The following is a 44319-nucleotide window of genomic DNA, read 5'->3' as shown; positions in this document are numbered from 1 at the left end:
TATCTTGATTCGACCACTTTAGCTGGTAATTTCTTTTTAAAAAATCACCTAAGCTTTCTATTTCAAAGTACCTGGCTTGAGGATCAATGTTAATCATGGCTTGCTATCTGGCGCTAGCTTATATTACATGATTACACGTAAATGTGCTTATTAAGCAAAGTATTGCTCAAAAGCATTAAAATTTTATTAAAAATAGCAGTTTGTAGTTGAGTCCAATACAGACCCCAACCCTTTCCCTTCAAAGGAAGGAGAGTAAGACTCAAAGCTTCTCTCCTCGTAGGAGAGAGGTCAAAACTGTACTGCACCCAAGCGATAACCGTTATATTGGCTTTATTTAATTTTTGGGAAACGCAAATACAGCAAAATCCTTGCAAAATTATCAATCGGCTGAAGTTGGTGGTTTACTGTACTTAGCCACCAGACGGGCTAAAAGTGGTAAATCAATTGGTTTAGAAATATAGTCATTAACTCCAGCCGCTAGACAGGTTTCGCGATCGCCTTTCATCGCCATTGCTGTTTGAACAATTACCGGAATCGTTCGATATTGCTGATGTTCTCGCAGTTGTTGTACCAAGTTAAGACCATTTTCATCTGCCAAACAAACATCCATTAAAATTACCGCTGGATCTAGCTGTGTTAGAGCTTCCCACATCTCGTCAGCATTCTTAACCCAAGTCACCTGATATCCCAATTTACGTAAATAAATTTGTATTAGATCGGCGTTGGGTAAATCATTTTCTACCAGCAAAATCTCTACAGAGGAACTAGGTGTCAAAGGCACAGGAAATAAGGAAGATTTTGCTTCCCCTGCTTCCTCATCTACCCTTACTTCCATCTCTTGTTTAAGAGGAAGTACAAGAGTAAAACGGGAACCACGATCTATTTCCGATTCAACTTTCACCGAACCACCGTGAATTTGGGCGAGTTTCTGAGTCACTGCTAAACCCAAACCAGTACCTTCAATACCATCTGCTACGGCCTTGGCAATTTGGAAATATGGCTGAAACAGTTGAACTTGGTCTTCTTGGGAAATGCCAGTGCCAGTATCCCAAACTGTAAAATGCACAAATACACCTTTAGAAGCAATCTTTAAGCCAACACTTCCAATACTTGTAAACTTTAGGGCGTTGAAGAGTAAATTCAACAACATTTGCTTGAGTCGTAAGGGGTCAGCTACTAAGGTTGTAATATCAGGTTCAAGTTCTAGACACAGTTTCAAACCTTTATTAGCAGCTTTCTCTTTCACCAATGCCAAAACATTGCCACACAATATTGGCACATCTATTGTTTCCCACTGTACTTCTAGCTGATTTGCTTCAATTTTAGAGAGATCCAAAATATCGTTAATCAGAGCTAGTAAGTGTTTACCGCTAGACTGAATAATATTTAAATACTCTTGCTGCCGTTCTTTAGTTGGTTCGTATCCTGGAGCTAAAAGCAGATGGGTAAACCCAATAATGGAACCAAGCGGTGTGCGAATTTCGTGGCTGGTGTTTGCCAGAAACTGATTTTTCAGTTGATTGGTGCGCTCCAATTCTTGATTAGAGTTACTTAACTGTTGACACCGTTGCGACCAAGACAGGATGTGCCTAAGTTGTACTAAGGCTGTACTACAGCATTTGGCAGACCTTGGCATCAATTGCGATCTGAGTTGAACTTGCGATTCTATGAACGACTCATGATGAGAACTTAGGGGTGCTGTGGCAAGAATTAGCCAACCGAGAACACTGCCAGAATCATCCGCCAACCGCCAAGCGCTCGGTAGTTGCTGATTCTCAAGCTGTTGCAAATCTTCAATTTTTATGACTTCTTGCAATCTCAACAGCAGCTTTTTTTCTGCTGTCAGCACTTCTAGAAAGAGTGGTGAATTTGGGGATGGAGAACGAGAAACATAGCAAACTGTGGCAACAGTTTCTTGTGGTTGACACATAGCGATGCCTACGGCACATTCTGTAAGTGCCAGATTACTGCTGTGAACAGCACTGTTAATCTCGTTAATCACGGTTTGGAAAATTTCCGCTTGTGCTGCTTCTGCCTGTGGGACAGTGTTACAAGCAGAAAGCAAGCAATCATTAAGGCGACTTTGCAACTGGTTTAAGCTGCTCTCCAGCCACAGCTGCGCGCGAAGTTGCTCAATTGTTGTCAAAAGTTTTGGCGTTGCATCTATCAGTGATTTCTGGTCTGGTAAGCTTGAATACTGCTGCATGGTCAACTAGACCGCTGAACAAGTTTGGCTACGTATAAAAATCCCAACAGGATTTTATGTATATTAGCGGACAATTCTTTTTTATTTATAAACGATAACTTATGTTGTTATAAACCATAACTTATGATGTCGAGTTTAGCAGCTAGTCCAAAAAAAAATTATTGTATGAACCACTAACCTAAAATTTTTCAACGCAACTGAAAACTTATGGATGCACAATTCGCCCAACTAATCGTGAATGGGATTGCGGTGGGGAGCATTATTGCTCTAGCCGCAGTCGGACTGACTCTTACTTATGGAATTTTACGACTATCGAACTTTGCTCATGGTGACTTTCTCACTTTAGGAGCCTATCTAACTTGGCTGATAAACACTATTGGAGTCAATATTTGGCTGTCGATGATTTTGGCGGCGGCGGGAACAGTAGCAGCAATGCTGTTATCGGAAAAGTTACTGTGGTCAAAGATGCGCTCTATCCGTGCTACTTCCACTACGCTGATTATTATTTCTATTGGACTTGCCTTATTTCTTCGCAATGGAATTATTTTTATCTGGGGTGGCAGGAACCAAAATTATAATTTACCTGTTACTCCGGCTTTAGATATTTTGGGTTTAAAGATACCGCAAAATCAATTATTGGTATTAGGGTTGGCGGTGCTAGCAATTTTGGCGCTGCATTATCTGCTGCAAAATACCAAAATTGGTAAGGCGATGCGAGCAGTTGCCGACGATCTGGATCTAGCTAGAGTTTCAGGTATCAATGTTGACCGAGTTATTTTTTGGACTTGGGTAATTGCTGGCACGATTACGTCATTGGGCGGCAGTATGTATGGGTTAATTACAGCGGTGCGCCCGAATATGGGTTGGTTTTTAATATTACCATTATTTGCCTCAGTAATACTTGGGGGGATTGGCAACCCCTACGGTGCGATCGCAGCAGCTTTTATCATTGGCATCGTCCAAGAAATCAGCACTCCTTGGCTGGGTTCCCAGTATAAACAAGGTGTCGCACTGTTAATCATGATTTTGGTGCTGCTCATTCGTCCCAAAGGTTTATTCAAAGGAACGATTTGAGCAGCACCTATCCACTTCTAACTACTCAATAATGTGGAAATACCAGGCTGCTACCAGGAAATTGATAGCTAACAAGAACAGTGCCCAGCCTGTGCGATAGGCGTAGGGAGGTTTAGCTCCACTGTCGGCAACTGGTAAATCTTTGTTTTTAGCAGTCATAATGCGATTCTCCTTATGTCATGACTTTTAAAGAAATACCAAACTGGTGTACCAAATACTCAAATTCTTTAAGAATATTTGTGTGAAGTTAAGAATTGGGTATTGGGCATGGGGCATGGGGCATTGGGCATGGGGTATGGGGCATTGGGCATGGGGCATGGGGCATTGGGGATTAGTTATTCCATTCCTGCTTTCCTTGCTTCCCCTGCTTCCCCTGCTTCCCTTGCTTCCCCTGCTCCCCCCACTCCCTACTCCCCACTCCCCACTCCCTCCTCTCCAGCATGATAGGAACTGCGAACCAGAGGGCCAGAACGAACATGGTTGAATCCCATTTCCCATGCTAATCTGCCAAGCCGATCGAATTCCTCTGGAGTCCAATATTTTTGGACTGGCAAATGTTCTAAAGAAGGACGCATATACTGCCCGATAGTCAAGCGATCGCATCCCACAGCCCTTAAATCAGCCATTGCTTCAATGACTTCATCAACTGTTTCTCCGTGTCCCAGCATCAAACCTGATTTGGTGGGAATTGTCGAATCGATTTCTTTAACCGTAGCCAGCACCAAGAGGGAGCGATCGTATTTGGCTCCCCGGCGCACTGGCCCAGTTAACCGTCGCACTGTCTCAATATTGTGATTAAAACAAGCTGGTTTGGCTTTGACAATCATCGCTATCCGCTGGCGTTGACCTTCTTCACCAACACCAGCACCACCCCAAAAATCTGGGGTTAGCACTTCAATTTGAGTCTCAGGGTTCAATTGGCGGATAGTCGCGATCGTCTCGACAAAATGCCCTGCACCTCGATCGGGCAAGTCATCACGGGCTACAGAAGTCAGCACCACATAACGCAATCCCAAAAGCTGCACCGCCTGGGCAACCTTTTCAGGTTCCTCTAAATCAAGAGGCATTGGTGCATGACCTTTATCTACTTGACAGAAAGCACAAGAGCGCGTGCATGTAGGCCCCATTAGCAAAAAAGTTGCAGTTTTTTGGGCATAGCACTCTCCGCGGTTAGGGCAGCGTCCTTCTTCACAAATCGTGTGAATTTGGCGCTGCTTAATAATGCGTTGTACGGTAGAGATTTCACTGGCTTTACCAATCGGGCGACGTAACCAGCTAGGCATTGCCATAATTTCAGACTTTAGGTCGGCTTGTTGTGACGAAATCATAGACATCCAAGCAAGATGCGGATATAGATGTAGTGGTCTGTTGATTAAATATCACAATGACACAAATTTAAAAGAGTGCAAGCAAAAGTTTTGCAAAACACTTCTAACAATGTCATTTATACCGAAATATACTATCCCCCAATTGCTAGAAATTATGTATATAGTGGGAGGATTCTCAAGGACAATCGGCAAAGCCGCTATTTACACTTATAGTTTCTGTTAGAGCAAACAGTCGTGGCAAGCAACAAGATTTTAGTTATCGATGACACTACAGTTGTCAGGGTAAAAGTACGAGAAATGTTGCCTCCGGGCAATTTTGAGGTACTGGAAGCAAAAGACGGTGTGGAAGGACTAAATTTCATTCTTCAGGAAAAACTCAGCCTGATTATGCTGGATTTCCTGTTGCCTAAAATGAGTGGCTGGGAGGTTTTCCAGAAAGTTCAAGCCGATCCAGAGTTAAGGAAAATTCCTTTAGTGATCATGTCTGGTCGCAAGGAAGAGGTGACTGAGAAAATCACAGAACCATTTGAATATTTTGAATTTCTGGGCAAACCTTTCGATCAGAAACAACTAATTGGTGCAATTAAGCTAGCTATGGCCAAGGCAAAACAGCCACGCCCAGAACTAGTCTCAGTAGGAGCAGCGGTTGCCGTAAAAAATGGCACAGTAGCAACCTCTGGTGTCGCCAATGGTACGGTAGTAGCTCCTAGCGTTGCAAACTCTAGTGTCACAGCCCCCAGCATCACAACCCCCAGTACTGGAGGAGTCTCCGAAGCAGAAATTAATGCATTGAATGAGAAAATTGTCAAAATGCAAGCAGAAATTGATGGTTTGAAGAAACAGCTTACTCAGGTTGTGACTTTTATTAAACAAAAAATCAAGTAGTATTTGTGCTCGTTATTATTATCGCAGCCAAAAATACACCATCTATACTGGTGTCCGATTAAAAGCGGATAAAAATAGTTAGTTCAAAAACACTTATGTTGATAAATCATCATTATTTAGTGAGGTACAGCTTGACCTAAGCCCGGTAAAGCTGTACTTTATCTTCCCTCTTAGTAAGTTCAAAGAAGGGTTGTGTTGAGATTTCGATATGTACTTCACTTGATGAGAAAACATACAGTTTAAGATTCAGATATTTAGTAATAAAAATATATTAAAAGTCATATTTTCTAATACAAATTAAACAAAAAAATCCTCTTTCATGATGAGGATAGTCTTTGCACGGGAATAATAAGCCATAGAAACAATAATTATGAGCATAGCCCGCAATGTTAGTAGTATTAGATACATTATATTCGTTTCCTGGTTATCGCATTACTGAACAAATCTACTCAGGCAGTAAAACTCTAGTTTATCGAGGTATTAGAGAAGAAAACCAAAAATCAGTCGTTCTCAAATTGATGCGGAATGAATATCCTACCTTTGCGGAAATAGCTCAGTTCCGAAATCAATATATCATCACCAAAAACCTCGATTTTCCTGGCATAGTCAAAACCTATAGCTTAGAAAATTACCGTAACAGCTATGTTTTGGTGATGGAAGACTTTGGTGGCATTTCCCTCCAAAACTGGCGAATAGAGGGCAAAGGAAAAAAGGAAAACTGGCTTTCCCTGAACGAGTTTTTCCACATTGCGATTAAAATTGCTTCTACCCTAGAAAGACTGCATCGCGATCGCATCATTCATAAAGATATCAAGCCTGCCAACATCCTCATAAACCCTAGCACAGATGAAATCAAACTCATCGACTTTAGTATTGCCACCCTTCTGCCAAGAGAAATTCAATTTCTCACAAATCCCAACATCTTAGAAGGTACTCTGGCTTACATTTCCCCAGAACAAACTGGCAGGATGAACCGAGGTATTGACTACCGCACTGATTTTTATTCCCTCGGTGTCACCTTCTTTCAGCTCCTCACCGGACAGTTACCTTTCACCAGCAAAGATCCGACGGAGTTAGTTTACTCTCACATTGCCAAACAACCGCCAAGAGCCAGTCGGATTAACTCCGACATTCCGCTAATTTTGTCTGACATCATCAGCAAGCTGATGGCAAAAAATGCCGAAGACCGCTATCAGAGTGCTTTGGGGTTAAAGCATGACTTGGAGGTGTGCCAAAGCCAGTGGCAAGAAACAGGAAATATTGCACCCTTTAAACTCGGTGTGAGAGACATCTCTGACCGTTTCGTAATTCCCGAAAAACTCTACGGTCGCCAAAGTGAAGTTGAAACTCTACTTGCTGCTTTTAAGCGTGTGACAGACGGGGCAACAGAAATGATATTAGTTGCAGGTTTCTCTGGCATTGGCAAAACTGCCGTGGTTAATGAAGTCCACAAACCTATTGTGCGGCAGCGTAGTTACTTCATCAAAGGAAAATTTGACCAGTTTCAACGTGACATTCCTTTGTCAGGATTAGTGCAAGCCTTTCGGGACTTAATTGGGCAACTGCTCTCAGAAACTGATGCTCAAATTCAACAATGGAAATCCAAAATTCTGCGGGAATTAGGTACACAAACACAGGTGATTATTGATGTCATTCCTGAACTCGAACAGATTATTGGTAAACAACCTCAGGTTACAGAACTCTCTGGCAGCGCTGCCAAAAATCGTTTCAATTTATTGTTTCAAAAATTCATCCAAATCTTTACAACTAAAGAACATCCCCTAGTTATCTTTCTCGATGACTTGCAATGGGCAGATACAGCTTCTTTGAAATTAATTCAGTTATTAATGTGTGAAAGTATGTTGTCTTCTATTTCAGAAGAGACAGAACAGATGCGTGAAACAAAAGGAGGTTTCTTATTAGTTGGTTCCTATCGAGATAATGAAATTTCCAAGGCACATCCGCTTTCTTTGACACTACAGGAGATTCAAAAAGCAGGAGTAATCATTAATACAATTACTTTAGCACCTTTAAATCAGGGCGATTTAAATCATCTAATTGCTGAGACACTTCATTGTCCAGAATTGGTTGCTGTTCCTCTCACCCAGATGGTGTTTGCTAAAACTAAAGGCAACCCCTTCTTTTCTGTTCAATTTCTCAAAACTTTATATGATGATGGGCTAATTGTATTAAATTTTGATGTTGGTTATTGGCAATATGATATTTCCAGAGTTAAAGATTTAGCTCTCACGGATGATGTAGTAGAATTTATCGGACTGCAAATAGAAAAATTGCCAATATATACCCAAAAAGTTTTGAAACTGGCTGCTTGTATTGGGAATCAGTTTGACTTAAAAACTCTGGCGATCGTTAATGAAAAATCTGTAGTAGATACAGCATCAGATTTGTGGCAAGCATTACTTGATGGGCTAGTTTTACCACAAGCTGAAAATTACAGCATTTTTTCAAAAGATAATACTAATCAAGAATTTATTGTTGATGGAATAGAATCTACACAATGTTCAAATTCTAATTTACAGCTACCCAAGTATAAATTTGTCCATGATAGAGTGCAGCAAGCCGCTTATTCTTTAATTCCTGAAGAACAAAAAAAGCCAATTCACTTAAAAATTGGGCTACTGTTATTGAACAATATTCCTGTTGCAAAACAGGAAGAAAAAATTTTTGAGCTTGTGAATCAGTTTAATATCGCAGTAGAATTTATCTCCCCTCAAGCTAAACGAGATGAACTGGCCCAGATGAATCTAATTGCTGGACGTAAGGCTTTAGCATCAACAGCTTATCCCGCTGCTGTTAAGTATTTAACTATCGGCATCCAATTGCTGGCAAGTGATAGTTGGGAGACTAAATATCAACTAATCCTAGCTTTGTATGAGACAGGAGCAGAGGCTGCGTATCTAGCTGGCGACTTTAGGCAAATGGAGCAATTAGTAGAAGTAGTGTTGGCACGAGCAAAAACACTGCTAGAAAAAGTAAAAGTTTATGAAGTCAAAATTAAAGCTTATGGAGCGCAAAACCAAGCACTAGAATCTGTCAGGACTGCACTAAGTGTTCTAAAATTGTTGGAAGTTGAGTTGCCCGAAAATCCCAGCCAGTCAGATATTCAGCTAGCGATCGCTGAACTAAGATTAAATTTAAATGGAAAGCGGATTGAGGATTTAATTGATCTGCCAGAAATGACGGCAGAACAAACATTGGTAGTTATGCGGATTCTATCGAATGCGCTTTTTTTCGCCTATGCAGTTACTCCTGAACTTTTTTTCCTGATTGTTCTTAAACAAATCAACTTATCGCTCAAATATGGCAATGCCCCCTTGTCTGCCTTTGCATACGTTCTTTACGGAACGATCCTCTGTAGTGAAAAGGGAGATATTCAGTCTGGCTATGATTTTGGCAAACTGGCTTTAAGTTTGGTGGCTAAGTACAATGCTAAAGAAGTTGAAGCAAAAGTTATGGAGGTATTTCATGCAGGTATCCGTCATTGGAAGGAGCATCCTAAGGAAACATTAAATACTGTACTAGAAGCTTACTCTCTAGCGATAGAAACAGGAGATTTAGAATTTGCAGCTTTATTTCTTCAGTTTTATTGCTTCTGTTGTTATTCTATTGGTAGAGAACTTACAGGGCTGGAACGCGAGATAGCAAACTACAGCAATGCTTTGAAGCAAATCAAGCAAGAAAGAGCGTTTAACTGGAATTGTATCTATCAACAAAGTGTCTTAAATTTACTGGGGTTTGTAGAAAATCCTTGTCGTTTAATTGGTGCAGCCTATGATGAGGAGAAAATGCTGCCACTGCATTTGGAAGCCAAGGATGGAATCGGACTTTTATATCTATATTTTCATAAACTACATTTATGCTACTTATTTCAGCAGTTCCCTCAAGCAGCTGAAAATGCCACCCTAGCTGAAAAGTATTTAGATAGTGGTACAGGACAACTAGTTGTTCCTGTTTTCTATTTTTACGATTCTCTGGCCAAACTGGCGGTGTACGTTGATGCACCTGATTCAGAGCAAAAGCGTATTCTCGATCGGGTGCAAGCTAATCAGGAAAAGATGCAATATTGGGCATATCATGCCCCAATGAATAATTGCCATAAATTTTATTTGGTAGAAGCAGAAAGGTATCGAGTTGAAGGGAAATATTTTGAAGCAATGGAAGAATACGACCGTGCTATCTCCCTAGCTGAAGAGCATGACTACAAGAATGAAGTAGCTTTAGCTCAGGAACTTGCAGCTAAATTTTATCTAAAATGGGGCAAACAGAAAATTGCCCAAACCTACTTAATTGATGCCTATTATGGATACGTTAATTGGGGAGCAAAAGCCAAAGTTGACGATTTAGTAAAACGCTATCCCCAATTACTCACTCCTATATCCCAGCAACAAAAACTGAGTATCCCTGCTAGCGAGGAAAGCGCTTCTTTCAATAGCATATCTATATCATCTTTATCTACCCTAAGTAATCAACAAACTGTTATTGGCTCGAAGACAAGTATTTCTGATTCTCTGGATTTAGCCGCATTCATTAAAGCATCTCACGCACTCTCTGGAGAAATCGAGCTTGAGCGACTACTTTCTACTTTAATGGAAGTTGTTATGGAGAATGCAGGAGCTTCTAGATGCGCTTTAATTTTGAGTGAAGGTGATAACTTAGCATTAACTGTCACAGCAGTTTGTTCAAGTTCAAATTTTGAGCATACCTATACTGAGTTTCCATCAACTTGCCTTGAATCAAGCTACGATGTTCCCATTACTTTGATTAACTATGTTAAACGCTCTAGAGAAATCTTGGTTATTGATGATCCAATAGCTGTTTCTTTTCTAGCAAGTGATAGTTATATCACTAGTGAAAAACCTAAGAGCTTATTGTCTATACCTCTTCTAAATCAAGGTAAATTAATTGGGATTCTTTACCTAGAAAATCGTCTGACAACAGGAGCATTTACACGCGATCGCATAGAAGTTCTCAAACTTCTCACCACTCAAGCAGCAATATCCCTAGAGAATGCTATTCTTTATAAAAACTTGGCACAAGCTAAAGAAAGCTTGGAAGAATACAACCATACCCTAGAGAGAAAGGTTCAGGAAAGAACCCAAGAACTCAATGATAAAAATCAATGTTTACAACAAACTTTACAAGAATTGCAAAGTACCCAAATCCAATTAATTCAAAGTGAAAAAATGTCTTCTTTGGGACAAATGGTAGCGGGAATTGCTCATGAAATAAATAACCCGATTAACTTTATTCATGGCAATATCAATCATGCAAGCGAGTATGTCCAAGAGTTGCTGGATTTGATAGTTATTTATCAGCAAGAATATCCCCATCCATCTCCTCTAATTGAAGAGAAATCTGAGGAGATTGACATAGATTTTTTATCAGAAGACCTTCTCAAGATTCTAGATTCCATGAAAGTAGGGAGTTCGCGTATCCGAAATATTGTTTTGGGCTTACGTAACTTTTCTCGCTTAGATGAAGCTGAAATGAAACCTGTAGATGTTCATGAGGGAATAGACAACACCTTAATGATTTTGCAGCACCGACTGAAACCAAATAGCAATTTACTAGAAATTGAAGTCATCAAAAAATATGGACAATTACCGGAAGTTATTTGTTACCCTGGTCAACTAAATCAGGTATTTATGAATATTCTGAGTAATGCAATTGATGCTTTAGAAGAGTTATTTATCATAGATCATCCATCATTAGTAAACGAGCGAGAAGAATTAACAAATGATATAGATACGTCACCCACTTCTCATCGTGTACGACAAATTCACATTTTTACTGAACTAACAAATTCTAATACGGCAATAATTCGGATTACTGATAACGGTTCTGGCATGACAAAAGCCGTGCAGCAGAAAATATTTGACCCATTTTTTACCACCAAGTCAGTAGGAAGTGGTACGGGTTTAGGGTTGTCAATTAGCTACCAGATTGTCGTGGACAAACACAAAGGTAGTTTAACCTGTAATTCTACACCGGGAAAAGGGACTGAGTTTACTATTGAGATACCAATGCAACAGTTAGAGGGTTAGATGAGTAATTGATCGAGTCCAAATCTAAGAGTACTAAAAACGCAGTTTTTGTGAAAAGCTGCGTTTATAATATTTATTAAAATCGCTCTGACAGATTATTAAAAGACCGATGTGGATGTAGTTGTCATATTCACTCGAGGCTCTTCACGCACATGTCGTCCTGTAACTACCATCTTCACCCCATTAGCAGGCGCAAGTGCAAAACCTCGACGTTGAGGATGCTCTGGCCGCTTACCAGCTAGAGCAAGTTGATAGCCTGACAGTACTTTTGCTAATACTAGCTTCATTTCAAACATAGCCAAAGCTTCACCTATACAGCGACGAACTCCACCACCAAAGGGCAAAAATTCATAAGTAGAAAATTCGTGTTCTAAAAAGCGTTCTGGTTTAAATTGCTGATGCTGCGGATATAAATCCTCACGCTGATGAGTCAGGTAAATACTGGGAACCAGTAATGCTCCAGAAGCTAAAGGATGTCCTAGTAGTTCACAGGGTTCTTGGACTATCCTGGGGAACGCGAACATTGCGATCGGGTGAATTCGCAATGTTTCATTACAAACAGCTGTGAGATAAGGTAGTTGGAAAATGCTCATGGGATCTGGGGAATCACCGAGGGAATCAAGTTCTTGAAGCAATTTCTCTCGGACTTTCGGTAAATGATGAATCCAATACAATCCCCAAGCCATTGCTGTTGCCACTGTTTCATGTCCTGCTACCATCAGTGTCATCAAATCATCACGCAACTCTTGATCTGTCATCGGATTACCCGCTTCATCCCGCGCTAACATCAGCAAGGATAAAATATCGATGCGATCTGGATTGGGTTCTTCCCGGCGTTGGGCAATTTCAGCGTAAAGCAATTCATAAATTTGTTGCCGTTGACGCAGAAACCATCCCCAAGGACTCCAAGCTCCTAAATCTTGTTGCAGGAAGGGGAAAAAAAGGAAGCTAGAAGTAAAGGGTGAGCTAAAGAGATCCAAAAGCAACGCCATTAAGCGCTTGATTTTGTCGTAACGTCCTCCCTTATGCAAGCCAAAAATAGCTTGTAAAATGATTTGCAGAGAAATTTCCTGCATTGCAGTACGAGCTAAGAAGGGCTGATTTAGTGGTAACTGGCTAAAGACTTGTTCGGTGAGATTAGAAATCAAAGAGCCGTAGGCTCGCATTCTGTCGCCATGAAAGGAAGGCATTGTGAGTTTTCGCCGCCGTTTATGGTGTTCACCGTTCAGCATGAGGAGTGAATATTCCCCGGCTAAGGGTTCAAATATTTTGTTCCCTCTGCCAACGAATAAAAACTTCTTCCGATCGTTAGTGAAAATTTCCTTAATTGCTTGAGGATGGTTCACAAAAACCACAGTCTCCCCAAAACCAATTACCTCAGCAGTAAAAATGTCAGGATATTGGTGAGCTGCATTTTCCATAAAACTAACGGGGTCTGCAACCCACTGGATTTTCTGGAGCAAAGGGGGAGTTTTTAGTGGGTTAGGTAGTTGCATTTGATTTTTCATACTGAAATTGCGTTATTTTTGTATTGTTAGTTATAGGGTAATATTGATTAACTTTGAAGCAGTAAAATTCTAGATGCTCCCAACACCTTTAAAAAAATCGTTAGGAGCATCGTGAAAAATATTCTCTGAGATAGTATATTTTTACTTATGATGGTAGTAAAACTTTCATGTTTGAAAGTACTTGCATATTGCTTTGAGATTTATCTAGCTCTAAAGTTTCTACTAACTCCAGTCTTTCTATAGTTTGATAGCGATCGGAATTAAAATACCAATCTAGATTGCCCCGTATCCAGGCATACATTCCTGAAATATACTTTGTAAGTTCAGCATCTACTTCTTCTCCAAAAGATGGCAGACATGCTTCTAGTTCGATCAGTTCTCGTACTTCTCGATCGTGGATATCGACTGCACGCTTAATCGCTATTTCTAGAGGTAGTTGCTGTTGATAGTACAATACTAATACTAGATTGTGAACATCACCACTTGCCATTTCTCTAAAGTACGAAAAGATATCATTACACCAGGCAAGAATATTAATTGTCTTCTCCTTGAGTTTTTTGAAAATCTCGTGCTGTCGTAAAATATCAGGAATCAGCAATTGATCGCAGAATTCAATCAATACTACGGTAAGATCCCCCGCCGAACTTAAGTTTCGTATTCTGATATAAGTATCAATATCCGGTATTATTTCCTGTGCGCGGTTACTTGCTTCCTGTACACATCCAGCGAAGTATTCCTCAAAGCTAAAAACAAAGTGATGGAACCATTTTATGCTCCCTATTTGGAGCATCCGTTGTCGTAGGTCACTTAAAGCATAGCTAAGGTGTATATCCTTGCTTGTAAGTTCTGCTCCATTTAGTACTTCAATAAATCTTTGGTGAAAAAGCTTAAGTGCTTCAGGTTGTTGGCCTAAATCTGACATATCACATTGGTCATCCCAAATAAACAGCCAACTGAACAAGTCACTGGCAATCTTTATTTTTTCTAGATTGCAGTAAGGATAAGCACCTGCTACGAGCTTGAAAAAATTTGACTTGGTGAAACGTCGATAAACTGATTCATTTGCCAGTAGGTTAAAGCGAGTTACCCATTCAAGAGCATACTCTTCTAAAACATCAATATGCTTATTGATATGGGATGAAAATGGACAGTATAAATCGGAGGAAAGTAGTTCCTTCATAGAAATATATTAGTTAGAAGTAACTAACATAAAGTACAGGAGAATAAAATCAATAGACTCATAGAGAGCCTATAAAAACTTTTGAAAATAACTCACTGTAACACCATATATATACAGTGTGTAGATCGTATTTACGTCACCGTACTGTTAGTAGTGTGTAAATCTACATGAGTATTTTTAAAGTTAAACAATATTGTTCTATGTTTTAAAAAAAAATAACCGTAAATATACGGTAATTGTCTAAAATGATATTTTTTTATAAAAAAAGTTATATCTAGGAATACTCATGATAAATACTGTTGACTAAATGAAAAAATTAACTTATGACATCAACAATATTTTTCTGGGCTAGCGCTACTTTTATAAAAAGACAAGGGTATAAATAACTAATTTCAGAGCGATCGCCTTTATAAAAAAGGATTTTAAACTTTGGCGTATCGATGTCCATTAACGTGAGTTCGACAAGTCCTTTTTTGACCTCTCCCCCAACCCCTCTCCGACACGGAGAGGGGAGCCAAAACCCTAATTTCTCTTGCTCCTCCCTTTCCCCGTGGGAGAGGGAGGTTGTCCGGGAGAGGTTCATCGAACTCACGTTCCATTAGCGATCGCCCCAACGCAAAGCTATAGGCAATTTAGCGTGAAAATGTTGCTGTTATCAGAGTTTTTGGGAACTATAGGGTTGTCAGACGATAAATTGGCAGCCTGTCTACTAAGAAAATAGAGGGGAATTAGCTGCGATCGCAGAGCAAATAAGAAGAAATAAAATTAATTTAAATATATGAATGAAAAATCAGAAATAAAAATGCTTTATACCCCAGAAGATAGTTTAATTTTAGTGGTAGATGATACTACCACTAATTTAGAAATTGTCTTTAACATATTAAGTAATGCAGGCTTTAAAGTTCTCACAGAAAATGATGGAGAAAAAGCGCTGAAGCAGGTTGAGTTCCAACTTCCCGATTTAATTTTATTAGATGTGATGATGCCAGGAATAGATGGATTTGAAACTTGCAAAAGACTAAAAGAAAGTTCAGCTACTTGTGATATACCCGTAATTTTTATGACAGCTAATTCTGATACTCATAGTAAGGTAAAGGGTCTAAATATAGGGGCAGTTGATTATATCACAAAACCCTTTCATGAAGAAGAATTATTAGCTAGAATAAAAACCCATCTTCAATTACGAAATCTCACAAAAACTTTAGAAAAACGAGTTTTAGAAAGGACATCAGCATTATCTAGGGCATTAAAAGACCTACAAGAGTCTCAACTTCAGCTTGTACAGACGGAAAAAATGTCTGCTCTTGGTCAATTAGTAGCAGGAGTTGCTCATGAAATTAATAATCCAGTTGGTTTTATTCATGGCAATCTTGGACACGCTTCAGTATATTTCCAAAACATGATTAACATTATTGACCTTTATCAGGAACACTATCCTAATCCAGTTCCAGAAATTCAAGAGGAAATTGCAGCTATAGATTTGAAGTATATACTTGCCGATCTACCTAATTTAATTTCCTCAATGAAAGAGGGAATTCAGCGCATTCGCAACATTAGTACCAGCTTGAGAACCTTTTCTCGAGCAGATAGCGATCGCAAAGTGTATTGCAACATTCATGATGGTATAGACAGTACAATTATGATTCTCAAACACCGTTTAAAAGCATCCGAAGATCGACCCGATATTCAAGTAATTAGAGATTACGATATATTGCCAGAATTAGAATGTTTTATCGGACAACTCAATCAAGTATTTATGAATTTATTAGCTAATGCTATTGATGCTTTAGAGGAGTCTAATATAGGACTTACCTATATGGAAATTGATGCAAATCCTAATCAAATTTTGATTCAAACCACTCTCACGGAAGATAAAAATTATATCTCGATTAGGATTAAAGATAATGGTGTGGGAATGTCGGCTGATGTCCAAAAAAAAATCTTTGACTATTTATTCACCACCAAGCCTGTGGGTCAAGGTACAGGATTAGGCTTATCAATTGCTCGTCAGATTGTTGTCGAAAAACATGGAGGAACTCTAGAGGTAAATTCATCAATAGGGCAAGGTTCAGAATTCATCATTAAACTTCCTATTTAATAATTATAATAAGTTACGTTTATTAACATAATACATAAATTTATGTTCGAGGCAGTAGTAAACCACAGTAACGATCCAGATTATCTTGCAGCAGTTAAAGAAGTTCTTCAGCAATGTGCCAGTTCTCTTGCAAAAGATATACTAAAAGCTGGGATTATTGTTGCTGGCTAACCTTTTAAGACTCGATCTAATTCCCCACTCTTGAAGGAGGGTTAGAAAAAATAATGGAGACTTAACCTAGAAGAGACTATGCAAAACCGTAAACTGTCACAACGATAAGGCTCATAATTTCTTATCGACATTTTTTTCATTAGAACCAAAAGCAAACATGAAATTCTCAGAATAAAAAGATTAAGTAGTTACTTTAGAGAAATTTTGGGGAACTCTATAAGTGTACTTCCAAGATTGTATTCTCAAAATTTATGATCGATGTACCCAAGGACTCAATAGCTACGCTTAATCTTTCTTTAGAACGCGACATATTTTTACGTACACTAATCAGAGAATTATCTGGTACTTTGCAGGATGTAGTAGGTTTAAAAGAAGCTTCGGGATTTATTAGCGTTGTTGGTGAAAGGATGGGAAGGCAGATTAACCAAGATTATAAATCTGCCCTAGAGATATCTAACCTTTCTCGTAGGCAGGTAGCTGATGTCTTGATTGATTTAAAAAAACGAATCCAGGGCGATTTTTATGTTATTGAGCAGAATGATGAAAAAATTGTCTTTGGCAACCGTATTTGCCCATTTGGCGACAAAGTACTTAATCGCCCTGCCATGTGCATGATGACTTCAAACGTTTTTGGAACGATCGCAGCTAATAATCTAGGATATGCAAAAGTAGAATTGCAAGAGACAATAGCAGAAGGTAATTCTGGATGTAAAGTTATTGTTTACTTAAAACTTACAGAAGAGGCAGAAGATGCAGAAGGTCGAGAATACTTTAGGGGACTAGAATCTGTGTAAATCCTTCACTATCAAACAAAATAACTCCAGGATTAAGCTGAGTGCAGATATCTAAAGTAGAGTCAAACCGTGAAAGTAGAAGCCCCATGACTCCTGAACAATTTCTTGAATTTGCCAGAGTTTTACCAGAACCTTTACTTCTGGTAAGTGGAGAGGGTCAACTGTTAGCTACCAATCAACCATTAGCAGATATGTTGGGGTTACGCCGTCAAGAATTGCAGGGAAAAATACTTTTTGAAATTGTAACTGAGCCTGCTAACGATATTGTAAAGTATCTGCAAGCTTGTTCAAGTAGCAGGGCAATGGTGATTGGCTCTTTGACTTTACGAAAGAATGATGGACAAACGTTAATATGTCGTAGCCAAGGAGCCGTTATTCAACCTTGGTCTCCTGAATCTTCAGCTTTAATTCTCTTACGCTTGGAAAATAGAACTCTGACCAGCAGTAATTTCGTTCTCTTGAACGAAAAAATTGATGAGTTAGCCAAAGAAATTCAGAGACGAAAACAAGCAGAAGAAGCGCTTAAGAAAGTGAATCAAGAGCTAGAAATTCGGGTCGAGGAACGTACAACTGCTTTACAAGACACATTAAATGAACTACAACTTACGCAAACTCAGCTTATCCAAGCTGAGAAAATGTCTAGTTTAGGCCAGATGGTCGCTGGTATTGCTCATGAAATTAATAACCCCGTGAGTTTTATTTATGGGAACCTTCATCACGCTCATAAATACACTCAGGATTTACTGAAATTAATCGAAGCTTATCAACAAGCTTTTCCAAATACTCTTCCAGAAATCCAACAGCAAGTAGAAGAAATAGACTTAGATTTTTTGATTCAAGATATAACCAAACTCTTCCAATCCATGAAAGTGGGAGCAGAACGCATTCAGGAAATTGTTAAATCACTACGTAATTTTTCCAGGCTGGATGAAGCAGAACTTAAGCAAGTCAATATTCATGAAGGAATTGATAGTACTTTGATGATTTTGGAGCATCGCCTGCAAGCTAGGCATGAGTACCCAGAAATCAAAGTCATCAAAAAATATAGTCAGCTACCAAATGTAACTTGCTATCCTGGTCAACTCAATCAAGTGTTTATGAATATTCTTGCTAATGCAATCGATGCACTGGAAGCATCAGCGCTCAACAGTCAGTATTCAGAAGTAAATACCCAAAAAACTGAAAATCAAAAACTGATAAATAATAATCCCCAAATTCAAATTAAAACTGAGCTAATCGATGAAAAATGGATAGAAGTTAGTATTGCTGATAATGGTTTGGGGATAAATGAACAAGTTCGCTCAAAGCTATTCGATCCGTTTTTTACCACTAAAACTGTGGGTAAAGGTACTGGACTAGGGCTATATATAAGCTATCAAATTATAGTTGAAAAACATAACGGGCAACTTAACTGTTTTTCTGTTCCAGAAAAAGGTGCAGAATTTGTAATTAAAATACCTATTCAATAAGCCTTATAAAATTTAAGTTAAAAGATATAACAACGCCTGTTTGCTAATGAGCAAACAGGCGTGTTTTTGATTACAAAATCTGGTTGAGACTCAGTTATATCTTGGCAGTAGAATCAACATAGGATTCCGACTGACTAACCGAATCTAACTTTGGTAAAAGCAGTGGATTTTCTGCTTTTACATTAGTGTTGATTGTTGCTTGCAAAAATGGGGTATGGGAGATGGAATTGTTAGCCAATGTAAACAGTGGATTTGACAAAATCCCTGCTATGGAAGTGGCAATAAATGTTACCACCAACCCAACCTGCAAAGGTCTTAACCCAGGCAAATCCCAACGCACTTGTGGATAATTCTTCACCGCGTCGGACATTTCATGGGGTTCTTTGACTACCATCATCTTAACTACGCGAATGTAGTAGTAGATGGAGACGACAGTGGTAACTAAGCCTAGCAAAACTAACCAATAAAGTCCTGCTTGCCAACCAGCCCAAAATAAGTAAATCTTGCCGAAAAACCCAGCTAATGGTGGAATACCACCCAAGGAAAGCAGGGAGATACTCAACGCTAGTGTCAAGAGTGGGTCTTTCTGATATAAGCCAGAGTATTCGGCAATCTGGTCGGTTCCCGTCCGCAGTGAGAATAGGATGATGCAGGTAAAGCCGCACAGGTTCATGAACAGGTAAACCAGTAAGTAGAATATCATACTGGCATACCCTGCCTGTGTACCAGCAATCAAGCCAATCATCACAAACCCAGCTTGGGCAATGGATGAATAAGCTAGCATCCGTTTCATGCTGGTTTGGGCTAGCGCGACTACGTTACCCAAAATCATGCTGAGAACAGCAAGAGCTGTGAAGACAAACCTCCACTCGTCAGCAACAAGGGGGAAGGCTGTTGTTAACAAGCGGATGGCTAAAGCAAAACCAGCTGCTTTGGAACCGACAGATAAAAAGGCGATGACTGGGGTGGGAGCGCCTTCGTAAACGTCTGGTGTCCACTGGTGGAAGGGTGCAGCGGAGATTTTGAAGCCGATACCCGCGATCGCAAAAACCAGAGCAATCACTAAACCTAAAGATTGTCCCACTTTTGCTGTGGCAATGCCACTTGCGATCGCACTAAGTTCGGTTTGTCCTCCAGATAGTCCATACAGCAGGGATACACCGTACAAAAATATTGCTGTACTGGAAGCTCCAATTAACAAGTATTTCAGCGCCGCTTCGTTGGAGCGGGGGTCACGCTTGGTATAACCTGTCAACAAGTAAGAGGAAATACTCAGGGTTTCTAGGGAGATGAAAATCATCACCAACTCACTAGCCCCGGATAAAAACATCCCTCCCAAAGTAGCACTCAGCAAAATAGCGAGAAATTCTGCTAAAGAGGTGCCACTCTGCTCAACGTAGCGAATTGACATCAGTATAGTCACAATCGCAGACAAGGCAATAATACCGCGAAAGACGATACTCAAGTCATCACTATTAAAGCCACCGGTAAAACCGATAGGATTGGGAGAGTCCCATTGAAAATATAGGGCGACAATCGAAGCAAATAAACCTGCGATCGCTAGATATCCAATCCAGCGTCCAGATGTACGCCCCAAAATCAAATCAACAATCAAAACCCCCAAGAGGGTGAGAATAACAATCCCCTCTGGTAAAATCGTTCCAGCGTTTAGCTGGGATGCAATATTAGCAAAATCCATGAGATGTATAGGTTTTGGCGATTAGACATTAAGGCTAACTCTGTTCACTCTAGCAAGTTTTCTAATCCCCGGACTAGCTCTTTTAACAAGACCTTAACAGCTTGGGTGCAGATAGCGAACGCACCAACCTTAATACTTTACCAGCAGCTTTCTCAGTATCCAGAGATTCACTTAACAACTTTCCTACTTCGTTTTTCAGGTGTGACTTTTAGCGAATATCATAAATAATTATGCCGCAACCGATGCGATCGCCACGTACAAAAAGCTCATAAAATTAATCAGGGCACAGCATTGCTGTGCCCCTACAATATTCATAACTCCTAAATGTATTAAAAATCGGCGGATGGCAGCTTACCTTGTAGCGACTGAAATTTAGACTGAACACAGTTGGCACAATTGCAACCAACTCGATCGATAATCGGATTAGATGTTTGAATCAAATGTGGTGTTGGCTCAGGAATTTGTTGTGTAGATACTACCGTCATAAATTGGGTAGCATCAGCAGATTTTAGGCTGGATGCGTTTGCTGGATTGATTACCAGGAGCATAGATACCAGAAATGCGGGACAGGCAAGTAAAATCAATTTGACAATGTTCATAATTCACACAAAGATAGCTTTGCTGATACAGCATAGCTAATAAATTGCCCAGCTTCAATTTTAATTACCAAGTATTGCTTAACTACGTCCAAATCCTTGACCCCGCAAAACCTTTGACCATACAAGTAATTCGCCCTGTTCACCCCCTGCGGCCAATAACTTACCTTGGGGATGCCAAGCTAGGCTAGAAAATCCTGCTGAGACACCTGTGATAATTTGGGATACTTCTTTGGCTTGGTTCCACAAACATAACCAGCCGTCAGCAGCAGCAGAAGCCAGAAGGAAGCTTTTGGGTGCAAAGGCGATCGCATTGATCGTACCCACATGATTAGTTAAAACTCGCGCTTCCCAACCTAAAGTATCATCCTCTAGCTTTTCCCACACCACAATACCTTCAACGCTAGAAGATGCCAGTATTGGCGCACCTACTTTGGTCATAGCTTCTGACCATGCCAATTGGCGAATTTTACCAGGGAAGCCGCGCATCACCCAAGGGTCGGGGTTGTTCCATTCTAAAACGGTGACGCTACGATCCATATTGCCAGAAGCCAGGAATTTGCCATCGGGCGACCAAGCCATCGCTAAACTGACAGTAGTCATATCTAAGCTGTATGGTTCTTCATCCCAGTTTTGACTATGCCAAATCTTCACTCCCTTGTAACCACCGATAGCCAAATACTGCCCATCAATGCGCCAATCTATACCCAATACTGAAGAGTTGTCGAAATTCAGTGTCACGACAATTTCACGAGTATCTGCATTCCAGACTTGGACATAACGCCCCAAACTAAAAGCGAGTTGGTTACTGGTGTAATTCCAAGCTAGCTTGTCAACCCATGCGGGAGCATTTTCTAACGTGGCGATTAATTCAGTATCGCGCCAAATTTTCACCTGTCCATCTTGTCCGCCAACAGCTAAAAATTTCCCATCTGGTGAAAATGCGAGACAGTCTACTGATTTACCGTTACCAGTTTGTAAAGTTGTGAGTTCGCCATCATTCCATAAAACTACTTCCCCAGCAGCGGAAGTTGCTGCTAAAGTTCGACCTTGTGGCGACCAAGCGATCGCAGTTACATAATCTGAAAGTGTCCCCGAATAGTGTTGTTCAAATTCCTTAGATTTGGTTGTGGAGTTCATAGTTATTAGGTACTGGGGATTAGGGACTGGGGACTGGGACTAGGGACTGGAAAATATAAAGTGAATTTTTCCCAATACCCAATCCCCAGTCCCCAGTCCCCTTTTATACTAAACAAGCGAGAAAATCTTGCTTAAGTTTGGCTGCATCAAGGTTGCGACCGATGAAGACTAGTTCGTTTTTGGGGGTTTCGCTTGGTTTCCAGGGGCGATCGGGTTTGCCATCGAATATCATGTGTACTCCTTGGAATACAAATCGATTATCTTCTCCAGCAATATTTAAAATGCCTTTCATCCGAAAAATATCGGGGCCTTGAGTACGCAGTAGCTCCGAAAGCCAAGCGTTTAATTTTTCTCCATCAACTGCACCTGCTTCTACTAAAGCCACAGAATAAACAGTTTCATCGTGTACGTGGGTATCTTCGCCTAAGAAATCTGGATCGATTTCTAATGCGCGTTCTAAATCAAAAGCTTTAACACCTAATAAAGCATCCATTCCTAGTTCAGAATTTTGGGTGCGGTAGATTTTTGCGATCGCATTCATCGCCCGAATCCGTTTTTCTAATTCATTTAACTCTTCTGGCGCTACTAAATCTGTTTTATTAAGTAAAATTACATCGGCAAAAGCAATCTGTTCTTGGGCTTCGTCTGCATCCCAGTGCTGCCAAATATGTTTGGCATCTACGACTGTCACCACCGCATCTAAAGACAGTTGGCTTTGCAAATCTTCATCAACAAAAAACGTCTGAATCACTGGTGCAGGGTCGGCTAATCCAGTTGTTTCAATTACTAAATGGTCAAATTTATCGCGCCGCTTCATCAAATTGCCAATGATGCGAATTAAATCGCCGCGCACTGTACAACAGATACAGCCATTATTCATTTCAAATATTTCTTCATCTGCATCGATAATCAATTGATTATCAATACCCACTTCCCCAAATTCATTGACGATCACAGCAACTTTTTTGCCATGTTCGTAGGTGAGGATGTGATTGAGTAGAGTCGTTTTACCTGCTCCCAAATAGCCAGTCAGAACAGTAACGGGAACTGAATCTGTGATTACGTCAGCCACCATACTCTAAATTCCCCTTGTCTCACCTTGTGGATAATTATTATCGCCTATGATAAATCTTTTTATATTTTTGTGCGAACTTGCTGTTATTTTGGGTTTCAGCAAAATAATCACATAATTTAATCAAGAAACATTTTATTTTTATGCATCTGTAATAAGTAATAAATATTCACAAGGTGGCAGTCTACTGGCGTTTTCTCTTTCTCTTTTGCAAAAACTTACTCCCAGTAGCTTGAAGTAATTTTAATCTCGCATCAAGGTGCAAAATGAATCTTTGCGTCTTGATGCGAGGATTTAATTTTCTAAGGAGAACAAAAAATCTTCAATTGCTTCTAAAACAACTGCTGGATATTCTTCATGCAGTCCCAAAGAACCAGGAATAACAACGCTTTTCACTCCTGGTAAGGCTACCAAAGCGTTCATTTCTTCTCGTGATTTAGGGGGGCTGGATTCTCCAATTACTACCATGAGCGGTACGGTTAAAGACTTTACAAGTCCCAGAAAATCAGATTGTTCGCGTACAGCATCGAGATTACCAGTTACAAAGGCAGCAGATGCAAATCGCGCTCCTGGTTGTTGAGTCGTCTGCCACTTTTTCTCAATGAAACTGGGTGTAATTTTAGCTGCGTCAGTAAAGACATGACGGCGGTACATAAAACTTAAGAAAGATTGGGTAGTGTTGAGTTTGTAGAGAGCTTGACCAACTATAGGCGATCGCACCAATTCTCTCACCAGACCAGCTATCTGTTGACTTGCCCCCATTGTTGGTAAAGGCCCACGCCAAGTAGGAGCCAACAATACAATTTTTGAGAAAGCAGCCTGCTGTTTGACAGCTAATTGTAAAACGTAACTAGCAGCATGACCAGCCGCCACCACAGTAACAGGAGTATTAAAAACAGCTTTGACAAAATCTTCCAGAAATTGCTGATATATTTGGGGTCGATAATTCAAACTAGGGCGAGAAGATTCACCAAATCCAGGCCAGTCTACGGCTACAACTTGAAAATTGGGAGCTAGTAACTTAACAAGTTCGCCGACTTCCAAACGCGTCGAAACACTGCTGAAAGCTGGTAGCAGCAATAGCGGTGAACCTTTACCAAGGGTTTCATAAACAACGCGCAATTGCTGATTTTCCCAATTCCAGAGATATTCTTGAACTACTCCACCAAAACCAGTAGTAGCAGAGGTAGATAATACATTGGTTGACATGAGACTAAATTTTGGTATTTATACGTTTTTTGTCATTTGTCATTTGTCCTTTGTCCTTTGCAAATAACTAATGACCAATGACCAATGACCAATGACTAATAACCAAGTTTAGCTAGGTAAATCTAACTTACATTCCAATGCTTTTTTTTGCATGGTTTTAAAAATGTTGTAAAACCCATTCGCACGGGAAGGTGTCAGGCTAACATTTAAACCTGTTTCTTGAATAAAATCTGGAGTAAGTTGAACAATCTCAGTTGGCGTTAGTCCATGTAATCCTTCAACCAGAAGCCCGACTAATCCTTTGGTTAACTGAGAATCGGAATCGCCCTGAAATACAACCTTACCATCATCCAAGGTTGCGGTGATATAAACTTGAGACACGCAACCAGGAACTTTATTTTCGGGTGATTTATCAGCTTCTGGGAACTCATTGAGCTTCTGAGCATACCAGATTAGCTGTTCGTAGCGTCGCTTCGGTTCGGAAGCGCGTTGAAAGCGCTGGACAATTTTAGCAAGCGCAGGTGGCAAAGAATCTAGAGTTGAGGACATAAACAGAAGCTGAAAACGATCGGTATCTCCTTGAGTGTAGATTATCTTTAGAACGATGCCTACGGCGGGCTACGCCTACGCGCCTCCGATTCGCTTGGCATTACTGACTATAATTTATCAAATCTAGCTAATTACTGCGATCGCATTGATAAAGATCAGGTTTTTTTTATGTGTGTAATCAGGGGGTAATGAGCAATCGAACAGAAAGTTACGCTAAGGCTGTAACCCTTACTGGATAAGCATTATATCAATCAATATTTTTGGCAATTCTCAATGTACCAATTAAGCTATTAATAAGCACTGCTGCAATTTTTTGTTTTCACGCTGTCTGCCATGATTTTTTTATAGAACAAATCATGGCAGACTAGTATTTTAAAAAATATATGCAACTAAGAAGCGTTGCATTAGACGAGACTTAGTATCCCATTGGAACCTAAGACAAAAGCATAATTTCCAGGAGCGTTGACGGTGGTTTTATTTAGTTGAATACCAGCTGTGTTCAAATCTCCATCAAATCTAACATCAGCTATTTTTGCTTGGTCTGTAAAGACTATTGAATTACCGGGTTTTAGTTGAAGGTCTTGCGAAATTGTATTACCAAAGCTTAAATCAAAATAGAGCGGAGAAGAAGTCCCATTGTATATGTCAAGTGAATTTTTCGATCCGTTTGGATTGGGATTGGGATTAGGATTGAGATTGGGGAGTAGTGGGTTGGCTATGAGTGCAACGCCGTCTAGGAAGCCTCCACCGCTAATAACTTGAGAGGTCTCGTTATCTAACTTTTTGATTAAACCTAGAGCTTCTAAATCTGTTTTATTGTCTGAACTAAATTGCGAGTGTTGAGAATTCATACGTAATACTCCAATTAAATGCAATGTCCAATGCTAGGGATATATTTATTCATCCCATATTGTTTAGTACGATGCATTTTCTGATTTATGCACTCAATAGAAACATATCCCCACACCCCTCAAATTTGTCACAAGTTAAAAATAAGTTAATTTTGTCAATACATCTTTGAGCATAAATTTGTAGGGGATTGCGGTAGGGGTAGTGAGTGCGATCGCCCTCTAATACCGTTTCACCATAAATTTGATACAGATTCTTGCAGGGGAAGCAGGGGGAGTAGGGGAGGCAGGGGAAGCAAGAAACATGATTTGTATCAAAAATTTAGTGAAATGGTATAACAGTATCACTACTCATTTGACCCCAATCACAAAAACTTAATTTTATTTTTTTTTATAAGCAAGCTTTAACAATAAGTCTACAGAAACTATAGTCGCATCAATATATACTTTTTTGTTACGCAAGTATGATAAATTCGTGAAACTTATGTGTCGTTTGATTTGATTAAAATCTAGATAGATTTTATGGAAGTTGGGCGGTTTGCACGCTCCTAGCTGCTAACTCTTAAGTACGACTTGGTGTGACTAGTGGCGATGCGATACCTACAGCGGACTGTGCCTACGTACTTACAAAATTAGCTGCAAGTTCATTAAACTAAGCAGCTAGATAATTATCAACAATTAAAAATTAAAAATCAAAAAAAATTCTGATTTTTAATTTTTAATTTCTCTCCCTTGAAGATTAATTTGTAGTTTGTGCAGCTAACATCTGCTTCAGCTTTTCTAATTCCGAAGCCCAACGAGGATCTGGACGAATAGCGTCTGAATCGGTGGTTGTAGTGCTGCTTTCGCGAGAACCTCCGCCACCGCCGCCACGACGAGGCTTTTTAGAGCTTTTCTCACGACGGCTACCTTCTCTGTTGGGGCTAGGAGTCGGGGTACTATTACTAGTATTAGCAATAACTGGTTTAGGAGCTTGCTCGTCGCCCTCTTCACCCTTTGTCCGAGGTAATGCCTTCTCTAGCTTAATGGGAGTATCTTTGAACATCTGACCATTATACTTTTCAATAATTTCGTCAGCTTGTTCGTCATTATTGACTGTAAGAAAACCGAAACCACGGCATTTGCCAGTTTTGCGGTCTTTAATTAATTTAGTAGTTACAGCATCACCTTCTGCTGCAAAAACGGCTTGCAGATCTTGACGATCTATTTCATCTTTAGGCAAATTACCTATATATAGGCGAACGGACATGAACTATACCTCCAGAGTTGAATGAACATGGCAAGGCAAGAAAACAATCACTTAGCTTTGGCTTTTAAATAGATGCTATTGACCAAGACTGCCATAAACCAATTTTTTTGCTCGAAACTGTCAACTTATACAACAATACAGTTTTTCGTCGGGATCAAGCTTGTTTAATCCAAAGGCTCACACTAATGGTGAGCTAATAACACCTTAATTCTAAGAATTGTAAATTTAATAGCCTATTGCCTGCTAAAGTACACGCTTTCTTCTATGCCCTTTTTCGCAGAATCAAATACCATTCCTTACATTACCACGGTATTTTCTACGTAGCTAGTTTAGCGCCTACATTTTCAGGATTACTATTACTAGATCGTAACATAAAACACATTTTTTTACGCAAGTAAGCATATTTTGAAACAAAAACCAGCCAGTGGCTGGTTAATTTGCTGCTGTGTTGGGAGGATAAAAAAGTATAGAGCGGGGAAAAAGCACCTAAATCCACAACTAAGCGGTGATGCTGAGTTATATAGGTTGCTCTTGTTTGTGTAAATAAATATAACATTTGTTAAGGAAATCTGCAACTTTTCTTTACATTCCGATTTGTCCTTTGTCCTTTGTCCTTTGTTGATAGCCAATAACTAATGACCAATGACTAATGACCAATGACTAATGACCAATGACCAATGACCAATGACTAACCAGTTAGAAAGACGTATGCGCCCCAAGCCTGTGCTGCAACAGCCAAAAAAGTAGACCAAATGGGATGAGGGCTATGAATGGTTTTACCACTTTGAGTTTCTAGGGTTTGGATATCGATCCAAGGTGTTGCTCCTCGCCGGAACCAACCTGTGACGATAATTTGCCGCCCGATTAGATCCTGGTGATTGACTGATTGTCCTAGCCAAGAAATGTGGTGCAATTTCACCAAACCTGCGCTGGATTGCAAGATTAAATCTTGCGCTAGGGTGTTACTAGTACCTTGACGACCTAATAATTTACCCACAAGACGCACGCTGACGCTATCAATAGGTAAGGCAGAAGGGTCAGCTAACAGGTTGGGTAAGCTGTCGTCAGTTTGTACGGTGGCAGGTTTAATATCAGGGAAGAAAGAATTAATCCGCATCACAGTACCGATGCTAAAGCCAATCAGAAGGCAGCCTGTAATGAAAGACCAATCTTCATATATCCACTTTAGATTCAAAAACTTGAGTGTGAATGCTAGTTGCCATGTTAGCCAGACGAAAGCTGCAAATAGAACCCCTAGAGGAATTCCCAACCAGGGAGCGACTTGTAATAGAAAAGACTGGCGCTTAACCTTTGATGGAACGCTATCAAAATGTAGTTCGGTGTCTAGATGCCAGTGACGGGCTATTTGACAAAGGCGTTCGATGCGATCGCCCATTAAAGGATGGCTATTATTAATCGTAAACCATCGGCGATAGGGATTGGCTGTATCCCACTTCAAAAATGATTCAAAAGATAAATTACTGGCAATAGTACCCAAAGATAAACTCTGTTGATAGCTGACTGGTGTTAAAAGATTTAAGCTTTCTAGTTGCCAACTGGTCTGTTCTTGTTTTTGGATATCAGCGGCGATGCCAATGGCAATTTTGAGTAAAGCGCGAATCAGGGCATTAGGATTACCAGTAATTTCAGCGGCGACGCGATCGCTATAATAAAGCCGCAACCGCGACAACCACAATGCAGTTCCAGTCAGCAAACACCAAATTCCATAAATTAGACTCGCCAGAATTGTCACTGGCCTGCGCCAAATTTTTGCTGATATTTTGTCTCCCAACTCCGACACTTGCTGATATAGCTTATGAGTTGGTAGTGTCACCAGCAGCAACAAAGACATTACAGCAAAATCCCAGTGAGCAATATGCCCTAGCTGCGTGGCGTAAATAATGGCGATTTCATCATCTGCCAGCTGCTCTAATAACCCTTGACTGACAACAATCCTGGCATTACGTGGTAAACTACCATAAGTCAGAATAATTGGTGCAGCCGTTGGTAAAATCCGCAGTTTGGGTAACGGCCAGTGCCGCTGCTGGCAACAACGTTGTAGCACCCGAACAGCTTCGCGGCTATGGGTATTCAATACATCTTTCGGAAATTCTCGCTGGCCATACAAGTTCGCCAGTAGCAGATCCAGCAACCAAGGTGATACCCCGATTAAAATCACCAATGCGATCAGCAACAGTTGAGTAGGATCTTGGTATAAAAACTGTATTGGCTCCAGATACGGTAGTTTGACTAGAGTCTGGTTGATTAATCCTAATGCCAACTTGAGGATTTCTCGTATTACCCAAAACAGGGCGATAAATGTTCCTGCCGATAGTAGCCGCAAGGGAATTAATTTTGGCTTACGTAGTGGTTGCCATGCTTTGGCGCGTTGTGCTTGCCGCCAATAAATAACGCCGAATAATTTGGCTTGAGTGCGGGTAACAGAACCCATGAAGCCGCTTAGAGGTGTAGCCGATGGTGGCGGTGGTAGCGGTGTCGCTAATGTAGCTTTGAGTTTAGCTAGTGGAACCATCGGCGGGATGTCGTCGCTTTTGGTTTCTATGACTCGATCGTTTGGTTTTTCCTCTGATGTAGGAGTTTCCGGGGGAGTAATGGGGGTTGAATCTGGTGTTGAATTCTCAAAAGGAACAAATCCAGTTTCGACTTTTTTTGATTCTCGATCGGATTTTTTACGTTTTGTCAGGTGTTCGAGAGCGCGTGTTGCCCACTCTTGAACTTGCGGATTGTTACTCTCAATGAGATTTTGGGAAATAGCGATCGCTTTGGAGGCTTCTCCAATCCGTGCATAAGCCATCACTAAACCAACCTGGGCTTGTAAGCTAGCAGTACCATTACTTTGGCTGCTAGCAATAGGTTCTAGTTGAGCGATCGCTGTTTGGTAATTTCCCTGCTTGAGGGCAACTAAACCAGCCTCCAAAGACGGTTTGGCATGTGAAGGCATACAAATTCTGGCACTCCAATCTCTTCTAAGTGATCCACGTTTGTGCAAAAGCGCGAACCTCGGATGCCGTGGAAATCAACCGCGCCCAAGTTTTGCCTGTCAAGTGAATGATAAAGATTGAATCCAGGAGTCAGGAGTCAGAATTCAGTTAGCTATTTTGTAGGACTAATTCTGAATTCAGAATTCTGTATTCTGTATTCTTCTTCATTCCTCCACTGGTTGTTGACTAGAAAAAACTGGAGCGATCGCGCTTAATTTTAACTCTGGATGGTCGCCCAGTAATTGTTGACAATTCCATTCGTTGCGGAATAGCAACACTGGTCGTCCCATACTGTCTTTAACTGTAGTGGTATTGAATATTCGTCCCACTTTTTCTAATGCTTCCCAACCACCCTCAACCCAACGGGCGACACTGTAGGGCAATAAGTCTAATATGGTTTCTACACCATACTCGTTTTGTAAGCGAAACTGCACTACCTCGAATTGCAACTGACCCACCGCCGCTAAAATTGGATCGCGCTTGGCTTCATCAGTTGAATACATAATTTGCACAGCACCTTCTTCTCGCAATTCCGCAACGCCTTTTTGGAATTGTTTAGACTTCGAGGGGTTGGGATTCCTCAAAGATGCAAACAGTTCCGGCGAGAAATACGGAATCCCCTCATATTCGAGCTTTTGTCCCGTGTAAATTGTATCCCCGATCGCAAAAACACCAGGATTATTCAAACCGATCACATCGCCAGGATAAGCCACATCAATCGATTCTCGCTCTTGAGCAAAGAGTTTTTGCGGGCGAGATAGACGGATGAGTTTACCAATGCGGGCGTGATTCACCATCATATCTTTTTCAAACTTACCAGTGCAAACCCGGATAAATGCAACGCGATCGCGGTGTTTCGGGTCCATATTCGCTTGCAGTTTGAAGACAAACCCCGAAAATTCCGGGTATGTAGGGGGAACTTCACCAACACTGCTGATATGAGAACCGGGTTTGAGGGCATAGTCGAGGAAATACTTGAGGAATAACTCTACCCCGAAGTTAGTCATGGCGCTACCAAAGAACACAGGCGTCATTTTGCCTTCGTGTATCAACTGCAAATCTAACTCTGGGCCAACTCCTTCTAAGAGTTCTAGATCGTTTTTCAGTTGATAGTACAGATTTTGTTCTAGCTGTTCTTCTATTCTCGGATCGCCTAACTCCACTATTGTATCGCGGGCTTCTCGGCTACCGTGGGCGCTGCGTTCAAACAAGTGTATTTGTTGCTTGTGTCGGTCAAAAACACCTTTAAAGCGATCGCCCATGCCAATCGGCCAGTTGACTGCATAGGTTTGCAATCCCAATTCTTGTTCAATTTCATCCAACAATTCCAGAGGTTCTCTTCCTGGGCGATCGAGCTTGTTGATAAATGTAAAAATTGGGATACCCCGCAACTTACACACTTCAAACAATTTGCGGGTTTGAGGTTCCAAACCTTTTGCCGCATCAATTAACATCACTGCATTATCGGCAGCAGCGAGGGTGCGATAAGTATCTTCACTGAAATCTTGGTGTCCGGGAGTGTCTAATAAATTGATTTGACAATTGTGGTATTCAAATTGCAACACTGTGGAGGTAATAGAAATACCCCGTTGTTGCTCCATCGCCATCCAGTCAGAAGTAGCCTTTCGCTGTGCCCGTCGCGCTTTGACTGCCCCAGCTTCGTGAATTGCACCCCCGTACAGGAGTAGCTTTTCAGTTAGTGTAGTTTTACCAGCATCAGGGTGAGATATAATCGCAAAGTTGCGGCGAAGTTCGACTGCTTGAATAAGTTCAGACTGAAGTTCAGTAGACATAAATGTATTTGTTTGTTAGCTAGCTTAATTTTTTTTGACTCTGGTAAGTCTTTTAATCTTAAGACAACGATGCTCATGATAGGGTCGTAGTATAACCAACAATCTGACTAAATAGGAGAAAGCAATGTACGACACAGACAAGCGAAAGCTTCTATCTGCCTTGTCTCATGGAGCGATTTTTTTCAGCACAACATTGGTATCTGTAGGCATACCTATCGCCATACTGCTCGTATCTGACGATCCTGTTGTTAGAGAAAACGCCAAAGAATCTATTAATTTCCACTTTAATGTCTGGTTTTATGGTGCAATTCTGGGAGCGCTATTTTTTCTATTCGGCTGGTTAGTGTTACCTCTATTATTGCTGGGGCCGCTAGCTGGTCTGGGATATCTATTACACTGGGGATTGACAATTTGGGCACTCATTGGAGTTTTCAGCAATCCTGATATACCCTTCCGTTATCCCTATATTTTCCGAGTTTTTTAACACAAATTATTATTAGGCATTGGGCATGGGGCATTGGGCATTGTAAATTATTTGTTATCAATTACAACATTTCATTAATTTGTAGCGAATTCTCTGCGTGCCTCTGCGTTTACCTCCGCGCCCCTTTGCGTTTAAATTTCAACCCTCAACTCGCCACGATTTTGCCAACAGACAGTCTTACATTTTGAATTTTGAATTCCTTATTATGTTGTTTTTTTCCCAGTCCGTCGGATAGGTGCAACCAAGCTGTAGAATACAAAATTGCCCCACAACTTGATTAAGAGGTAGGGCAAAGGACAGTTAAGCACTGTTTGTAGTCTGTCTGACGGCAGGAAAATTTTAGCCTGCTTTTGTGACGCTTTATTTTGTGTCCATTTGCGTTGTTTTTCTTGATAAAATTTTATGTTTCCTACACATCGCCCCCGTCGTCTGCGTACTCATCCTCAACTGCGCCGGATGGTTCGTGAAACTGTTTTAACAACAAGCGATTTAATTTACCCACTATTTGCTGTACCGGGTGAGGGAATCGCTAATGAAGTGAAATCCATGCCCGGAGTCTACCAACTTTCGGTAGATAAAATTATTGAAGAAGCAAAAGAAGTTTACGACTTAGGAATTCCTTCGATTATTTTATTTGGTATTCCGGCTGATAAAGATGTGGATGCCACTGGCGCTTGGCATGATTGCGGTATTGTCCAAAAAGCAGCGACGGCGGTAAAAGCAGCAGTGCCAGATTTGGTTGTAATTGCTGATACTTGTTTATGCGAGTACACAAGTCACGGTCATTGCGGTTATTTACAAACTGGTGATTTAACAGGGCGAGTTTTAAATGACCCAACTCTGGAATTGTTGAAGAAAACAGCAGTTTCTCAAGCGAAAGCCGGTGCGGATATCATTGCGCCTTCGGGAATGATGGATGGGTTTGTGCAGGCAATTCGTCAGGGTTTGGATGAAGCCGGATTTCAAGATACGCCGATTTTATCTTATGCTGCTAAGTATGCTTCGGGTTATTATGGCCCATTTCGGGATGCAGCAGACTCGACACCGCAATTTGGGGACAGAAGGACTTACCAAATGGACCCAGGTAATGGACGGGAAGCGATTAAAGAGATTGAATTAGATATTGCTGAAGGTGCTGATATGCTCATGGTTAAGCCAGCCTTGGCATACATGGATATTATTTGGCGCGTTAAGGAAGCGAGTAACTTACCAGTTGCGGCTTACAACGTTTCTGGTGAGTATGCGATGGTGAAAGCTGCGGCTCTCAATGGTTGGATTGATGAGGAGCGGGTGGTTATGGAAACTCTAACTGGGTTTAAACGCGCTGGTGCAGACTTGATTTTGACTTATCATGCCAAAGATGCGGCGCGATGGTTAAAGTAGGCTAGACAGTTGAATAATTTATTAATAAATCTCACGCAGAGACGCAAAGGCGCAGAGTTTTTTTGCGTTTTGGTGTCTGGGCGTGAGATTATTGTATTTTGGCTTGAACTAGTGCGAAATTAAAAATTTAATTAATCCGATCGCTACGTTTATCAATCTGAGAAATAGCGACCTAGAAAATCTTGTGGTGTCAAAATTGGAATTCCGTTAAATTCTATCAACACCAATAAATCTAAATCACCAGTAACAATTGCTTCAGAATTCGCTGCAATAGCCGCAGCCAAAACAAAATTATCTTTTGGGTCACGCAATTGAGGAGCATCTACGGAGATAGTTGGACAATCATTTGATAAACCCTTAACTACAGACATCAAATTCTCAACCGTATAACCTCTTTGTTGTAGTCGTAGTTGAAATTTCTCACGTTTTAAAGTTGTTTCTAATTCTAGTAATAAAAATTCAGAAGCAAATATATTAATTTGTTGATTTCTTGCTAAAAGCAAGGTTATACAAGGAACACCTCCCCACAATAAAGCCGAAATCTAAACATTTACATCAAGGATAACTCTCATGGATTAGACCATAACTCTTGTCTGACATCCTTGACAACTTCACTAATTTCTTCCAGCGTTAGTTGATTAGGATCGGATTCTAAGTCTTCTAAGCCTTGCAGAAATTCATCTAAATCTACATTCGGCTTAGTAATTTTTTTCAACACAATTTCATTTTCTGTAACCGAAACTTCATATTCTGTCAAAGGTTGGAGTTTAACCAATACCTCTGATGGGATTTCCAGTTTTCCCTCAGCCGTCACTTTAGCAACAATATTTGTACTCATAGTTTAAATTTCTACTTTTATAGATTTTATCCTTTTCTCCTTCGTGCGATCGCTCAAGCTTGCTTTCGTAGTCTTTCTAGGTTCTGTTGATGCAATTCTGGGAAGTTTTCTAAATCATCTATTGACTGCGGCGCAGGGAAGATTACAGCGTGTTCAGAGGTGAATCGATGTATCTTTCAATCGTGAATTTTTAATATATTTTATACATTAATACTAAATTTTATTACGTAAAACAGTTCAGCAGATTTGCCAGAAGGGGAGCGATCGCTCATAAAACCTCTAAAATCAAAATTAAATAGCTTTGATATAGTTATGGCAATCACTCGCTCTATGCTAGGGGCCGTTTATTTAAAAAACCTAAACTCTAACTAGTGCGATCGCTCACTGTATTTGCGACAGCAGCACGATAAAATTCTAAAACCATAATCGTACTATAAAGGTCTAAATGGCAGAAACACTATTCTTCAACGCCTTACGGGAAGCCATTGATGAAGAAATGGCGCGTGACTCCAGCGTATTCGTTCTCGGTGAAGATGTTGGACACTACGGCGGTTCCTATAAAGTTACCAAAGACCTGTACCAAAAATATGGCGAACTCCGCATTCTAGATACCCCCATTGCTGAAAATAGCTTTACTGGGATGGCTGTGGGAGCCGCAATGACTGGGTTGCGTCCGATCATTGAAGGCATGAACATGGGCTTTTTACTGCTTGCCTTCAATCAAATATCCAACAACGCTGGGATGCTCCGCTATACTTCTGGTGGTAACTTTAAAATTCCAATGGTAATTCGCGGCCCTGGAGGTGTAGGACGGCAGCTAGGTGCAGAACATTCCCAGCGACTAGAAACCTACTTCCAAGCTGTGCCAGGGTTAAAGATTGTTGCCTGCTCTACACCAAGAAACGCCAAAGGACTACTAAAATCCGCTATCCGCGATGATAATCCAGTGTTGTTCTTTGAACACGTTCTGCTTTACAACTTGAAAGAAGATTTACCAGAAGAAGAATACCTCCTCCCCCTAGATAAAGCAGAAATTGTACGTCCAGGGAAAGATGTGACAATTATTACTTATTCGCGGATGCGCCATCATGTAGTGCAAGCCCTAAAAACTCTTGAAAAACAAGGATACGATCCAGAAGTTATCGATTTAATATCCCTTAAACCATTAGATTTTGATACCATTGGTGCATCAATCCGTAAAACCCATAAAGTCATTGTTGTGGAAGAATCGATGCGCACTGCGGGTATTGGAGCAGAAGTCATCGCCTCAATAAACGATCGCTTATTCGATGAATTGGATGCACCAGTACTACGACTTTCTTCCCAAGATATTCCCACACCTTACAACGGCAATCTGGAACGATTAACAATCATCCAACCAGAGCAAATTGTAGAAGCTGTGGAAAAAATGGTGGCGTTGCGAGTTTAGGAACTGGGGACTGGTGACTGGGGACTGGGGACTAGGAGAATAACTCATGCCCAATGCCCAATCCCCAATGCCCGATCCCCAGTCCCCAATACTTACTCATAACTCCTCAAAAGAACGCTATTATAGCGTTTGTCAGTTGCGAGTTATGGTATGCAAAGACAGCGATCGCTATTAATTTTGATTTTAGTCCTGATAATCGCCGCTATTACGGTGATTGCCACAATTCCGATACCTCTAGGACTGGACTTGCGCGGAGGTTCACAGCTCACAATTCAGGTGAAACCATCAGCGGATATCCCCAAAATCACCGAACGCGAATTGGAAGGTGTGAAGAAAGTTGTTGAAGGCCGGATTAATGGTTTAGGTGTTTCTGAGCCAGTAATCCAAACAGTTGGTACAGATAAAATATTGGTGCAACTACCAGGAGTCAACGATCCAGAACAAGCTGAACGGGTGCTAGGGGGTACAGCACAGTTAGAATTTCGTACCCAAAAGGCGAATACAGAAACTCAGCTGCTTGCTTTTCAAGCATCAAGAGCCGAATTGAAATTCAAGCAAGAAGAATTAAGAAAGAGTACCGACAAAGCGGCAATTGTTAAGAATCAAGAAGACTTACAAAAAAATAATCAAGCGATCGCAGAATTGTTTGAAAGCACCGATCCACCGCTAATTGGCAAATACCTCAAGGATGCCTATGGTGAACCCACTCAAGGCAACAACTGGAATGTTGCCATTCGCTTCGACCAAAAGGGTGGCGAACTGTTTGCCAATTTGACGAAAAACCTCGCTGGTACTGGGCGTAGCATTGGTGTTTTTCTGGACAATGAACTAATCAGCGCTCCTACTGTAGGTATAGAATTTGCCGCCACTGGGATTACAGGTGGTTCTGCCGTGATTACAGGACGTTTTACCGCCCAACAAGCCAATGACTTAGGCGTGCAGTTACGCGGTGGTGCATTACCCGTACCAGTAGAAGTTGCAGAAAGGCGGACAGTCGGAGCAACCTTGGGTAAAGATAGTATTCAAAGTAGTATTTATGCTGGAGTCGGTGGTTTGACTTTAGTATTAATATTCATGGTGGTTTACTATCGACTACCAGGATTGATTGCGGATATATCACTAGTGATCTACTCTCTTTTAACTTGGTCAACCTTTGCTTTGTTGGGCGTTACCCTAACTTTGCCAGGAATTGCTGGTTTTATTCTCAGTATTGGGATGGCAGTTGATGCCAATGTGCTAATTTTTGAAAGGACGCGGGAAGAATTGCGGGCGGGTAAATCTCTGTATCGTTCTGTAGAATCTGGTTTTTATCGGGCATTTTCTAGTATTTTAGATAGCAACGTCACTACATGGATTGCTTGCGCTGCCCTGTTTTGGTTGGGGTCTGGTTTAGTTAAAGGTTTTGCTCTAACCTTAGCTTTGGGGGTAGCTGTGAGTATGTTTACTGCAATTACCTGTAGTCGGACATTGCTGTTTTTGGCAATTTCAATTCACTCCTTGCGCAAGACAGAACTTTTCTGTCCAAACCTGCCAGCATCGAATAAGGCAGAGGTGACTCAATGAAACTAAGCATTAATAAATCGCGATCGCTTTGGTGGAGTATTTCTGCCGCTATCATCATTGCTGGTATCATTTCAATGGTGATTTCTTGGCAACAACCTAGTATTCGTTCCCCCTTACGCCCCGGTTTAGATTTTATCGGTGGTACGCGGTTGCAGTTTGTTCGAGATTGCACCAAACCCGGTAACTGCGACAAACCAATTAATATCAACGCTGTCCGGGAAGTAGCAAAAGCGCAGGGACTAGGTGATAGCAGTATCCAACTTGTCTCAGAAAATGGTGTAGAAAATGGTGTACTAATTCGGTCAAAAGATTTGAGTGTCGATCAGCGTACCAAATTACAAAACGCTTTGAGCGAAGAAATCGGCGTTTTTGACCCACAAAAGAACCAGATTGACTCCGTTGGCCCCACATTAGGCAGAGAACTGTTTACATCGGGGATGTTAGCTCTGATAGTTTCCTTCATCGGTATTACTATCTACATGAGTTTCCGCTTCCAGTTAGATTATGCTGTGTTTGCGATCGTTGCCCTACTCCACGATATTTTAATCACGGTAGGGTCTTTTGCATTTTTGGGTTTGGTGGCAGGCATCGAAGTAGATAGCCTTTTTATCGTCGCCTTACTTACGATCACAGGTTTCTCAGTCAACGATACAGTGGTAATTTACGATCGCATTCGGGAAACCCTGAAAATCCATCCCGAACAGCCGATTGCCCAAATTGTAGATGATGCGGTTAACCAAACATTGACAAGATCGATCAACACTACCTTAACCGTATTACTGACATTATCTGCAATCTTTCTATTTGGCGGGGAAACACTGAAATACTTTTCCCTGGCTTTGATTATTGGCTTCACAATGGGAGCTTATTCGAGTATTTTCATCGCCAGTACGCTTCTAACTTGGTGGCGAGAGCGTCAAGGGGAATCCCAGGTCTTAGACAACGCTGATTCGATTGATACATCTCCCAGTTCCCAGGATAGTTAAAAAGAGTGTATATTTCAAAATTGGGTGAAAGCATTTTTAATTGCTCGCCCACGCCTTGCAATTTTTTCAGAAGAATTCAGAACTCAGGAGCTAGAATTCAGTATGAATTCTGTATGACTGGGTAATGAATATTGATTTAAAACCAAGCCGAATTGTGGGCGAAAGCAAATTCAAACATTATCGCCTTAAAACTCTATCCCTTCATGGGTCGAGTGTTCAGAATCCTGAATCCTGACTTTATTTATTCCCCTATGGATCGACCGGAAGAACGATTAAATACTGTCCCAGATTTTGAGAAATCTGACCCATCGTTTGCTCAACAAGTACAAAGGCTACATCAGCTGACAGTATATGGCAGGTGGCTGTTTGTGGGCTGTTTATGGCTGACTGTTGCGCCTCTCTCCTTGTGGGGTCTACGTGCAGAAATTGCTCTGTGGCAACAATATTTTACCTGGGTAGCAGTGAGATTTGGATTGTTCTACCATCCACTGTCTACCTTCGGTCTCGCTTTTTGTCTGGGGATGACTGCTGCTGTTTTAGTTTGGCAAAGTCGGAATATTCTACTCGGACTGCCACCGCAAGAAAAACAACGTTTAGAAAAACAAGTTTATCGGATACGTCAACAGGGAGCAACTCATCCTCTATGGAAGTGGGTTTGTCATTAAATTTTCTTTCTCTACACGTACAGCAATTTATAGCAAAATATGACTTAAATCAAAGTTTAAATTGATGGGTAAGCAAGTTTGTAGTCAGGACTTTAGTCCTTAATTTTCTCAGCACTAAAGTGCTTACTACAAACTTTTCATTACTAGCTAGCTTAGACATTGTACGAGACATCTGCTGAAAAAGAATGTAGAAACTTAGTAGTGCTACGTCTCTACAAGACTTTTGAATAATGCATATTTAATTTCATCAAATGTCTGCTCAAAAATACTGCTAAAAGTGGATGCCATACATGAACGATCTTCAGATCAAATTTAGCGATCGCAAGTCTGAAATTGACCTTTATCAACTCCAAGAACTGTTAAACGTTTCCGCTTTCTGGGCAAAGGGACGCAGTATTGAAGACTTAGGTATCGCTATTGCCAATAGTGAGCCAGTGATTTCTGTTTGGAATAGCAATCGGCTCATTGGCTTTGCCAGAGCAACATCTGATGGCATCTATCGCGCCACAATTTGGGATGTTGTGATTCATCCAGAGTATCAACATAGTGGGTTGGGAAGCAATTTAGTAGAAACCGTTTTAAGACATCCTCGTATGAAGTCGGTTGAGCGAGTTTACCTGATGACTACTTACCAACAGGGTTTCTACGAAAAGATTGGTTTTCAAAGCAACACTACTACTACGATGGTGCTACACAATCAAGCTAACCGTACTTTCCTTGCTACTACAGAAATTCAACTTCAAGAATCATCGAAATAGTTCCCAGCAATAAGTCCTGAGTATAAGAACTGTAGTAGTAGGGTAATCAAGGCGCAAGATTTCCTATCTACTACTCAGGACGGGCTAAACGCCCCGCTTCCGCTAACAGCACTACTCACTAAAGGGATAGATATTTGTATTCTGGTAAGCTGCAAAAGTGGTTCCTTGACAATGGTCGAGGGCAAGATTTCTAACTTTCCTCCCATAACTTCCACCAAAGTTTGATTGATTAATAGTCTCATTCCTGGGGAAAGAGTAGGGTTTTTGTGGTCAATCTGGGTCAACCGATCTTCAAATTTGAGCAAATCAATCGGCTCGCTCCAGGGTACAGCATGGGTTGGTAAATCTAGCCAAATGTTTACAAAATTGTTTGTAGGTAGGATGCTACTAGAAATACAAATGCTGCCTTCCTCCATCTGAGTAATGGCAGTGTCTATTAAACTTATCAATACTTGGCGGAGCCAGAGGTAATCTGTCAAAACATAAATTTCTGAGTCGGTGGGTAATAATTTTAAGGGAAAATTGCGATTTGTCGCCAGCATATAAGTTAAGTCATGAACCTCCTCTAAAATTTCGGCTAAGGGTCTGGGCTGAATATCTAATTTATTAGTGCCGTGTTCAGTTCTTGCAACATTGAGAATTTCATCCATTAGCTTCAGCAGTTTCAGCGTTCGCTCGTGAGCTTGGGCAATAAATTCTCGCTCTTCAGCTGGATTTTCACACAAATCTGACAAAATTAATTGATGTAAGCCAATCAAACCATTAAAAGGCGATCGCAATTCATGGGTAGTCCGCGCCAAAAAACCAGCTTTAAACTGGCTCATTTCCTTTGCCATCAGATATGCCAGCTGGGTTTGCTGTAGCTGTTGCGATATTAGTGACATATCCTGTTGAGCTAATGGCGCTACTGGGGATGAGCTAGATGAAACATTAGGCGATGCCTGCTTTGGGCGTAGCCATCGCCCAAATAACTGACGGAAAACCATACCTAGTGCTATTCCTACTCCTAGATATATCCAGTTACTCCAATTCATATCTGGCAATTATTAACTTGCTAATTAAGTACAACAGCGCCAACTAAAGTTTCAGATTTCTCTTTTGTTAACACCACGAAAACAACATTATAACTACCTATACTTAGTTATCACTCGATAAATCTAACTCGATCGCACCTTGTCGCAAAATCTGCCAATTTATCCCTGTCCATTTAGCAACGGTGGAAGGTATACCCATCCCTGGTATTTCACTCTGGTATTCTGTCGTTGCTAAAGTCAAAACCTGGGGAAACTGAGTCTCAATTTCTGTCATTGTTTGCAAAGGCGGCTGACCAGAAAAATTGGCGCTAGTGGTGGCAAGAGGGCCTGTTTGCGCCAAAATAGTTTGAGCGATCGCACTGTTCGGTACTCGAATCCCAATTGTTGTTGGATCGATGGGATTCATAACTTTTGGTAAGCGTTCACTCGCTGGCAAAACTAATGTCAGGCCTCCTGGCCAATATTTATCTGCTAATTCTTGCCAAACTTTATATTCATTCTCACTACCTTTGACATACGGCCACAAATCTTCAGCACTAGCCGCCATCAAAATCAAAGGTTTATCTTGACTGCGTTGTTTCGCCGCAAAAATTAATGCTGCTTTTTCTGGTATCGCTGCAAGTGCCGGAACAGTATCCGTCGGAAAGCTGACTAAAAAACCAGCACGCGCGCCAACTATTAGATTTTCTAAAGAAACTTGGGTCATATTTACAAAGTTAGGAGTAGAGACGCGATTAATCGCGTCTGTGCAGGAGTAAGGAATTTCATAACTCATAACTCATAACTCATCACTCCTAACTTTTGTAGGCCAAGGCAAAACGTTCAATTCCAGCTAAATCAGCGTGAATTTGAATTTTACAATAGCTACCTTGATTTTGTAAAAGTTCTCGCACTGCATCCGCTTGTCCAGCCATCATCTCAATCAGCCACACGCCACCCGATTGCAAATAACTAGGGGAGACTTCGATCAAATGACGAATGCAATCTAAGCCATCAAGGCCACCATCCAAAGCTAGATGTGGTTCGTGGTTAACAACTTCTGGTTGCAAAGTCAGTAAGGTGCTGGTGGGGATGTAAGGGGGATTCGACACCATACCACTGAACTGACCTTTTAAGAATGTCAGTGGCTCCCACCAGGAACCTTGATAAAATTGAATCCGGTCAGCAAGACCCAAATTATCAGCGTTGGTTCGAGCGATCGCCAGAGCCTCTAAACTGTAATCAACTGCATGAATTGTTGCTTTTGGCAAGACATCTGCTAATCCGATGGCGATCGCACCACTCCCAGTCCCTAAATCCGCCCAGTGTCCTGAAGTATTGCTAGTAGATGCTTCAGCTAAATCGATTAAACACTCTGTCTCTGGTCTAGGAATCAAAACCGCACTCGACACCGCAATTTTAAACTGACGCCAAGGTGTAACTTTGGCAATGTACTGCACTGGTAAGCAGTCATTTAATCGCCTCTGCCACAGATGTTCTAACTCTTCTAGCGGCAATTGCAGTTGAATTTGCGGCCAGTTTTTAAAAGACTCTAAACGCAGTGCCAAGCGGTCTAATCCAGCAACTTCGAGGAGCAACCAATCTACCTCCATTGGTGGGATATCAGTGGCGATCGCTGCTTTTAAAGCTGCATTCCGCCACTGCCAAAGTTGTAAACCAGAGACTATCAGATGTTTTTCCCCCATACCTCAACCTTGGAGCGCATATCCGTTATTTTTTCGGAGCGGGGGCAGCTGGCTTGGCTGCTGGTGATTGATTTGGCGCCAGGGAGCGAATAAAGTTGATCGACTCCCGTGATGGATACAGAACAATTTTATTGATACTAGGATCGCTGCTGCTATTGAGAGCTTCCATAACACCGTACAAATCCACCACCTGAATTTCAGTATTGGCTCCTTCCTTTGGCACGGCTTTTTTGAATTCCTCTAACAGAGCCACTGCTTGTTCTTTCTCAAAAAAGAAAGGAATGTATCGCTCATTACCTTTAGCAAGGGGAATGGTCAGATAGCTATTATCTTTCTTAAATTTGGGTACAAATAGAGGAATACCATTGAATTGCTCTACCTTTTTACCATTTTGATTAATCATACTTGTTGCCGAAGCTACTTGTTGTTGCGTCGGAACTAAAGTATAAATCACAGAATCTGATTTCTTTTTGCTTTCTTGAACTATTTTATAGTAGTCTGCCAAGGACAAAGGTCTAACCTGTAGAGTGCCTGCTAACTGGGGATTTTCTTTTTTGAGCCGATTGTCAAGGAATTTTTGAGCATCTTGCTTGCTAATAAAAAATCCCACTTGTGAGATCGGCTTGGATGCGTTGTTTCTTGAAAGAACTACAAATTCGCCTTTAGGATTGGTGAGCGTGAATACAGGTACTTCTTGGAGCTTTTTCACGACTTGATCTTGTGGCAGAGCGATCGCCTCTAGATTGCCCATTCCTGGTATATTGCCTATTCCTGAAAGCCCTGTTAAAAATACACTGCCAGCTATACCCAATGTTGCGCCTAAGCGAATAAATGATTTCATGACTGCTCCTCGCATCAATAGTCCAATTAAATTAAACAAATGGAAATGGTTGGATTTGCACAGCACCAACTAGCTTTAGTTATATAGCAATTCATTTTAGTTTTGAAAAATTCATTATGCGCGTTGAGGTTGAGTGTTAAGCGTGAGGCAGCCCGGTCTTGTTGTTCTAACAAAGAGGGACTGCCGTTAGCGCAAGCGGTAGCGACACAGGAGCGTCACCCAAACGGTCAACGGTCAAAATCCAATGTTCCCTAACTATTTAGAGTTGCTATAGTATCGTTTTCACAAATTGGCTGTGCTAACGTTGTGTTTTTCTAGGTTTCGCTTCGCTATTGACCGCGAAATGCCGTAGATGCTTATTATATGTCTTCTCAAACAGCAAAAAGCCTATTCATCTCTCCAACCTTGGAGATGATAAATGCCATTTTATCGGCTTTTTCTAAAATTAGTTGACGCTATTAGTTAATCAATCGTTCCATCTGCAATTGCTTTAATATCTTCTCAAATCTATACAAAGCTCAGAGTTCAGAATATCTTACTACTTAATGATGTTAATGACGAAATTTGTCTGTTATGCTTCAACCACAGAACAGCCTAATTGGTCTTCTCCGTAAAAATATTTAATTCAATTGCCTATTTAGCAAAGAAAATCTAACTAATTACCCTAGGGCGTGTCATCAATTGAGCCAAATGACAGAAGCAGCCAGATAAATTGCAC

The 44319-nt window shown here is 40.9% G+C and carries 36 protein-coding genes; 15 read left to right on the top strand and 21 right to left on the bottom strand.

Features of this window, described 5'->3' with window-relative positions; translation table 11 throughout:
* Positions 1-379: 379 nt before the first annotated feature.
* Positions 380-2206: a hybrid histidine kinase/response regulator HrmK gene (gene hrmK, locus RM368_RS28265; RefSeq protein WP_322697127.1), complete on the bottom strand. Its 1827-nt coding sequence runs from the start codon at positions 2204-2206 to the stop codon at positions 380-382.
* Between the two features lie 207 nt (positions 2207-2413).
* Here hrmK and RM368_RS28260 point away from each other — a divergent pair, with 207 nt between their 5' ends.
* On the top strand, positions 2414-3280 hold the full coding sequence (locus RM368_RS28260; protein WP_322697126.1) for a branched-chain amino acid ABC transporter permease: 867 nt from the start codon (positions 2414-2416) through the stop codon (positions 3278-3280).
* A 21-nt stretch (positions 3281-3301) separates the two neighbouring features.
* Here the strand turns inward: RM368_RS28260 and RM368_RS28255 are convergent, their stop codons facing one another.
* Together RM368_RS28255 and lipA are read right to left on the bottom strand one after the other, a co-directional pair.
* A complete protein-coding gene (locus RM368_RS28255) occupies positions 3302-3439 on the bottom strand; it encodes a photosystem I protein PsaX (RefSeq protein ID WP_322649390.1) in 138 nt (45 codons plus the stop codon).
* A 248-nt stretch (positions 3440-3687) separates the two neighbouring features.
* Positions 3688-4608 (bottom strand): lipoyl synthase, encoded by a 921-nt coding sequence (gene lipA, locus RM368_RS28250; protein ID WP_322697125.1) that lies wholly within the window; start codon positions 4606-4608, stop codon positions 3688-3690.
* 234 nt (positions 4609-4842) lie between these two features.
* Here lipA and RM368_RS28245 point away from each other — a divergent pair, with 234 nt between their 5' ends.
* Both RM368_RS28245 and RM368_RS28240 read left to right on the top strand, forming a co-directional pair.
* A complete protein-coding gene (locus RM368_RS28245) occupies positions 4843-5493 on the top strand; it encodes a response regulator (protein ID WP_322697124.1) in 651 nt (216 codons plus the stop codon).
* A 386-nt stretch (positions 5494-5879) separates the two neighbouring features.
* The gene (locus RM368_RS28240; RefSeq protein ID WP_322697123.1) at positions 5880-11558 is read left to right on the top strand and encodes an AAA family ATPase; all 5679 of its coding nucleotides are present in this window, start codon (positions 5880-5882) and stop codon (positions 11556-11558) included.
* Positions 11559-11656: 98 nt separating this feature from the next.
* Here RM368_RS28240 and RM368_RS28235 read toward each other — a convergent pair whose 3' ends face one another.
* Both RM368_RS28235 and RM368_RS28230 read right to left on the bottom strand, forming a co-directional pair.
* Positions 11657-13054, bottom strand: a complete 1398-nt coding sequence (locus tag RM368_RS28235; RefSeq protein WP_322697122.1) for a cytochrome P450 — start codon at positions 13052-13054, stop codon at positions 11657-11659.
* Between the two features lie 157 nt (positions 13055-13211).
* Positions 13212-14246 carry a terpene synthase family protein gene (locus tag RM368_RS28230; RefSeq protein WP_322697121.1) on the bottom strand — a complete coding sequence of 345 codons (1035 nt, stop codon included), beginning with the start codon at positions 14244-14246 and terminating at the stop codon, positions 13212-13214.
* Between the two features lie 778 nt (positions 14247-15024).
* Here RM368_RS28230 and RM368_RS28225 point away from each other — a divergent pair.
* The 4 genes from RM368_RS28225 (at position 15025) to RM368_RS28210 (ending at position 18778) form a co-directional block, all read left to right on the top strand.
* A complete protein-coding gene (locus RM368_RS28225) occupies positions 15025-16344 on the top strand; it encodes a response regulator (protein WP_322697120.1) in 1320 nt (439 codons plus the stop codon).
* 42 nt (positions 16345-16386) lie between these two features.
* Positions 16387-16515 (top strand): hypothetical protein, encoded by a 129-nt coding sequence (locus RM368_RS28220; RefSeq protein WP_322697119.1) that lies wholly within the window; start codon positions 16387-16389, stop codon positions 16513-16515.
* A gap of 251 nt (positions 16516-16766) precedes the next feature.
* Complete coding sequence (locus RM368_RS28215; protein ID WP_322697118.1) at positions 16767-17309, top strand: methanogen output domain 1-containing protein; 543 nt, start codon at positions 16767-16769, stop codon at positions 17307-17309.
* Between the two features lie 86 nt (positions 17310-17395).
* On the top strand, positions 17396-18778 hold the full coding sequence (locus RM368_RS28210; RefSeq protein ID WP_322697117.1) for an ATP-binding protein: 1383 nt from the start codon (positions 17396-17398) through the stop codon (positions 18776-18778).
* Between the two features lie 94 nt (positions 18779-18872).
* On the opposite strand, the gene RM368_RS28205 is transcribed toward RM368_RS28210, so the two are convergent.
* From RM368_RS28205 to prfC, 10 genes are all read right to left on the bottom strand, one after another.
* On the bottom strand, positions 18873-20477 hold the full coding sequence (locus tag RM368_RS28205) for an NAD(P)H-quinone oxidoreductase subunit N (RefSeq protein WP_322697116.1): 1605 nt from the start codon (positions 20475-20477) through the stop codon (positions 18873-18875).
* 329 nt (positions 20478-20806) lie between these two features.
* The gene (locus RM368_RS28200) at positions 20807-21076 is read right to left on the bottom strand and encodes a hypothetical protein (RefSeq protein WP_322697115.1); all 270 of its coding nucleotides are present in this window, start codon (positions 21074-21076) and stop codon (positions 20807-20809) included.
* 78 nt (positions 21077-21154) lie between these two features.
* Positions 21155-22213 (bottom strand): WD40 repeat domain-containing protein, encoded by a 1059-nt coding sequence (locus RM368_RS28195; protein WP_322697114.1) that lies wholly within the window; start codon positions 22211-22213, stop codon positions 21155-21157.
* Between the two features lie 103 nt (positions 22214-22316).
* Entirely contained in the window at positions 22317-23288 is a 972-nt protein-coding gene (locus RM368_RS28190) for a GTP-binding protein (RefSeq protein WP_322697113.1), read from the bottom strand.
* 291 nt (positions 23289-23579) lie between these two features.
* The gene (locus tag RM368_RS28185) at positions 23580-24494 is read right to left on the bottom strand and encodes an alpha/beta hydrolase (RefSeq protein WP_322697112.1); all 915 of its coding nucleotides are present in this window, start codon (positions 24492-24494) and stop codon (positions 23580-23582) included.
* 108 nt (positions 24495-24602) lie between these two features.
* Positions 24603-25043 (bottom strand): SufE family protein, encoded by a 441-nt coding sequence (locus tag RM368_RS28180; protein WP_322697111.1) that lies wholly within the window; start codon positions 25041-25043, stop codon positions 24603-24605.
* A gap of 404 nt (positions 25044-25447) precedes the next feature.
* Positions 25448-25894, bottom strand: coding sequence for a hypothetical protein (locus tag RM368_RS28175; protein WP_322697110.1), 447 nt, complete (start codon positions 25892-25894; stop codon positions 25448-25450).
* A gap of 736 nt (positions 25895-26630) precedes the next feature.
* On the bottom strand, positions 26631-27140 hold the full coding sequence (locus RM368_RS28170) for an RNA-binding protein (protein WP_322697109.1): 510 nt from the start codon (positions 27138-27140) through the stop codon (positions 26631-26633).
* Positions 27141-27828: 688 nt separating this feature from the next.
* Positions 27829-30102, bottom strand: a complete 2274-nt coding sequence (locus RM368_RS28165; RefSeq protein WP_322697108.1) for a M48 family metallopeptidase — start codon at positions 30100-30102, stop codon at positions 27829-27831.
* A 204-nt stretch (positions 30103-30306) separates the two neighbouring features.
* On the bottom strand, positions 30307-31935 hold the full coding sequence (gene prfC, locus RM368_RS28160; protein ID WP_322697107.1) for a peptide chain release factor 3: 1629 nt from the start codon (positions 31933-31935) through the stop codon (positions 30307-30309).
* Between the two features lie 124 nt (positions 31936-32059).
* Here prfC and RM368_RS28155 point away from each other — a divergent pair, with 124 nt between their 5' ends.
* Together RM368_RS28155 and hemB are read left to right on the top strand one after the other, a co-directional pair.
* On the top strand, positions 32060-32419 hold the full coding sequence (locus RM368_RS28155) for a DUF4870 domain-containing protein (protein WP_322697106.1): 360 nt from the start codon (positions 32060-32062) through the stop codon (positions 32417-32419).
* A gap of 402 nt (positions 32420-32821) precedes the next feature.
* Complete coding sequence (gene hemB / locus RM368_RS28150) at positions 32822-33802, top strand: porphobilinogen synthase (RefSeq protein WP_322697105.1); 981 nt, start codon at positions 32822-32824, stop codon at positions 33800-33802.
* A gap of 152 nt (positions 33803-33954) precedes the next feature.
* On the opposite strand, the gene RM368_RS28145 is transcribed toward hemB, so the two are convergent.
* Positions 33955-34332 (bottom strand): putative toxin-antitoxin system toxin component, PIN family, encoded by a 378-nt coding sequence (locus RM368_RS28145; protein ID WP_322697104.1) that lies wholly within the window; start codon positions 34330-34332, stop codon positions 33955-33957.
* Between the two features lie 38 nt (positions 34333-34370).
* Positions 34371-34640: a hypothetical protein gene (locus RM368_RS28140; protein ID WP_322697103.1), complete on the bottom strand. Its 270-nt coding sequence runs from the start codon at positions 34638-34640 to the stop codon at positions 34371-34373.
* A gap of 445 nt (positions 34641-35085) precedes the next feature.
* On the opposite strand from RM368_RS28140, the gene RM368_RS28135 reads away from it, so the two are divergent.
* The 6 genes from RM368_RS28135 to RM368_RS28110 all read left to right on the top strand — a co-directional run bounded on the left by RM368_RS28135 (position 35086) and on the right by RM368_RS28110 (position 40041).
* The gene (locus RM368_RS28135; protein ID WP_322697102.1) at positions 35086-36069 is read left to right on the top strand and encodes an alpha-ketoacid dehydrogenase subunit beta; all 984 of its coding nucleotides are present in this window, start codon (positions 35086-35088) and stop codon (positions 36067-36069) included.
* A 46-nt stretch (positions 36070-36115) separates the two neighbouring features.
* Positions 36116-36244: a hypothetical protein gene (locus RM368_RS28130; RefSeq protein WP_322697101.1), complete on the top strand. Its 129-nt coding sequence runs from the start codon at positions 36116-36118 to the stop codon at positions 36242-36244.
* Positions 36220-37632: a protein translocase subunit SecD gene (secD, locus tag RM368_RS28125; protein ID WP_322697100.1), complete on the top strand. Its 1413-nt coding sequence runs from the start codon at positions 36220-36222 to the stop codon at positions 37630-37632. The genes RM368_RS28130 and secD overlap by 25 nt, the downstream gene beginning before the upstream one ends.
* Positions 37629-38618 (top strand): protein translocase subunit SecF, encoded by a 990-nt coding sequence (secF, locus tag RM368_RS28120; RefSeq protein WP_322697099.1) that lies wholly within the window; start codon positions 37629-37631, stop codon positions 38616-38618. Before secD ends, secF begins: the two co-directional genes overlap by 4 nt.
* 251 nt (positions 38619-38869) lie before the next feature.
* Positions 38870-39283 (top strand): hypothetical protein, encoded by a 414-nt coding sequence (locus tag RM368_RS28115; protein ID WP_322697098.1) that lies wholly within the window; start codon positions 38870-38872, stop codon positions 39281-39283.
* A gap of 290 nt (positions 39284-39573) precedes the next feature.
* On the top strand, positions 39574-40041 hold the full coding sequence (locus RM368_RS28110; protein WP_322697097.1) for a GNAT family N-acetyltransferase: 468 nt from the start codon (positions 39574-39576) through the stop codon (positions 40039-40041).
* 74 nt (positions 40042-40115) lie between these two features.
* Here the strand turns inward: RM368_RS28110 and RM368_RS28105 are convergent, their stop codons facing one another.
* From RM368_RS28105 to RM368_RS28090, 4 genes are all read right to left on the bottom strand, one after another.
* A complete protein-coding gene (locus tag RM368_RS28105; RefSeq protein ID WP_322697096.1) occupies positions 40116-41075 on the bottom strand; it encodes a HAMP domain-containing sensor histidine kinase in 960 nt (319 codons plus the stop codon).
* Positions 41076-41178: 103 nt separating this feature from the next.
* A complete protein-coding gene (locus RM368_RS28100) occupies positions 41179-41781 on the bottom strand; it encodes an L-threonylcarbamoyladenylate synthase (protein WP_322697128.1) in 603 nt (200 codons plus the stop codon).
* 88 nt (positions 41782-41869) lie between these two features.
* Positions 41870-42760 carry a peptide chain release factor N(5)-glutamine methyltransferase gene (gene prmC, locus RM368_RS28095; protein ID WP_322697095.1) on the bottom strand — a complete coding sequence of 297 codons (891 nt, stop codon included), beginning with the start codon at positions 42758-42760 and terminating at the stop codon, positions 41870-41872.
* Between the two features lie 25 nt (positions 42761-42785).
* Positions 42786-43601: a Tic22 family protein gene (locus RM368_RS28090; protein ID WP_322697094.1), complete on the bottom strand. Its 816-nt coding sequence runs from the start codon at positions 43599-43601 to the stop codon at positions 42786-42788.
* Positions 43602-44319: the final 718 nt, after the last annotated feature.

This window comes from Nostoc sp. DedSLP03 (assembly GCF_034530815.1).
GTDB lineage: Bacteria > Cyanobacteriota > Cyanobacteriia > Cyanobacteriales > Nostocaceae > Nostoc.
The sequence above is the reverse complement of the archived record's forward strand: the minus strand, read 5'-3'. Positions and strand labels throughout refer to the sequence as shown.

Excerpts from the sequence above, each read along its gene's own strand:
- hrmK (WP_322697127.1), bottom strand. The coding sequence starts at position 2,206 with ATGCAGCAGTATTCAAGCTTACCAGACCAGAAATCACTGATAGATGCA.
- RM368_RS28260 (WP_322697126.1), top strand. The coding sequence starts at position 2,414 with ATGGATGCACAATTCGCCCAACTAATCGTGAATGGGATTGCGGTGGGG.
- RM368_RS28255 (WP_322649390.1), bottom strand. The coding sequence starts at position 3,439 with ATGACTGCTAAAAACAAAGATTTACCAGTTGCCGACAGTGGAGCTAAA.
- lipA (WP_322697125.1), bottom strand. The coding sequence starts at position 4,608 with ATGATTTCGTCACAACAAGCCGACCTAAAGTCTGAAATTATGGCAATG.
- RM368_RS28240 (WP_322697123.1), top strand. The coding sequence starts at position 5,880 with ATGTTAGTAGTATTAGATACATTATATTCGTTTCCTGGTTATCGCATT.
- RM368_RS28235 (WP_322697122.1), bottom strand. The coding sequence starts at position 13,054 with ATGCAACTACCTAACCCACTAAAAACTCCCCCTTTGCTCCAGAAAATC.
- RM368_RS28230 (WP_322697121.1), bottom strand. The coding sequence starts at position 14,246 with ATGAAGGAACTACTTTCCTCCGATTTATACTGTCCATTTTCATCCCAT.
- RM368_RS28225 (WP_322697120.1), top strand. The coding sequence starts at position 15,025 with ATGAATGAAAAATCAGAAATAAAAATGCTTTATACCCCAGAAGATAGT.
- RM368_RS28220 (WP_322697119.1), top strand. The coding sequence starts at position 16,387 with ATGTTCGAGGCAGTAGTAAACCACAGTAACGATCCAGATTATCTTGCA.
- RM368_RS28215 (WP_322697118.1), top strand. The coding sequence starts at position 16,767 with ATGATCGATGTACCCAAGGACTCAATAGCTACGCTTAATCTTTCTTTA.
- RM368_RS28210 (WP_322697117.1), top strand. The coding sequence starts at position 17,396 with ATGACTCCTGAACAATTTCTTGAATTTGCCAGAGTTTTACCAGAACCT.
- RM368_RS28205 (WP_322697116.1), bottom strand. The coding sequence starts at position 20,477 with ATGGATTTTGCTAATATTGCATCCCAGCTAAACGCTGGAACGATTTTA.
- RM368_RS28200 (WP_322697115.1), bottom strand. The coding sequence starts at position 21,076 with ATGAACATTGTCAAATTGATTTTACTTGCCTGTCCCGCATTTCTGGTA.
- RM368_RS28195 (WP_322697114.1), bottom strand. The coding sequence starts at position 22,213 with ATGAACTCCACAACCAAATCTAAGGAATTTGAACAACACTATTCGGGG.
- RM368_RS28190 (WP_322697113.1), bottom strand. The coding sequence starts at position 23,288 with ATGGTGGCTGACGTAATCACAGATTCAGTTCCCGTTACTGTTCTGACT.
- RM368_RS28185 (WP_322697112.1), bottom strand. The coding sequence starts at position 24,494 with ATGTCAACCAATGTATTATCTACCTCTGCTACTACTGGTTTTGGTGGA.
- RM368_RS28180 (WP_322697111.1), bottom strand. The coding sequence starts at position 25,043 with ATGTCCTCAACTCTAGATTCTTTGCCACCTGCGCTTGCTAAAATTGTC.
- RM368_RS28175 (WP_322697110.1), bottom strand. The coding sequence starts at position 25,894 with ATGAATTCTCAACACTCGCAATTTAGTTCAGACAATAAAACAGATTTA.
- RM368_RS28170 (WP_322697109.1), bottom strand. The coding sequence starts at position 27,140 with ATGTCCGTTCGCCTATATATAGGTAATTTGCCTAAAGATGAAATAGAT.
- RM368_RS28165 (WP_322697108.1), bottom strand. The coding sequence starts at position 30,102 with ATGCCTTCACATGCCAAACCGTCTTTGGAGGCTGGTTTAGTTGCCCTC.
- prfC (WP_322697107.1), bottom strand. The coding sequence starts at position 31,935 with ATGTCTACTGAACTTCAGTCTGAACTTATTCAAGCAGTCGAACTTCGC.
- RM368_RS28155 (WP_322697106.1), top strand. The coding sequence starts at position 32,060 with ATGTACGACACAGACAAGCGAAAGCTTCTATCTGCCTTGTCTCATGGA.
- hemB (WP_322697105.1), top strand. The coding sequence starts at position 32,822 with ATGTTTCCTACACATCGCCCCCGTCGTCTGCGTACTCATCCTCAACTG.
- RM368_RS28140 (WP_322697103.1), bottom strand. The coding sequence starts at position 34,640 with ATGAGTACAAATATTGTTGCTAAAGTGACGGCTGAGGGAAAACTGGAA.
- RM368_RS28135 (WP_322697102.1), top strand. The coding sequence starts at position 35,086 with ATGGCAGAAACACTATTCTTCAACGCCTTACGGGAAGCCATTGATGAA.
- RM368_RS28130 (WP_322697101.1), top strand. The coding sequence starts at position 36,116 with ATGCCCAATGCCCAATCCCCAATGCCCGATCCCCAGTCCCCAATACTT.
- secD (WP_322697100.1), top strand. The coding sequence starts at position 36,220 with ATGCAAAGACAGCGATCGCTATTAATTTTGATTTTAGTCCTGATAATC.
- secF (WP_322697099.1), top strand. The coding sequence starts at position 37,629 with ATGAAACTAAGCATTAATAAATCGCGATCGCTTTGGTGGAGTATTTCT.
- RM368_RS28115 (WP_322697098.1), top strand. The coding sequence starts at position 38,870 with ATGGATCGACCGGAAGAACGATTAAATACTGTCCCAGATTTTGAGAAA.
- RM368_RS28110 (WP_322697097.1), top strand. The coding sequence starts at position 39,574 with ATGAACGATCTTCAGATCAAATTTAGCGATCGCAAGTCTGAAATTGAC.
- RM368_RS28105 (WP_322697096.1), bottom strand. The coding sequence starts at position 41,075 with ATGAATTGGAGTAACTGGATATATCTAGGAGTAGGAATAGCACTAGGT.
- RM368_RS28100 (WP_322697128.1), bottom strand. The coding sequence starts at position 41,781 with ATGACCCAAGTTTCTTTAGAAAATCTAATAGTTGGCGCGCGTGCTGGT.
- prmC (WP_322697095.1), bottom strand. The coding sequence starts at position 42,760 with ATGGGGGAAAAACATCTGATAGTCTCTGGTTTACAACTTTGGCAGTGG.
- RM368_RS28090 (WP_322697094.1), bottom strand. The coding sequence starts at position 43,601 with ATGAAATCATTTATTCGCTTAGGCGCAACATTGGGTATAGCTGGCAGT.